Genomic DNA, 57,671 nt, shown 5'->3' with positions numbered 1-57,671 from the left:
TTACTTTCTGCCGTTGCAGAATCCGTTTCATCAATAACTTCAAAGTCCCCACTTGAATGCGTACTACACCCTGCTAATAAAAGTAATAAAAATATAATTAAAGAACGCGTAATATTTTTCATTTTTTCTCCTTACGTTATGCTTTTATTTGCAATAATAATTGTTATTTATAAGTATAATTATACTATATTTTCCTTTGTCGATATATTAATATCAGTAGTTTAGTAGTTTTCTTTTTTATAAGAAATATATAGATAATTCTAATATTTTAAACTAGAATTAGAAAGGAAGGGGTGAAGAAAAGACATGCTTCATAAAATTAAACCATTAATAAAATCACATTACTTAATAATCTTTTTCATTATTTCTATATTTTCCTTGGAGATTATTTTTCGAGCATTAACTAATATAAATATATTTACTACCGGAACTTTCATATCGTTTATATTTATTATTGTCATTTCCACTTTGTTTTTTCTTATCTGTAGCATCTTTACTAAGAAGATTAGTTATATTTTAGCTATCATATTACTTGTTTTTACTGGCCTTATTTATTCTACTCAGTTTATATACTTCAAGTTTTTCAGAACTTTTTACAGTATATATTCCGCTACAAATTCAACTGCAGTCTTTGAATTTTGGGGAGATATATCGACCCTGTTACTACAAAATTTACATTGGTTTTTACTCTTTTTCCTTCCTGCAACTTTAATCGGTTTCATTGGAAATAAATATATTCCCTTTCAAAGATTACCTCTAAAAAATGTTGGAATAATTGCAGGATCTATTATTGTTTTTCACTTAGTTGGCCTTGCTACTATACACGCAAGTGGCGAAGATAAGAATACTGCATATGACTTATATTATAAAAGTAACAACCCTATACTATCAGCAGATCGTTTAGGAATCTTTACTACAATGCGAATTGATTTACAAAGGCTAGCAACAGGATGGTCGCCTAAACTGGAGGTTGCAAACCCATACTTACCAGCTATGAAGCCGGTACAAGGTGAACCTGTTGGTGAACCAAACGACCTTGAACCAAAAGAAGAAAAAATAATTGAATATAATACGATGGAAATCGATTTTGCATCATTAATTGAAAATGAAAAGAATAAATCAATTAGAGAAATGCACGAATATTTTAGTAGCGTACCGCCAACTACAAAGAACGAATACACAGGTAAGTTTGCAGGATATAACCTCGTATTCCTAACAGCAGAAGGGTTCTCTCCTTACGCTGTTCATGAGGAAGTTACACCAACATTGTATAAATTAGTACATGAAGGGTACCATTTCCCAAACTTCTATAATCCGATTTGGGGTGTAAGTACAACAGACGGGGAGTACGTTGCAACAACTGGATTAATCCCTAAAGCCGGTACATGGAGTTTTAGAGAATCACATAGAAACTATTTACCATTCGTTATGGGTAACCAGTTAAATAAGCTCGGCTATAAATCAATGGCTTATCATAATCATTCTTACGACTATTATCGCAGAGATTTATCACATCCTAATATGGGTTATGATTATAAAGGGATAGGTAATGGACTAAAAGTAAGGAGAGTTTGGCCTGCTTCTGACTTAGAAATGATGGAAGTTTCTGTCGATGAGTATATTCACGAAGAACCATTTCACGCTTATTACATGACAATGAGTGGCCATATGCAATATAATTTCTTCGGAAATAATATGGCAGCAAAAAATAAAGAGCATGTCGATCATTTACCTTTATCTACACAAGCAAAGGCTTATATAGCTACACACGTGGAACTTGACCGGGCGATGGAATTCTTATTAAACTCCCTTGAGGAAGCTGGCGTTGCTGATAATACACTAATCGTTATGAGTGCTGATCATTATCCATATGGATTAGAATTTGAAACTATTAATGAGTTTTTAGGACATAAAGTAGAAAAAAACTTTGAATTATTCCGTAGCCCTTTAATTATCTTTGCAAAAGGAATGCAACCTATGACAATTGACAAGCCTGTATCAAGCCTTGATATTATTCCTACTATTTCAAACTTGTTAGGGTTAGAATACGATTCCAGACTATTAATGGGGAGAGATATCCTCTCTGATTCTGATCCTCTAGTTATATTTAAAAATCGTAGTTGGATTACTGATAAAGGTAGATACAATGGCGATACTGGAAAGTTTACACCAAATGAGGGCATAGATGTTAATGAAGATTATGTTGAATGGATGAACGCTATTGTTGAAAGTAAATTTTTCTATTCACAAAGGATACTTGAAACAGATTATTATCGTAAAGTTTTAGGTGATCTAGAAGACTAAAAAAAGGGGATGCCAATAATATTTGGCATCCCTTTTGTGTTACTAATTTAATTAAAGAACATATTCTAACTGAATATCCAATGGTTCGCGATTATAAATTTCTTCATTTATCTCTTTTGCTAATGTACAACCCATAGCTTTATAAAAACTTTGCGTTTCTATAGAAGGGTGTGCTCCAATATATAATTTCCTTGCACCTAATTTTTTTGCGCTTTCACAACAAAGATAAAACAAGCTTTTACCAACGTTGTACCCACGGTAATTTTTAGAGACATGGATGTATGGCAACTCTACATAATCAAGCGTTTTCCCAAAGTGATTGTTATTAATGTTTGCAAAACCAACTAATTCTTCTTCTCTAAATGCGCCTATAACTGCTCCACCAGTTAGCACGCAATTACGCATTTCTCGAGCGATATTAACTTTTTTTGCATTATCCCAGTCATCAATAAAATAATCCTCTTTTTCATACAAACTGTTTTCTCTATTAGCTAGTACCTTGTTTGTAACTTGATACCGCTTAAACCTTGCTAAGAAATCATCATTTAAGTCTTCTACTTTTAACTTCCTATATGTTATGTTGTTTGGCAATGTAAACAGTCCCTTAACTTCATTTAGACGTAAATATAGTAATATTAATTGAATTAACAAAAAAACCTTAAAAAGAATATTACTTTTCAAGGTTTTTACTAATTAAGCCTTCTTCAATTAAAACTTCTTCAAATATATCAACAATCTCTTCTTCATAATGCGTTCCAATTAAACTCTTTATTACATCAAGCGCATAAGCTGGATCAAACGCTTTTCGGTACGAACGATCTCCTGTCATTGCATCAAATGTATCGCAAACGGCTATAATTTTTGCTTCTAATAATATCTCGTCACCTTTTAACCCGAAAGGATAGCCGCTTCCATTAAGTCTTTCGTGGTGCTGCTCTATTATTGGTACTAGTTCATCGTAGTTTGTCCCTCTGACCATTTCGGCACCATCAGCAGGATGTTTTTTTATTATTTCATATTCTTCTTCCGTTAAACGGCCAGGTTTATTTAATATTTCTGAAGGAACATTAATTTTCCCGATATCATGTAAATAAGATGCAAATATCAAGTTCTCTAATTGCTCTTTGTTTAACTTCATTTTCTTAGCGACTTTTCCTGCATAATTTGCAACTCTATCACTATGTTTTTCAGTGTAACAATCTTTTATTTCTACCTGTTTCACAATTTCCATTAGAGATGATATTTTTTCACTTATATGGACAAAGGTTGGTTCTGTTATTACCCATAGCATAGTAACGTCAGATAATGCTTTAAAATGGATAGGCTCGTCTATCTCTTTAATTGAAAAATACTCTTGTGTACCTAATGTTATTTTCTCATCTTCTGTTTCACATAGAATTTCTCCGGAAAGTAAATAAAAGAACTCAAATACATTTTTATTGTCTGAAGGATACACAAAGAAAAGTCTATCTTTTTCTATTGATTGCGTGAGAACTTCTATTCCGTCTCCGCGGCTTAATAGACTAATTTCGTTTGTATCATACTTAACCCTCTCAATAAAACTACCCTTTTTCCCAACTTTAAATCCTTTCACACGATCACCTCTTTGCAAAGAGAAAAAAAGAGTTCTATTTTAAAGAACTCTTTTCATTTATTAAATAAATATATAGTATATAAAATAATATTGAATACGAGTTTTAGTTTCTACCAATTACAGTAATTGGATCAATTAGCACTTCTCTATCAGCAAAACGTACTAGCTTCCAACTACATTCAGCAAGAACACCTAAATCATACGCTTCTCCGATTGTTTTGGTAGACATTTTAAGTGTTTCGTAGAAAACACCTTCAATAATCTTTGTTAATTCATTTTCGTACTTTGCTGTTAATTCTTCGATTTCGCTTTCATTAGCAGTCTTGATAGCTTCTAAGTATTCTTGTTGTAACTTATCAGCTTTTTCAACACCTTTATTAATTTTGTTATCAATATCTTGGTTTGTCTGATCAATTAATTGCAGTGCTAATTGATAATTAGACACCTCACCTGCAAAAGCTGTGTTACTAGCAGTAAACATAAGTAAAACGGAAAACATTACAACTAAAATCTTTTTCATTTACATTTCCTCCTATACCATCAGTTTTTTTTTGCAACTGGCTGGCATAGTAACAAATGTACTGTAGCCCCTATAGTTTTGCGCCCTTACCCTTTCGAGTAGTTTGCCACTATATATTTATTTGTAATTCTATTATATATAGTAATTTAATGAAAAGCTAGTAAATTTTTGTAATATTTTAATATTTTTTGATATTTTCTAATAATTAGTTATATTTCGACTTCATTCTCACTTATTTTTCATGCTCTTTTGTATTTTTTTTATGCAAATTTCCACAAAAAAATAAGCAAACAAAGAATTGTCTGCTTACCAATTTCCTTAAATCTACTGTCAATTAGTTTATGCTTTTCTAATAAAGACAACTTTTAAATAATTGCCTTCTTTAAATTGCTTCATTGTTTTAAAGTCTTCTGGCAGAGAGTACTCCTCTTCAATTGAGTAATTTAAATGTAGTTCTTTAAAAGCCGCCTTTATAAAACCTTTAAACTTTTTCATATCAAAGGTTGCACAGTTCGTTGAAGCGACAATTACTCCATTCTCCTCTGTAATATCAATTGCTTCTTTTAGTAGATTTTTATAATCTTTTGAAGCACTAAAGGTGAATTTTTTTGAGCGTGCAAAACTAGGTGGATCTAGAATAACTAAATCGAATTTCAATTGTTTTCTACTTGCATATTTAAAGTAACGGAAGACGTCTTCTACAATAATATCTTGTTTTTCATGGTCTATACCGTTCAGTTGAAATTGTTCAATCGTTTTACTTAAACTTCGATTAGCTAAGTCGACACTAGTTGTTTTGGTAGCTCGACCTAATGCTGCAAAAACAGAAAAAGCACCGGTGTATGAAAAGGTATTTAATACTGTCTTTCCTTTTGCATACGTATCTCGAATTTTTTTACGCACTTCTCTTTGGTCAAGAAAAACCCCTACCATTGCCCCTTCATTTAAGTAAATCGCAAAATTTACCCCATTCTCTTTTACAATAAGAGGAAATTCAGCTCTTTCTCCTTCTACGAAGCCATCTTCTTCAATAAATTTCCCACCTGAGTTGAATCGCTTCTTTTGATATATCCCTTGATATTGTCCTAGTTTTGTTAGTGCGGTATATACATACTCTTTATACTTATATATGCCTTCACTGTACCAGTTAACTAAATAAAAGCCATCATAATAATCAATAGTGAAACCACCAATTCCATCTCCCTCAGCATTAAAGAGACGAAATGCTGTTGTATCTTCACTATTAAATAACACTTTACGATTTTCAGCCGCATCTTTTATTTTTTTTTCAAAAAAAGCTTGGTTAATAATTTCATTCCTATTATTTGTTAAAACCCAGCCATACCCTTTGTTTTGCTTTCCTAAGTAACCTTTTCCTAAAAAAGAATTGTCTTCAGCTATCAGTTTAAAAAGCTGCCCTTCCTTTTGTAAGGTATTTACATTACTAATAGCATCTTTTGTTATAAGTGGATACCCACTTTTGTACATTTTTTCATATTTAGGTTTCACTTTTAACGTTACTTCTACTTCCATTCTCGCCATCCTTCATCGTTCTATTGTTTGATTTCATTTTGGCATAAAAAGCAAATAAAATAAAATAATGTAATTAAAATAGTGCAAAGATCTATGTGTCTGAAATAGACTCTCTATCTCTGATATTCTTACTGTACTTGTACAAAGCTTTGAAATTTTGTCACTAACTCTTGATCGTAAAAGTGTTTGCACGCACTTAGTTCTTCTAAGGCTAGCTCGACCGAAATCGCCTTAGCATATGCGCGCTTTGCTGTCATTGCTTCAAAACTATCAACAATTCGTATCATTCTTACATTCATACTAATGTCATAATTTTTGAGCCCTGCAATATAGCCTGATCCATCTATATTTTCATGATGATGCAAAATCATTGAATAATCAACGTCATCAATTTCGAGTTCTTTAACGATCAAGTCACTATATAATGCATGTTTTTTTAATTCTTCCCACTCTAATTCGCTTAGTTTTCCTTGCTTCTGTAAAAGGTTACTATTTATGAATATCTTACCTATATCGTGTATTAGTGCGGAATTTTTTATTATTTTACGTTTTTCAATTTCTATATTTATACTCTTTGCGAAGTCATCTAATATATTTGCCACTCTCACAGAATGGAAGTATGTTGCTTCATCATGCATTCGTAACTTTTCTAGTAAAAAAGGAATTTTATATTCATTTTTTGTTAATGCACTTTCACTTCTTAACTGTTGAAGTAATTCATACAAATTAAGCCCTCCTATTATATAGAAGAGTCGGTTGCGCTACTTACTCAAGATAGCTTAAGCGCCCAAGTATATCGCCATCTGTCATAGTATCTCTTTTAACTAAATTATTAAACTATTTCAAAAAAAAATGACTCTAAAGCAGAGTCGGTTGCGCCACTTACTCAAGATAGCAAGGCGCCCAATTTATGTCGCTATCTGTCAAAGTATCTCTTATAAATTATAATCATCATTTTTTTACCTTTAAATAATATACCACAGAAGCTGCTACTTTTCCTTATGTTTAAAAATATTGTCGAATTTTGCAGAAGGATATTTGTTTAGCCCTACGGAACTAATTTTAGAACTGATAACGAATAGTATTGATTAAATATTAATTGATATTATTTTATTAATTTATAATTTTCTATTACAATCAATTATTAAGTAACTTCTTTTAATGGTATTTTCATTATCATATGCTTATACTATAAGAAGGTATTTTTAGGTTTCATATTTATGATTTTCATTAAACAATCTATTAAATTTTTTATATATCTAATTGATCACTGAAGGGAAGAATTTTTTATGTTTAATAAAGTATGTGTTGTTGGATTAGGATATATCGGATTACCAACTGCAGTAATGTTTGCTAATCATGGAGTTAAAGTACATGGGGTCGATATAAATGAGCGTACTGTTAAGCTTATTAGTAATAAACAACTTCATATTGAAGAAGAAGGATTGCAAGAAAAGTTAATTACAGCAATAGATACTGGCAATTTAACAGTATCGACTACACCAGAAGAGGCTGATGTATTTATAATTGCCGTTCCTTCACCAATACGTGATGATAAATCTGCTAACTTAGAATACGTCCGTTCTGCAACAAAAGCAATCGTTCCGTATGTAAAACCAAATAATCTTATCATTTTAGAATCCACTGTACCGCCAAGAACTGTTGAAGATGTGATGATCCCGGTTCTAGAAGAAACTGGTTATGTCATTGGTGAAGAGCTATTAATTTCTCACTCCCCAGAAAGAGTAATTCCTGGGAAAGTGTTTAAGGAATTAGTTCAAAATGACCGTATTGTTGGTGGAATTAATAAACGTTCTGCTGAAGCTACTAGAGACCTTTATAAAGTTTTTGTTGAAGGTGAAATTCATCTTACTGATGCAACTACTGCAGAAATGGTAAAGGTAATGGAAAACACTTATCGTGATATAAATATAGCTTTTGCCAACGAACTAGCTAAAATTAGCGAGAATGTCGGTGTTAACGTGTGGGAAGCCATTAAATTAGCAAATTATCACCCTCGTGTTAACATTCACTCTCCAGGCCCTGGTGTAGGTGGACATTGTATAGCTGTCGACCCTTGGTTTTTATATGAGTTACAACCAGATTTAGCTAAAATGATACATTTGGCAAGAACAACGAATGATAATATGCCAAAGTTCACAGCTGAGAAAGTTAAACAAACATTAGTTAATAAAGGCATTTCACATGGAAGAGTAGCTGTTTTTGGCCTAGCATTCAAAGGTAATATTGACGATATGAGAGAAAGTCCATCATTACAAGTTCTACAATATTTAGATGAGCAGGGCATTAATTATACAACGTATGACCCTCATATTACTGAAAATCAATTACCTACTCAAACGCAAAACTTACAAGAAGCTGTTTCTCATGCTGATATGATTTTAGTGTTAACGGACCATAATGAATTTAAAAATTTTGAGCCTGCTGAAGTAGCAGAAGCATTGCGCACAAAATTAATACTTGATACAAAAAATTGTTTGGACCATAAGAGATGGGAAGCTGCTGGGTTTGAAGTTTCATTACTTGGTAATGCTAAATCATAATATATAATACGAATTATTAAGGTGAGTGAAATGAAAGAAACTTATTTAGGTGTTAATGTATCAAACTTAACGTATTCTGCCCTAATTGAAGCTATTTTTGCTGATATAAATAAAAAGAAGAAATCAATGATTGTCGCGATCAACCCTGAAAAAGTTATGAAGGCTCAAGACGATCCTGAGCTAAAGAAACTTCTTAATCGTGCAGATTATCAAGTGCCAGATGGGATCGGTGTGGTGCTAGCTTCAAAGCTTAAAGGTGGAAAAATAAAGCAGCGTGTTACAGGAATTGATATGATGTTGAACTTATGTGAGGAAGCGGCGGAAAGAGGAAAGAAAGTTTTCCTTTATGGCGCAAAGCCTGGCATAGCTGAAGAAGCAAAACAAGAACTTATTAGAAAATATCCTAACCTCCAAGTTAGTGGAACTTTAGATGGTTATGAAAAAGATGAAACAAAAATCATTGAAACTATTAACGAGGGAAATCCTGATATTATCTTTGTCGCCCTTGGTAGTCCTCGGCAGGAGTATTGGATATTAGACCATCTTGATAAGATCTCACCTAGTATCTTTCAAGGAGTAGGCGGTTCATTCGATGTTATTTCTGGCAGAATTAACCGTGCTCCAGAAATCTTTATGAAATTTGGTTTAGAATGGCTTTATCGCCTCGTTAAAGAACCGTGGCGCTGGAAAAGACAAATTGTAATACCAAAGTTTCTAATACGTGTATTAATGAAGAAGTAATTCTTTCAGGCAATAGAAAACACCCCTCTTCCTCTTTTGGAAGGGGGGTGTTTCGTTAAAATGAGTCAACGTCCGCTTGGGTCAAATGCCACGTTTGATCAATATTATGTTGCCTAACGACTATAGGCATAGGACTTTTTATATGAAAAAGCTTAGCTCCTTTTAAATCTTTATAAAAATCGCTATTCTTAACTGCCCAACTTATGAGAAATCGGGTGGTAACACGTTTCCTTACTTCTTTTATGATATTTTTAGGTTGATTCCCGACTACATCTATTAAAAACGTTTTATTTCCATTAATGCGAACAACAGCGTATCCTTCACCTTCTACTTCATAGAAGTAATATTTATTAGTCGGATGTTTGACATACCTTTTTCTAAGGAACTCTTCACTTCTTTTAATATGAATAGAATTTAAATCGGTATTATAGGAAGCCAACTTTTCTAAATTTGCTTCCTTTATTGATCGCCAATTAAAATTTTTTCTTACTAAAATTGGGGCTACTAATAATGCAATATTACCTAAATCTGTAGCACCTCCATATTTAATAAATGCCTTTTTGGCAACTTCTGCAGGAAAACCATAAACATTTTTAATGTTACGCATTTCTATTTCCGCTATTAATCTTTTTACAATTCGTTTGTAAATACCTTTTCCTTGATGCTCAGGATGAACCATAATATCCACTCGTTCTGCTACACTATCCTCAAAGATAATACAAGCTGCATGCCCCAGTATTTCTCCATTCTCTTCATAAACTACAATAATCGGGTCTTTAGCACCTAAAGTCTCATACTTCCAACGCCATTCCTCAACAGTACGCTCTTTTTGAAACACCGTTTTAAACAATACGTTAATTTGTGTTTCATCACCTCTGCGATATAGTCTAATCATATTTCATTACCAAAGAGGCATGCAGTGACATTAATTCCTCTTTTGAACGAACTGATATTGCTAATAATGCAAAGAAGCATAATCCAAAAATATCCGCTTCCCACAAGTTATAAACAAGGCCCATAACAAATGCCGAAAGTAGCACACTAACCATCAATGCAGAAAAGCTTTCTTTTCTACGTTTCCAATATATGAATAACATGTGTAATAAGAAAACGGCAAATGCAATAACCCCAAGCAAACCAGTTTGAACAATAACTTGGATATATTGATTGTCAGAATAAAATTGGTAGCCAATATTATATTCTTCATACATTGGTGATACTCTTCGCAACGATGCAGAGTCACCAAACGTACTGAATCCTGTGCCGATTATAGGAAAGTCTTTAAAAATTTCATATCCTTTTTCCACAATATACAATCTACCTGACTTTTTACTAGATGTTATTGTGTCATCACTGAACGTCTTTCCGACACGATCAACAAAACCAGATTTTCCTTCTTGATCATATTTTTGAATTTCCTTTACCTTTTCTGTGCCTTCTTCACTACTCTCAATATATGAAGTAATGCTTACTACTGGCATAATAAATAGTAGTGTTGCAACAAGTACTGTCTTTAGTACATCCTTTAAAATATAAAGTTTTCTAGTTAAGACGATATAGACAGCAAGCATGACTATGATACCTATCCAAGTTCCTCTAGAATAAGTTAGTATAATTATCCCTAGTACAGATAGGTTTAAAAAGGATAATAACTTTGAATTCGCTCCAGCAATGTACTTCTTTGCATAAAAGAAAAATAAAAAAACAAATGATAAATAAATTGATAATGTATTCGGATTACCTAACATGCCGTATATTCGAACTCTATTTTTTGACGATAATGGCATAGTTTGCCACGATTCAGGTAGGAACAATGTTCGAACAGAAAGCTTTTCAAATATTGCTTGAATTATTATTACAATTACTGTCCAAATCGTAATCCATAGCAAATGCTTAATATCTGCTTTTGTAATTTTCAATCGACTAACAATATAGTAAATAAGGTATAGCAAAATGAATGCGCGAATTTGAATAATTACCATCGTTACTGAAATATCATTTAATATCGCAGATGTTGCACCAATAATAATAAATGCAAAATATCCATATTCAAAAGTTTTAAAATTAATTAAGCTCTTAACGTTAGTACGGCCATTCCATATTATTCTTAATAATGCCCCAAAGATAATTAAATCACCGACATATCGTAAGCTGCTAACATATTCAATAATAAACGGACGTATTGGGTAATACATAAATAATAATAAGATTGCATATTTTGGCCTAAATAAAGCAAATACAAAAAAACTAATGCCTAGCAAATATCCTAAAACATTTTCTTGAAAAGCTGTTACAACTAGAAAAAGTAGAAGAACAGCTAACCAACTAACTTTATATGAAACATTATTAAATTTCCCCATTAACTATTCACCTGCAGTTTCTTATTTTCTTTACTTTGTATTAGTTTATAATATTGTTTTTTTTCTTGATAACTTTTAAATATTGCCCATAGTAATGTTACAGAACGATTTACTTGTTTAAAGACATGGTCAAATTTCGTTAAGTTCGCTGCCTTTAACTTTGCAGATTTCTGAATGAATGTTTCTGGTGCTGACGAAATAAAACCTTCAACCGCCTTCACTTTTCTGTCACATGCTAAGTTTGCTTTTAGCAATGCTAGTAAGTGGAAGCCATCAAAAGCGATTACTTGTGATTTAAACACTTTTGTAAGTTCAACTTTTTTGTTATATGTCTTACTAATATCCACTAAGCTATTTATAACATTCGGTGGAAATGGGCAATTTATCTCATACTCAAGAACATATTTAGGTTTATGGGTCGATTTTTTTAATGCCTCTGCAACTGTATGGGCTGTGTGGACATGATCTAAATGAGCATCGATAAATGGTGTAGTATAAATAAGACTCGGTTTCATTTTTTCAATATAGTTTGTAAAATCAGCAGGGTCGGCTTGTCTACGCACTTCTCCATCTTCATAATCAAGATAGGATATACTGCTAATCCCTAGATCATTACGAATTGTCTCTATCTCTAATATACGCTTTTCTCTTATTTTGTTCCGATCTTCCGAACCATTACTCTTCGCACCATTAGTAACAAATACTACATGTACTTCTGCATTTAATTCTTTATATTGAATTAAAGTTCCTCCTAAACCAATGGTCTCATCATCTATATGTGGCGCAAAAATTAGTATCTTCTCATTATTATTTAATACTTCAAGTGGCATATTTCCTTTATAATATTTTGCCAATACTTTTTTAGTCAGCGCTATAACAAATGGTGAAGCTAACTTCATCATGTGGTGTTTCATAATATCATCCTTTTCTGCGGAACTTAGAGAATAATAATCCTACAGCTTGACCTTTAAATAGAACCAATAAGGCACCGTAAGTGATACTTCCTAAAACTGCTGTTATTAATAAATATAGAATTACATGCCATTGTGAAAAATATGGTTTTATAATCATTAAAACAAAAATCATACCAATGACAGAGAGAACTACTTTACTCGTTTCAAAACTTAAGGTTTTCCAATTAAATCGTACTTCAATTCGTTGAAAAACAATAATATTTAGAGTGAAAAATACAAAAGCCATAACGGATGACGCTAATGGAATTCCTAAATAGGAATCTAACCATGAAATAAAAATGAAATTTAAGAGAATGTTTAACAAAATTGAAAATAAGCTTATTCTTAATATTAAATTTCCTTTGTTTCGTGAATAAAAACCCTTATTAATAACGTTTATTAAGCTAAAAAACAAAACTGACCCTGCATATAAATAGGCAACTAATACTGTAGACTCTGTTGCACTAGCGGTAAATTTACCACGTTCAAAAGCAACCTTAATGATTTCTGGCATTAACCACATCATGCCTACAATTGCTGGCAAAACAATAGATAAAGACAGTACTAGCCCTCTTTCTATTGCATTTCGAAATTCTTTATCTTTTTTCTGTGCAACAGCTTTTGATAATATTGGAAAAATAATTGTTCCTATTGTTACTCCCAGAATTGCTTGAGGAAAGTGTGTAATATTTTTGGCATAGTTTATATAAGTTACTGCCTTCGTCGACAAATTCCCAGCAAAAATATTATCAATAAATAAATTTACTTGCCCGACCATGACTGTAATTGCTACCGGAATAAAGATAAGAAAGAAATTTTTATACTCTTTCACATCCATTTTTCCAAAGATTTTGTGCGTTCCTTTTGGTATGAAAACTAACTTTTTAACAAAAAGAGAGAGAATCGTTCCAACTAAATATCCGTATGCAAAAGAATAAACACCTATTGTTTTTGCAAATAAAAGAGCAGAAACAATTGTTGATCCAATTACTATGATTTGTGAAATTACAGAGAGTGAAAATTTATTTTCAGCATCTAAATATGCTTCATATACAGCATTCAATGACACAAAAAATATAGCAATGAAGAAAATAAAAGATGTTGTACGTGATATAGCTAAAGTCGCTTCTGTAAAGTCAGGAAATATTATTGGTAAATACATAGGTGTCAACAACAAGCCGCCAATAGAAACAAATAGACCAATTATAGCAGTGCCTCGTATGACTTGAGAGAAATGATAATGTCCTTGACCACGTTCAAGAGACTGTATATAGCTCGGAACAAAAGCGTTTTTCATTCCAGTTGTAAATAATAAAATAAACATATTAGGGACAATAAAAGCTATTAAATATGCTGCTGCTTCAGCAGAGTCACCAAAATATTTCGCTAAAATAATATCTCGAATTAATCCTGACACTTTTAATCCTAAAGTAGCTATAACTAATAAAATACTAGCAATGGCCAATCTTCTTTTCAAAATATAACCTCATCTCGGATAGTCTTAAATATTAATTAATTTTAACATAAATTTTTCCACGCCTCATTAGCAATATACTGTATATCTGTTACTATATAAGATAAAATAATGTAATTTAGTAGAGATTCTTAGACAAGCTTAAAATATACGTCATATATTTGATGATGTTATGATTGAATCAAATGATTAGAAGGGTTTTTATTCTTCTTTAGAATTCATATGTTTTTAATAATTATTTAAGGTGGACTTAACTATGAATAAGCAAAAAGTCTTGATTGTTTCTAATATGTATCCTAGCAAGAAATATAAAAGCTTTGGTATCTTTATTAAGAACCAAGTAGAAGCTTTAAAAAGCAGAGGCTTTTCAATTGATATTACAGCAATAAAAAATGCAAAATCAGGTAAGTTTAATTCTCTAGTTAAATATGTGACTTGGTTTGTTTCCTCGTTATTAACTCTTTTATTTAAAGGTAAGAAGTACGATGTTATCCATGCACATTACGTTTTTCCTAGTGGGTTAATAGGACTATTATTCAAAATTGCTTTTAATACTAAGCTTATTGTAACCGCTCACGGTGGCGACATTGATAAAATGGCTCGAAAACATAAAGTAATTTTTCATTTAACTAAAAAGATACTCCACTCATCAGATAAGATCATTGCTGTCGGTGAAGAATTAAAAGAAACAATTGTTTCAGACTTTGATATCTCTCCTGATAAAATACTAGTTTTAAATATGGGTGTGAACAGAAATATCTTTCACCATACAGATCAGCAAAAGAAAAGAACTCAATTAAAGATTCATGTAGAGACTACTTCTATATTATATGTCGGAAATATTATTAAACAAAAAGGAATAGAAGAACTAATTACTGCTTTTGAAAAGTTAGTTGCAAATAAAAATCAAAATTTCAAATTATATTTAATTGGTTCTGATAAAGACACGACATTTAAGGCTCACATTCAACAAGAAATTGATAAAAAAGAATTAAATGACCATATTGTTTTTTTAGGTGTTTTACCACAGGGTGATATTGCTAGTTGGATGTCGGCATGTGATATTTTTGTTTTACCTTCACATATAGAAGGGTTTGGTCTAGTAGCACTAGAAGCAATGGCTTGTGGCATTCCTGTCGTTGGAACAAATGTCGGTGGACTTAAGTACTTGTTAGATAACGACAGTGGAATAATTGTTGATGCTAAAAACCATGTTTCTCTTTATGAAGGAATAAAAAAGTTAGTTGAAAACGAACAATTGAAAAAAACTATAATTGATAACGGTTATAAAAAAGCAATGGAAAACGATCAGGAAAACATTATTAATGAGCTTGAAAGCCTTTATTCTCAAGAGCATATTAAACAAAAAGCGTAATTTATATCACTACCATTTACTTAAGAGAGAAATTAGATAAAAATAGACAACGATTTCGACAAAAGTAGTTAATATAATACGTTTTTCCACCCTTGAAATATTTTCTCGTAATAGTACGATATATATAAGAGCAACATTATACTTTTTTCCTACTTTGAATTGGCAAAAGAAATACAATCTAATTATTAGTAGACCGATAAAGGCAAAGCTATGGAAACATAGTGACGCAAAGCTTAAGGGGCTTCATTTACAATATTGTAAATATGCCAGCCAGCTACCGAAGGCTCTTTACAAGTGCCTACATCCTTTATTGGTCGGGGGCTTTTTATTTTGTAAAGAGAGGATGTGAATATCTATGAATGCAAACCTACTTCAAGATATTGAGACATTAAGAGGCTTTTTAATGAAAAAGGCAAAAGAAACAAATGACCTAAATAACGAGAAAGTAATTGAATATAGTGTGAAATTGGACGAGCTATTAATTAAAGCACAATATGCCGCAATGCAAAACTAATTTTACCTACAAAAATAAACCGCTAAACTTAAGTCGTGTATTTTTGTTCTATAATGCTCCAACTGTCCAGCTAATTGCATATGTAAAAAAAGACTCAACCAATTGGTTGAGTCTTTTATATTGGAATTATACTAAGATTACCCATAATATCATTGTAAAGATAATAGCAGTTAATCCTTGTAATAGAGTAGCTAAAGTCTGTGCTTTGTAAGCATCAGTAACTTTCATTCCACTAAATTGTGTCACAACCCAGAAATAGCTATCATTTACATGACTGACTGCCATTGCTCCTGCGCCTACCGCCATAACAACTAGTGCTAAAGGAATAGCACCTTCGATACCCATTTCAGGAAGTAATGGTGCAATAAGAGTCGATGTAACTACTAGTGCAGCAGTTGATGAACCTTGTGCAGTTTTTAAAGCAGCAGCTACTACGAATGGAATTAATAATATTAACGCTCCATTTAATAGTCCTCCATTAGCAATTCCTTTGATTAATTCTGCTACAGGAGTCGCCTTAATAACTGAACCGAAAGCTCCACCAGCACCAGTGATTAATAAAATAGTCGATGCATCTTTAATTCCATCTCCTACCCAGCCAGTTAATGTTTCTTCATTTAGTTGTGGCATTAATAAAAAGGATACAAGAACACCCATTAACAGTGCTACAACAGGGGCACCGAGAAATAATGCTATATCTGCCAAAGTTCCAGTCCAACCGAAAAACTTTACTACAGATCCTAATCCAATTAACACTATTGGAAGAACAATTGGTGCGAATGATTTAAATGTAGAAGGTAGTTGCCCAAAACCTTTTACTATTTCGTCATAATCTAAAGAAGTAACTTCTTCTCCTTCAATTTTAATTTTACTCGCAACTTTAACAGCCCAAATGTAACCTACCAAAATAGTTGGAATAGCAACGATAAAGCCAATTAAGATAACAGTTCCTAAATAATCAGCAGCTCCGATGTTACCTGCAGCAGCTATCGGACCTGGTGTTGGAGGTACTAATGTATGCGTAGCATATAATCCTGTTGCAAGAGCAACAGACATAGAAGCTAGAGCAACTTTCGCTCTTTTTGCAAGCGCTTTCTTTAAACTTGATAAAATGACATACCCTGAGTCACAAAATACTGGAATACTAACAATCGCACCTATTAAACTCATTGCAAGCTGTGGGCGCTTTTCGCCAACTAGTCTAAGTACAACTTCTGCCATTCTAAGTGCTGCTCCTGATCTTTCTAAAACAGTACCAATGATTGTACCAGCTACGATTACAATACCGATGTAGCCCATTAATCCACCAAATCCACCATTAACTGCAGCTACCACTTCATTCAATGGTAAACCAGCTAATAAGCCTACCATAAATGCAGCAATTAATAATGATAGAAAAGGATGTAACTTTAATTTTGCTGTAGCAAAAACAATGAAACTAACCCCTAGTATTATAACAAGAAACAATAAAGAACCTTCCATATCTTTCATCCCCCTTAATATGTAAAGACCTATTTAGTGGCCTTTATTAACCTAGCAATATTTCTAGTTTGATTAAATAGTAATATCTCTGCATTTTTTATACACGCTTCTAAACTAATAGGACCTGCTGTAATTGAATGACAGCTTACAAAATAGTCGTAAAGCTTTTCATATCCATCTCCTAATCCACCCGATATAAGGATGGTAGGAACATTGTAGCGCTTCCCTGCTTTTGCAATAAATGCAGGTACTTTTCCATAAAGTGTTTGATAATCACTTTGTCCTTCACCAGTAATGACCCAATTTGCATGCCTAATTTTTTCTACTACATTTGTAGCTTCTGCAATAATTTCAGATCCAGAAATGATTTCTGCCCCTATAAGTAGGAAGGCAAACCCTAACCCTCCTGCTGCACCAGCGCCAGGAGTACTTTGATGCTCTATCCCTAATGTTTCCTCAATTAATTGGGCGTATTGCTTCAAAGTAAAATCAAGTTCTTTTACCTGCTTTGAAGTAGCACCCTTTTGTGGTCCAAATACTGCAGTAGCGCCCTGCTCTCCACATAGTGGATTATTTACATCACTAGCAATTCGAAACTTGCAATCTTTCACAATTGGGTTTAATGCAGAAAAATCTACCTTCTTTATAGAAGAAAGTGATGAGGCGAAAGGACTAACTTCCCCTTCATTTTCATCAACAAATTTCACACCTAATGCCTGTAACATTCCAAGTCCACCGTCATTAGTAGCACTTCCTCCAAGACCAATAATAAAGTCTCTGTGACCAGATTTTACCGCTTCAATTATGGCCTCCCCAACTCCATAGGAAGTGGTGTTCATTGGGTTTCGGATTTCACTTGGGACCATCGGTAATCCAGCAATATTAGCTGTTTCTATGACAACTGTGTTACTAGTTCCAAGTACCCCATATGCAGTTTCAACAGGTTCTCCTAACGGACCAGTCACCTCAACATGAAAGCGCTTTCCGTTTGTGGCAAACAAAAGTGTATCTAAAGTTCCTTCACCTCCATCAGCCATTGGAACTACATCTATGGTTGCACCAGGTACCTCTTTTAAAAAAGCTTCTTTCATTGTTGTTCCTACTTCTAAGGAAGTTAAGCTACCTTTATAGGAATCCGGAGCAATCACTATTTTCATAAAAACACCTTTTTCAATATATTTTGAAAACTTAGTTATAATTAAACTATAAGTAGATGCACAAAAACAACGTGCGAATAACTGAAAATTTATGGTTTTTTTATCGAAAGTTTGTTCAAATGAACAATATTTTATCTTTTCATTTTATAAAAGAACATTACTATCATTAAAATTGATGCATCATTAAAATTTCGAGGGTTTAATCCAACCTGTTTATAAACACGATCCAAACGATATTGTAATGTATTTCGATGAATATTAAGTGCTAATGCTGTATCATTTACTCTAAGTTGGTTTTTGAAAAATACTTCTAATGTATGCAGCGATTCTGCACTTAAAGGCTTTTTATTTGAAAGGAACTCTTCTATTAATTCATTCCGGGTCTTTTCGGGTATATTTACTAAAATCCTCTCCAATTTCCAATCCGAAATATGAGAAATCGGTTCCTCAGTTTTAAACAACTGAATTATTTCTAAACACTGTTTAGCCTGGTAGTAAGAATTTCGATACCCTTCGACTCCCGTATATCCGTTTCCAATTCCTACAAATGAATTTATATTTAAAAGTTTGAGCTTTTTATGTATATCTTTAGCAATGAAGCGTTCATTAGTAATATTTTTACCTTTACTTTCAATTGCTACAAGACATGTATCATTATTTATGAAAGAGCAAATAGAAGACTCTGCTATTTCTTTAGTAATTAACCTTAATATATCCGATTTCTTTTCACTTAATTTCACCATCGTTTCAAAACTTTGCCAATTATTAGGCGTTAAATCTGGCAAACTTATTAAAATAATTGTCCTTTCTATTTTAAAATCGATGCCTAGGAGATTTTCACCATTCTTTTCAACCACTTTTTTATTAAAGTTGGTTGGGGAAACTAAATCATGAATCCAACCTTCTACTAGCCTATTTTTATATTGCATCTGGTTATTTACATATACTTGTTGAATCATAACCTCTACCGTTATTTTTATTATTTTGGCAAACTTATAGAGTTCTTTCGGGTCGCCAGTAACTCCTACTACACCTACAATTTCATCAAAATATTCAATAGGTAAATTCACTCCTGGTTTTGACCCAGCATAAAGCTCTTGATCTTCAGGAGAAATTACTAATTGCTTTTTATTTGATATTACATATACTGCACCTTCATGAATCTGATTAATTCTTTCAGTGTCACTACTTGCAACTATCATTCCTTTTTCATTCATGACATTTATCTTATAATCTAAAAAGCCACTTAACTTCTTTAAAATTGGTTCAGCTAATTGTCTTGTGATTTTCATTAGTTAGTTCCTCGCTTTCTCTATTCAAGAGATTTATATAACTTTACTATAAAAAATGTAATCATAAAATAAATAAAGCCAAAAAAAGACCTCGATAAGGTTATCGAAGTCTACTAGGAGCTCTTAATTTTTGTAATAAAACGAAATAAAACTTTCCTATTACTTTTTGTTTGCACGATAAAGATCTCTACTTTTAAAACCTTGCTCCAATATTTGTTTCATTTCTTCACGACGCTTTTCTTTCGTCTTTTCTTGCTTAGCACTATATACATAACGCGCCCAGTCTTTACGATAACCGGGTGTTAATTCCTGATAAAATGAAAGTAAGTTTGGAGTATCTTGCAAATCATTTTCTATTAATGGGATCATTTCAATATAATCATCTACACATTGACTTGCTTTTGTAGATTTGTTATTTTTACTTTTTGTATCTTCCTTTAAACCTATTACAGTAAAGGTTTCATCCAACCCAACCATCCTGGCAAACTTAATGTTACTTTTATCGATGTAACCATTTTCATCTGCACCTAAACCTTCTAACAAGCTATCCCGATGTATGTATGAATCATAAACTTTATTGCCTTTTTTCGGGTAGGCTAAAAAAAGATAACCACTTCTGTTTAAGTAATTCTTCTCTATTACTGTATTCACTAGCTCTTTTAAAGATTTTAAGTCTAATACAAATGCAAAAATTAGGTCATAGCTACTTTCCGTTAAATCTGTATCATATTCAGTTAACTGCGCGAAATAATCTCTTCCCTCTGGAGTGTTTAACACAGCTTTTCTTTCATACTTTGCTAAATTTAACTTTTCAACTATTGTTTTACTCATTTGTTTACCACCTTATTTCTTTGTAACTATAAATTCAACATAGTACTATTTTATCCTTTTTTAACTTGAAATGGTAATACTACTAATAATGTTTTAAGCAAGATTTTAAAATCAAACCAAATTGAATACTTCTTAATATATATAAGGTCATACTTTAATTTATCTTTAGGTGCTGTATAGTAATCCCCCATCACTTGAGCAAGACCTGTTATTCCTGGTTTTACATTCATCCGTTGTTCGTACTTTGGAAGCCTGTCTTTAAATTGATTAACAAAAAAGGCTCTTTCAGGTCGTGGCCCTACTAAACTCATATTTCCTAGCAAGACATTAATTAATTGAGGAAGTTCATCAATTCTAACTGCTCTAATAAAATGACCAACCTTAGTAACCCGGGGGTCATTTTTTTTTGCTAAAACAGGGCCAGTCTTTTGTTCAGCATCAGTAACCATCGTCCTAAACTTAATAATTTTAAAAGCTTCTTTATTTTCTCCTAATCTTTCTTGAAAATAAAAGGCAGGTCCTTTTGATGTTATTGGAATTAGCAAAAATAGGAGTATAAATAATGGACTAGTAATTATTAATAATAGTACAGCTATTATTATGTCCATTGTTCTTTTAAGTAATCTATTTCCTTTAGATAACTTTGCTTCCATGTCCCTTTCTATTTTAACGGTATCATTATTTTTTAATGCTTTCAAAACTATGAAAAAATCAGTAATTTGAATCTTAATACTATGGAGAACGACTGCTTTTATTTTTTCCACTTTATAATCTCCTCCTAAACTTGTTCCTTTCAGTTAGCACTAAGTATTTCGTAATTAGAGAACTTATTATTTTTATAAGTCTATGCATTAAATAATCTATTAGTAGTACTTTTATAAATGAAATTTAAATTTTTTCTATTAAAATAAACATGTATTTTAAAACTAGTTCATAGGATATATTAAGATGTTTATATTGAAGAAAAGAGGTATATTTCTATGGAATTTGTTTTTGATATAAGAGAGTTTTTCAAACTACTTTTTAGAAACTGGCGGGTCATTTTTTTCTTAACAGGGTTTGTTGTTCTTATTAGTAGTGTGATAACTCTTTACGTAATTCCACCCGAGTATGAAGCAAGAGTAAATATATTAGTAACTACGGAGAAAGACGCTGAAGGAAGTAAGAATGTCACTGCAAGTGAAATTGATTCTAGCTTAAAGCTTATTGATACTTATCGCGTCATAATAAAAAGTCCTACAATTTTGGAACCCGCCCTTAAAAATATTAATAAAGAAATAGATATTGAATCTTTATTAAGAAAAATTGAAATCGAAAGTATTAAAAACTCTCAAGTTTTTACTATCATTGTTAAAGACCAAGATCATGCCCAAGCTGTATATATGGCGAACTCCATCGCAAACGTTTTTAAGGAAGAAGTAGACAGGCTAAAAAATTTAAATTATATCCATATATTAACTCCTGCTAAGATTGACGATAGCTTCACACCAGTTGATCGCAACCCTATATTTAACATTGCAATTAGTCTATTTTTAGGGCTATTTTTATCTGTAGGTAGTGTATCTATTAAAGAGTTTTTAGATACTACAATTAAATCAGAAGAAAAGATTAGGAGATTATTTTCTTTATCAGTTTTAGGTGAAGTCACACCTATTACTATTGGGAAAAATAAGTCTTCGAAGGCTAATAATGAATTAAGTAATAAGTTAGTAATTAACAGAAGGTCCTCAAACTTTAGTAACTATCAAAACCTTTGCGCTAGGTTAAAACTTTCTCCTAGTGTAAAAAAGAATCAAACCATGCTAATTACTAGTCCTAACTCATCTGAAGGAAAATCATTAACAAGTGCAAACGTTGCAATAATGATGGCTAAAAGTACGAAGAAAACTGTATATATAGATATGAACTTACGAGGCCCAACTGGCCATATAGCATTTAACTTGAGTAATGATAGAGGTGTATCGAGCTTTTTAGCGGGGCAAGATCAATTAAGTGAAATTATCCAAAAGAGTGATGAACCTAATTTATCAATTGTTACTTCGGGGTCTGTGACAATAAACCCAGTTGAACTGTTCGAATCAGAGCGATTTCAGCAACTATTTACAGAATTAAGAGTCATGTTTGATATTATTGTTATTGATAGCCCTTCTATGGATACTGCAGATACAATGTATTTATCTTCGGAAGCAGATGGCTGCGTTTTAGTTGTTAACCCTGGCAAAACTAGGATTGATGCTACGTATAAGGCTGTTGAAAAACTAAAGAGCATTCAAGCAAATATATTAGGCATTGTTTTAAATAACAAAGAAAAATAAGGCAAGTGCTCATTTTTTAAGCACCTGCCTTATCTTTCATTTTATATACTATTTTTTTTATATTGTCTTCCACACATAGCCAACCATTTAATCGAGCAATAAACAATAGTTTACCATCGCTTTGCTGGATAGGTTCTCTTTTAAGAACACAAAGATGATCTTTATTTAACTTACTATTTATTTCTTTGCCATTAAACATTAATACGCCTGATTCAAATGTTTTCCTCACAATCTGTTTAGAGGTAGTATTGTATCTCCCTCTAGGATAACAAAAGTGTTTTATTTCTTTTTTTAATTTTGCCTCTAATAATTTTTTACTTCCTTGTAGTTCCTGGTGAATTTCTAAATTGTTAAGCCTATCTAAGTCTGGGTGATTTATCGTATGTGCTCCAAACGTTACTAGTTCACTTTTACTTAATTCATTAATTTGTTCCCAATTCATCAACTTACTCTCTCCAATATCCCGATCCCACCAAAAGGTTTTATTCTTTTCGATATATCCAGGTACAAGATACTGAATAGAAGGAAATTCTAAACGTTTTAAAGTTTTATAAGCGCTGTGATAATAGTCTTCATAGCCGTCATCAAACGTTAGTACAACGCATTTTTTGGGGACAGATTTTGTCTTAATTTTTTCTATTAATGTATCAAGTGTTATGACGTTATAATTTTTCTTTTTTAAGTAATCCATTTGCCATTCGAAGTTCTTCGTAGTTACTGCCAGTTCTTTTTTGATATTATCATTGACACGGTGATACATAAGGATTGACGCATAGCGTCTGTCTCTTTTAAAGAAAGAGACTATTATCCCAATAGGGAGTAAGACATACAGTTTTATTGCCTTTCTTAGCAAATAGTTCACTTTATCCCTCCTTTAAATGAAAAAAGATTCATATACTTGATTTAACTCTTTTAAAACATTTTCATTCGAATACTGCGTAACTTTTTTCAAGGCATTATCGCCCATTTCTTTTCTAACTTCTTCCTGCTCAATTAATACCTTTAAATTTTCTATTAAATTATTAACTTGATCACATTTTACAATAAGGCCATTTTCTTTATGATTCACTAAATCTCTCGAACCTCTAACGTCAGACACGATTGCAGGAAGACCAATTGCCATTCCTTCCATTATTGTCTTGGGCATACCTTCTCTTTTTGAAACTAAACTTACAATATTTGAGTGCATTAATATTTCTGGAATATCGTGTCGAAACCCAAGAAAATAAACATTTTTTAAGTTTTTTCGACTAGCTAACTTCTCTAATGTTATTTTTCGCTTCCCATCACCTACAAACACTAAGTGGATATTATTAAATTCATTTATTAAAGTTGGCCAAGCTTTTAATAATAGCTGTTGATTTTTATTTTTTGTAAATTCCGCCACACACGTAATAACAATACTAGGATCTGGAATGTTAATTTCCCTTCTAAAGTTACTCTTTCGATCATCTCCTTTAGTAAATACCTTTAAATCCACCCCAACACCATTTGTTTTAAAAAGATTCTTATTAGCGATAAACCCCATTTTAATACCTCGATTAAAATCTTCTGTATTAATAACGATCAATGCATCTGTCCATCTTTTAGCAATTCTTTCAGCAGGATAGTATAACAACCAATTTAAGAGAGGGGATCCTTTATAAAAATGAAAGCCATGCGCAGTATATAAAACCGGTCCCTGATTATACTTTTTTGCTATATACCTAACAATAAATGAAGCAATTGGCGTGTGTACATGGATGAGATCAAAGTAAAACTCTTTAAATAATGATGATATTTGTTTCATAGCGATTATGTTATGTTTCTTAAAAGGTGCTCGCACAAATTTTATATCATGACAAATTACTCCTAAGCTTTCTATTTCATTTTTTCTACCTTCATTATTATTTGAAGCTGCATGCACTTCATAGCCTTTCTCTTGTAATAGTTTAATAGTAGGTATATGAAAGTTAGCTAAATGTGTATAAACAGTTGCTGCAATTAGCACTTTTTTCTTAGCCATGTTACAACTCTCCTCTCATATTTTTCTTCTTAGCAGATGAAGCTGTTTTATTACTATCACTTTTGTACACCCAAGGAATTGCTAGTAATAGCCAAAAATGCCGCCAATGCAAAGTATCAATAACAAAACTATTAACTAAAAGACCTATTATTGCTGCTGTGCATACAATATAAAGTGTTGCTTTTGTTTTATATGCAGCATATACAGCTCGAAGTAAAGTTAATATGATGAAGGAAATAATTGAGAAAAATCCTAAATACCCATATTCACCTAACACTCGAACATATAAGCTATGTGGAGAGTAATCTGAAATGCTATCTGATTGTCCCGGTCCTTTTCCTAATGGAAATGTTTCAAGAGAATTTAAGACAGTGAGTTGCGTAGCGAACCGATTTGTATCATATTTCTGCAATCCAAAGCGCGTATTGAACATACTATTAATTGATTCGTTGTTAAATAATGTAAATAACATAGCGGCAAATAAGATAAAGAGGATTGATAGTAAGCTCATTCGTTTTACTAAACTTCTTTTTTTCGTACTAAAAAGAATCCAAAAGAAAAAGAAAGTCCCTAGTGATATAACATAGTTAATCCAAGCAGCTCGTGAAAAACTTAAAAATACAGCAATGGTTAATAGTGTAATTGTAGAAACCCAGAATAGTTTCTTTTTTCTTGTAGTCGCTTCTTCGAAATAATTAATCGCAAATAAGACAATCGGAATAAGAAAAGGTCCAAAAACATTAGGGTCTTTAAATAAGCTTTTTATTCTGCCTAAGTACATAAAAGTCTCTGCATTTGGTAGCAAGTTAAAATACGCCATAATCCCTAATAAAGCAGATATAATTGCTGCGGTTGTATACCCACTAATAATTAATTTCGTCATTTTTTTACCAAATCTTGAGATTAGCCCGACAATCATCACCCAGAGAATTATGAGATAAAGAGTAATAAAAAAATAGGAAAATCCAGTTATATGATTTCTCATAAAATACATTGCACCTATATTTTGAAGGATGAAAATCCATATAAAAGTAAGTGGAAACGCTACATGTGAATGAAATGATAAATAGGATGAAAATAATGCTATGACAAATGCTAAGGTGACTAAAAGATCAACAGGTGCAGGCTCAATGGTGACCCAGCCACTTAAAGCAAACGTTAACCAAATCAAAAGCAGATATAGTTTTCCTAACTTAGATTCAAATATATTAGCTAAATTCATATAATCTAGTATCCCTTCTAATATCCACAAGTTTTACTTATTACTAAACTATATTAAGTAAGTCTAGCTAATATGCGGTTATCTCGAAGAAAAATATAGCAAATTAGCTTGTACTAATTCCGATTTCATAGACATATGATGATATATCATAGTATCTAGGATGTGCAGTGGTAATGAATGAACTAGTAGCAAATGTAAAAATCTATCTTAAGAGAAGAGATTTTTTTAAAAACGTCCTTTTGTTAATTAGCGGAAGTGGCATAGCGCAATTATTAGTCCTGCTTTCTTCACCTTTTCTTACTCGACTATATACACCGGAGGAATTAGGGTTACTAGGAATTTATATGTCGTTTCTAGCAATTTTAGCCACCATTAGTTCTTTACAGTATGAAAATGCAATTACATTACCGAGAGATGATTTTGAGGGAGCAAACATTGTTGCACTAACCTTCTTTCTCCTAACTATTATTTCTTTTCTATTTGGAGTAAGTATCTTTTTATATAACGAGGAAATTTCTATTATTTTAAAAAACAAGGAATTAAGTGCCTATCTATATTTACTTCCGTTAAGTTTATTCGGAATTGGAGCATATCGCATTTTAAGCACTTATGCTCTTCGAAGAAAAAAATACCTAATTGTTTCTAAAACTAAGATTAATCAAAGTATTGGTATGGTTTTCACACAAATTGGCGGAGCACTTCTGATAAAAGGTCCCCTGCCATTATTTATCGGTGATTTTGTCGGTCGTATAGGTGGTAGCGGAAAATTGCTAACAACTACCTTGAAGGAAGACTGGCAAACCTTCAAACAAGTACATTATAAAGCCATGAAGCAATTAGCTTTCAGATATTATAAATTTCCACTACTATCAACTGCAGCCAAGTTTATTAAACAGCTTTCCGTAGAACTGCCGATAATATTAATAACAATTTTCTATGGAGCGAGTGTCGGAGGCTGGTTTTTAATCATTCAACGAATACTAGGAACCCCGTTATTTCTAATTGGCTCTTCAATAGGAAGTGTTTTCTTGGCAGAGGCCTCCTCACTCATTCATAAACAACCTAACAAAGTTAACGATTTATTTTTTAAGACGATTAAAAATTTGGTACTTATCATTTTTCCAATCTTATTCATCGTTTCTATCCTTTCTCCTTGGTTAGTTCCTATTGTTTTTGGCTCTGCTTGGGCAAACGCCGGCGCACACTTACCAATACTTTCTGTGATGTATTTTTTTCAATTTATAACTATTCCAGTGGGTTCAACTGTCGTTATTCGGGAAAAACATGCACTCCAATTTATTAGAGAGATAATACGAGTAATTCTAATTTGCGGAGCACTCTTTTATGCTCATTTCTTTCAGCTATCTGCAACAGGTGCAATAGTAGCTGTTAGTATTGCTGGCTCAATAGGATTTATTATTTATGGTATTTTCTCATGGATTGCACTTAAAAATTAGAACATATAAAATGAAAAAATGCGGCTTGCCCTGTCATTAGGGTGGCCGCATTTCAATTTATCGTAACACTTCTTTTTTTCTTATGTTGGCTTACCTCATTTTCCTTTATTACTTTCTTAATCAAGTATTTATAATAATAAAGGGATGGAATTGGATCGCTTATTGACCATAAAGGGTCTTGAATTTTTGTAGTTCGAAATACGTTTAAATATATGCTCAAACAATTTGTTATTTTTATATTTGCAGCCCTCATTGAACGTAGATCATTAATGAGATAAAGCCAGGTAATTTTTTGTTTTTTCTTTTCATAAAATGGATCGTCTTGAGGTATGGAAACCGTTAGTAAATCCATACATATGTTTTCAATAAATGAGGAATTTACTTTAGATAATAATGCGCATTGTAGTGGGAATCTACCATTCACTTCTATTAGAAAGTAGCAATCTCTTTTCACACAATACTTGTATTCAAACTCAGCTACGCCACAATAGTTTGTCTCTTTTAACAACTGTATACTTTGTTGTGAAATTTCTTCATTATACTCCGTAATTTGAGCCGAGCCTGTTCCATAATTTAATGGAAAGCTTCTTAATTTTCTCGAACCAAACCCTATTAACACTTGGCCGCTTTTTCCACGGTACAATAATAGATTATAAATTTGATTAACATTACCAGAAACATATTGTTGCATAATAAAGGGTACATTTAGTCTTCTAAATAACTGTTCATGTTGAATAGCAGTTTTTTTGTCATAGCATATATAAGCTTTTTCTGTTTGTTGTTGATCATGATTAATTGGCTTAATAATTATTGGAAAATCGGATTCTCTAACTTCTTCGACTGACGTAAATTTCTTCGGAACAGCGACTTTATTTTCCGCAGCATATAATGAAAGTCTCTCCTTATCAATTAGTGTAACGTTGTCTTTTGAAAAAGGCATCTGATAATGCTCTGCTAACTCTTCCCAATTTGAAAATATAAATTGTAAGGTTCTATCCGTATCTGTAAATAAAAGTAATTTTGTTTTTAGTATCCCCGGTAATTCTTTAAGGTAGTCCCTTATTTCTTCAACCGTTGTTGCTTTTAATGATACTAACGCATACTTTGACTTTCGAACAAACTCTTCACCAATAACAATACAAGGAATTTTTCTTTTGCCTAATTCCCGAGTAATGGCTAATGCACCAAAACTTCCTGCTATAACAACAACAGCATAGCCTTTTTCACGGATTATTTTTATTTTCCTTTTTGCAATCATTTCAGCTTACTCCATTTCATTTTCTTTCTTTTCATTAAATGGGTTAGTTTGTCTACAATTATTGTTGATAACTCAAATAGAAATGGAAGTGGATCATTCCATTTAAACGTATCATATGAAACATGCGGTGGCTTTTTAAGTACATTAGCAAGTTTTTTTAAGCGCGTTTTTATTGGTAAATGACTACTAACGATATATCTCACATAATTTAGTTCGCCTACAATCCATCTTGAGTAATAATTTACGTTATATGGTTTATTGTACTTTTTTTTAAGCTCATTAAAGTTATTGTTATGAATAAATAAATCATTCATCATTTCGGGAAAATTAACACCTGATGAAACCGCTAAATCCATTGAACCCCAAGGACGGCCGTTTACTTCGATAAAATATGCATTTTCTTCTGTTACACCTTTAAATTCGACCATAACAATACCTGTCCAATTTAATTTTTTTATAATTTTTTTTGATGCTTCTAATAAAAAAGGATTGACTTGTTTAGATGCTCGTAACGTACTCACTCCACCAGTCAGTGGCACTTCCCTAACACGTTCATGTGCAAAACTAGCGAAAATTTCCCCTTCTTTTGCAGCAGCAAAAATTCCAAATCCTCTACCTTCTATCTTTTTTTGTAATAAGGGGCTCTTGTCGTAACTTCTTATTACATTTAAATTTTTTATGAATGATTCCTCATCATAAACAAACTTTCTAAAGCCATAAACTATTTCATCATTTAGTAGGTTTCTAGAAAAACGCGGCTTGATTACTATTGGGAAAGATAGATTTGAAGTTGAAGCTTCTTCTATTATTTTAACGTTACACGACTTTGCTAGTTCGTTCATATATTGTTTATCTAAAGATTTCATATAAGCATCTTTTTCAGGTGCAATTAGCTTGCTTTTTATTACTTCATAAAGGTCAGAGTTATATATTGAAAATAACGTTGCATCACTACATGGAAAGATATAATCTGGGTTAACTTCTTCTACTAGTTCTTTTAAGCTCTTAATAAATAACGAATGGCTTTTTTCGGGATTTTCATATATAAAATATTTATCTGTCATAATTGATGGTCGACAGAGAGCTAATCTTCTTTCTCCCGCACAATATATGCGATACTCCTTTTTTTTACCTATCGCTCTAATTATCGAAAGTGTTGCACGCTTATTTGCATCAAGAAATAAAATGGATTTTTTCATATACTCACCTTTTCATAAAATACTTCATTACTATTAGGAATATAAAAACTCTCAAAAAGTAATATATCTATGAATATGCGAACTAAATAAAAATAGAACGAATAGAATATTTATTGTTTATTTAAAAGGGGCTAACAATTCTAGCTTTATACGGAACAAATATTTTTAAAACACATAGAATGACAATATATATATAATAGGAAGTAGTGAATTTGTTTGGGAACTACTAAATTTAATAACTTAAGAAAAATACCCTACTTAAAAGCGAGAGACTATTTAAGAACTGGGGATATTTTATTTTGTAGTGGCGAACATATTGTTAGTAAGCTGATAAGAAAATTTTCAAATTCTAACATTAGTCATGTAGGAATTATTGTGAAGTGGAATAGCCGAGTTCTGCTTTTGGAAAGTGTCGAGGATGATGGCGTGCGTATTATTCCTTTCTCGCAATATGTGAACAACTATGAGAATAGTAAAAAACCATATGCAGGAAAACTGTATATAGGTCGTCATCGAACATTACATGCCCCTACATTTAATAAAGAAGACTTACGAGAAATGCTTGGGAAAGCAGCCGATTTGTTAAATCGAAAGTATGATAAAAATGAAATTACTAAAATAATCTCAAGAATTGCGCTTGGTCTATCTAGTCACAAGGATGATGATGAATATATTTGTTCTGAGTTTGTAGACATCTGCTTTGATCATATTGGGATAAAATTTGATCGTGATAAGTCTGGTTTTATTTTCCCTGAACATATTGCAAAAGATGAAAATGTAAAAGCATTATTTGAAGTGATAAATTAAGACCATATTACGTACTAACATTGATAAATTGGTGGATACTTTCGCAAAAACATGTAACTTTAACATGCAAAACAAAAGGATGAGCCTCTGCTCATCCTTTATCATTTGATAGGAATTACTTTAAGAAGTAATTCTCTATATCATCAAGCATTAAGTTTGCTGCTAAAACTCCACCTGCAGTATTCCAAGTAGTATCACTAACTTTTTGTACATTTCCTGCTTTTACTGCTTCAAGGTTTTGGAATAATTGATCATTTAACCAATCATTCTCAACAGCCGTCGCTTCTCCATCACCTGATTCGTAAGTGAAGTAAAAGATGACATCTCCATTCATTTCCGAAACACGCTCTTTCGTTACTCCTCGAATAGCAAACTCATCTACATTTTGATTTTCTGGACGAGCAAAGCCAAGTTGCTCTAAAACTACTCCAGAGAAAGACGCTTTTTGATAAATTCTAACATCTCCAGCTAAAAAGCGAACCATAGAGATCTTTTTAGCTAAAATATCTTGCCCTAGCTTCCCGCTCAATGTTTCTACTTTAGCGTCATATGCAGCAATAACTTCATTTCCTTTTTCTACTTTGTTGATCGCTTGTGCATAAAGCTTAAAGTTTTCTTTCCAGTCTCCTTTTAATGTCTCCGATAAAACAGTTGGTGCTATCGCATTTAATTGCTCATATATTTTTTCTTGACGAAGCTTTGTTCCAATAATTAGGTCAGGCTTTAAAGCAACGATTGCCTCTACATTAACCGCACTTTCCGTCCCAACTACTTCAACACCTTCCATTTGTTCAGCAATGTGGTCATACCAAGGATCACCAGTCCAAGATTGAACAGCACCTATAGGTGTAATTCCCATTGCAAGGAGTGCTTCTGTACCTTCATTTGTTAAAACGACAATTCTTTTTGGAGTTCCTTCAATAGTAGCTTCACCCATAGCGTGAACTACCTTATAGCTATTATTTTCGTTTACACTTTCAGTTGTAGAATCGTTCCCACATGCCGTAAGAGCAAATACCATTAATGTAATAATTGCAATAACTATTTTTTTCATCTTTATTTTCCTCCATATGTATTAGTAATGATAATCATTTTCAATTACACAAATATCTTAGTAAACTTATAAATAAATGTCAACACCTAATTGATAATGATTTTCAAAATCAATTAAATTTGCTATTATAATTACGAAAAGCATTTAAAAGAAAGGTACATAACTACATGATTTTAAAAAGCAACTATCAGAAACTTATCGGATTATCTTTTAGTTTTTTATTTATGCTCAGCTTAATTGGGCTTAGTGTTGGATTAGGCTATGCAAATATTTCTTTAATTGACATCATACATTCGTTTATTTATTTTAATACATCTAATGAACATTTAATTATTCAAACAGTGAGAGTGCCGCGTGCGCTAATTGCTGCCTCAGTTGGTGCATCCCTAGCTGTTTCTGGTGTCTTTATGCAAACGTTAACAAAAAATCCACTAGCATCTCCCGGAATCTTTGGCGTAAACGCCGGGGCAGGATTTTTTATTGTTGTTGCTGTGACAATTTTTCAAGTAGGTAATCTTCAAGCATTTGCATGGATATCATTTTTAGGTGCAGCTGTCGCATCCCTTTCTGTCTATGCAATAAGCTCATTTGGGCGAGATGGCCTAACACCTTTGAAAATAACGTTAGCAGGAGCAGCAATTACTGCAATGTTCGGTTCATTTACACAAGGCTTATTAGTCTTAAATGAAGTTGCATTAGAGCAGGTATTGTTTTGGCTTGCTGGTTCTGTACAAGGAAGAAAGCTAGAATTGCTTTTATCTGTACTTCCATATTTAATCATTGGCGGACTACTAGCTCTTATTATTTCACCTAAGCTTAACGTTTTAGCAATGGGAGAAGATGTTGCGAAAGGATTAGGGTTAAAGCTTGGAAGAATAAAAATAGTAATGGCAATTGTCGTAATTTTATTAGCTGGAAGTGCAGTAGCTATTGCTGGACCAATAGGCTTCATCGGCATTGTAATACCTCATGTTGCTAAGAAGTTTATTGGTATTGACCACCGTTGGCTAGTTCCCTTTTCAGCAGTTCTTGGTGCTATTCTCCTACTAAGTGCTGACATTGGTGCAAGGTTTATTATTTTTCCTCAGGAAGTACCTGTCGGTGTAATGACAGCAATTATAGGAACACCTTTTTTCATTTTTATCGCTAGAAGGGGGTTTAACGGCCAATGAACTCACTTAAAAACATTCGACTTTTAAATGGTACGATATCATATCTTATTGACCAAAAGGCAATTACAAAGCTTATTTTATTAATGTTTATTATGTTCATTACATTCATTATAAGTGCTGGTTTAGGAGACTTAAAAATTGATCCTTTAACGGTTATCTCTGTTCTATTCGGAGGTGGAGAGAGGCTCGAAAGATTAGTAGTGCTCGACTTTCGATTGCCGAGAATTATTATTGCATTACTGGTCGGTATTGGGCTTGCTGTTGCAGGTAGTATTTTACAAGGCCTCGTTAGAAATCCTTTAGCTTCACCTGATATTATTGGAATAACAGGTGGCGCAAGTGTTTTTGTTGTTTCATTTTTAGCTTTTTTTAGCGATACAAACGGCTCTCTTACTGTAAGTATTAATTGGCTTCCTGTCGCGGCTTTTTTAGGTGCTTCTGTCATTGCAATCGTTGTTTATACGCTTTCATGGAAAAATGGAATATCGCCGCTTCGCCTAATTTTAATTGGAATTGGAATTTCTGCGTTAACACAATCTCTTACTACACTTTTTATGATTTTAGGCCCAATTTATCGTGCCGGAGATGCTAATATATGGATTACTGGGACGGTTCATGGCTCTAATTGGAGTAATGTTTTCATTTTAACTCCGTGGATTCTTATTTTATTATTTATTACCTGGGGGCTATCCAGACAATTAAACGTCCAAGAGCTTGGCAAAGAAATTGCAACTGGTGTAGGAGGTAACGTTCAAAAACAACGGTTTATTCTTCTTTTATTAAGTACAGGACTAATTGGTGGCTCAGTGGCATTTGCAGGTGGAATTGGGTTTGTTGGATTAATGGCTCCACATATTGCTCGAAGAATTGTTGGTTCTTCCTATGAAGTGTTATTACCAGTAGCAGCAATTATTGGTGCTATTTTAGTAATGATTTCTGACTTAATAGGAAGAATTGCTTTTTCACCTCTCGAAATTCCAGCTGGCGTATTTACAGCCGCTATAGGTGCGCCTTATTTTATTTATTTATTACTTAAAGCAAGATAATGAAAGGCAGTTGAAAACGGATGACCAATTCATTTAAAACGGATTCTTTAACATTATCTTATGGGGATAAAATAATTATTGATGAATTAAACATGACTATTCCCAAAGGTGAAATTACAGTCTTCATTGGTGGTAATGGATGTGGAAAGTCAACGTTACTGCGCTCCATGGCACGTTTACTTAAGCCAAAGGCAGGAGCAGTATTATTAGACAACATAGAAATTGAAAAAATGGCTACAAGAAACGTTGCAAAAAAACTAGCTATTTTACCTCAAAGTCCTGTGGCACCTGAAGGATTGACTGTAATACAACTTGTAAAACAAGGACGCTATCCACACCAGTCATGGCTTCAGCAATGGTCTAAAAGAGATGAGGAAAAGGTCTTCGCGGCATTAAAAGCTACTGGCGTTGAGGAATTAAAAGATCGTTTAGTTGAAGAACTTTCTGGCGGTCAAAGGCAACGGGTGTGGATCGCAATGACATTAGCACAAGATACGGACATTATCTTATTAGATGAACCAACTACTTATTTAGATATGACTCACCAAATAGAGATACTTGATTTACTATTTGAACTCAATAATACAGAAAAACGAACAATAATCATGGTATTACATGATTTAAATTTAGCTTGCCGCTATGCACATAATATTGTCGCTGTTAAAGATAAAAAGGTTTACGCAAAAGGAAAACCAGAGGATATTATAAATGCTAAACTTGTTCAGGATGTATTCCAAATGGAAAGTAAAATCGTTTCTGATCCATTGTATGGAACGCCTCTATGTATTCCATATGGTAAAGGTAGATACATATTGAAAAAGGAGGGCGAATTATATGTGTAACGCTTTAACAAACGAGGATTGGATCGAGCTACAAAGATACCGTATTTTTAAGTATGAAGCCTCTAATGGCTGGCCACTGTATCTGTATAACGATTTAAATTCTTACAAAAAGTATTTAGAAAAAGTGAGTAATGAATTGAGTATTGATTCACTTCAAGCTACTGCTTCTGTATTAGTGAAAAGGCTATCTTTTCCTTTTATAGGCTATTTATATATGCTAACAGTTCATGATAAAAGAATCGCTATTCAAGCTGAAAATACGTTTTTAGTAGACCGATACCTTAATAAAATGTGGATGCCTGACTTCCACTTGAAAGATATATCGTTTGTTTCAATTGATGGAAATGATAGGAATTCTTCTTTTCGTCTATCAATTGAAATGTTTTTTAAAGAGGTTTTTTATCCTTTAATCGAAAAAACATATCGCTTAACTAAACTCTCAAAATGGATTATGTGGGAAAATATTGCTGTATATGTTTATTGGTTATACGATGACCTGCAAGGGAGAGAGACTCTCGTACATCGTTTAGACCAGTTGAAAGATGACTTTGAAATACTATTAAATGCACAGGGACAAATGTTTGGTAATGTCCATCAAAACCCCTTAAAAAAAATGTACAACAAAAAAGTATTTGTTGAAGAATATAATAAAGAGATTCGTCCACGAACAACATGTTGCTTTTCATACTTAATGAACAATAGAAATCAAAGCTTCTGTTCAACTTGTCCGAAAAAGAGTTGTTATGCAAATATAAAGATGAGTAAAACCTCGAATGGATTTTGTTAAGTCCACTCGAGGTTTTTAATTATTGTGGAAGATTATCATTTAAGTGACGATTTTCAGCAATATCACCTTTTCCATCTAATAGATGTGACATACCACGGAAGAGCGAATCATCTTCTAAAAGGCTCCAAATGTGATAACCTAAGTCCTCTCTCTTTAGCAATACTTCTTCTAAAACTTGAACTGTTCCAAAATCTTTTAAATCATGTGCACGTTCAATTGTTTTTCTTAACATCCCTTGTATTTTTAATTCATGTTCTAAGTCGTTTCGAAGATAATCTCTCATTGTATAACGACCCTCTACTTCATGCTTAATATATGAGATTTCATGCTGGGTCACGGGGTGGGCAGTTGGTACTACGCCTAATCGGGCAACGCGCTCACCAATCATATCGATATGTTTTTGTGTTGCTTCAATATGCTCATCTAAAATGTGATGCAAGCTACCGAATGATTCAGGGCCTTCTGTTAACCAATGGTGTTTTGTATATTGGTGTAGTGCCACGTGCAGTGCACATGAATGCTCATCAAGCATTAGTCCCATTTCTAAACGAGTATCATAAGGAAGGCTAATGCCGCTCCCTTGCTCTCGAGCCGTCCTCGGTTCTTGCCTTAAAACCATTTCATTACTATGCTTGTTAGTATGCCCAGGCATCGTCGCATCAAAACCCGACTTAGCAAGCTTAAATTGATCGTCGATATTTCCTTGATTTTGAATATCCATTGTTTACCTCCTTTATATCTTCAAATTTACTTTGTCCTGTTTTCTATTATTCATTACAAGAAAAACAGCAAATAACATCTAGCTTTGAGGGCTAAAGAAATTTGCTGTTTTTTTCTTATATTTACCCTTCTAACAATAAGTCTTCTGGGTCTTCTAAAAGTTGTTTTATAGTTGTTAAAAATTGAACTGCATCTTTACCATCAATAATTCTATGGTCATACGATAAGGCAATATACATCATCGGTCTTACTTCAATATTGTCCTCGTCATCTACAACAACAGGACGTTTTTGAATGGTGTGCATTCCTAATATACCAACTTGTGGTGAATTTAATATCGGAGTTGAGTAGAGAGAGCCAAAGACACCTCCATTCGTAATTGTAAACGTTCCACCTTGCAAGTCTTTCAATGCTAATGAATTTGTACGTGCTTTCTCTGATAAATTTACTAATTCTTCCTCAATGCCTGCAAAGCTTAATTTATCTGCATTACGAACGACAGGTACAACTAACCCTTCATCCGTTGAAACGGCTACTCCGATATCGTAAAATTTCTTTAGTAAAATATCTGTTCCATCTATTTCTGCATTTACATAAGGGAATGCTTTTAACGCTCCGATGACTGCTTTCGTAAAGAAAGACATAAAACCTAACTTTACACCATGCTTTTTTTCGAAAGATTCTTTCCTTCTGTTTCGGACATCAATAATTTTGGACATATCTACTTCATTAAATGTAGTTAACATCGCTGCATTTTGTTGTGCTTCAACTAGCCTTTTAGCTATTGTTTGCCTGCGCCTTGTCATCGGAATTCTTTCAATTTTTTCTTCGCTATCCTCAACTAAAGAGTTGAATTGTTTTTTTTCATTCTCAGCTTCACTATTAAGTGATTGTTTATATTCTTCTACATCACTCTTCCTTATTCGTCCTAGTGGGTCTTGATACGGTATTTCATTCAAATCAATGCCTAATTCACGAGCTTTTTTTCGCGCAGCCGGTGATGCAATCGGTCTATTATTTTGTTTTTCATCATTATCCTCAGTTTTTTTCTCTACCTTATCTTGTTCTTCTTCAGATGTAGGCTTTGTATTATCCGCGCTTCCTGATTCTTTTTCCACTTCCTTACTTTCCAGTTGTGACTCTTCACCATCAGGCTTTGCTTGCGTATCATCAATCTTTGCAATTACTTGCCCAACTTCTACATTGTCACCTTGTTTAGCTATAATTTCTTTGATCACTCCGCTATGTTCACTACTAACATCTACATTAACTTTATCTGTTTCTAGCTCAACTAGTACTTCCCCTTTATTTACAAAATCTCCTACTTTTTTTAACCATTCAGCTATTGTTCCTTCAGTAATTGATTCAGCAAGTTCAGGAATTGTTATCTCTTTCACGTGCTACCTCCACCTTCCTCAATAAACAATGCTTCTTCAATAATTTTGTCTTGTTCTTGTATATGAAAATCAGGTAAACCTGTTGCAGGACTTGAACGTTTAGGACGACCAATATATTTTATAGTAATGTTACTTTCAATAATTTCACTTAATAATTCTTGGATTACTGGCCATGCTCCCATATTTTTAGGTTCTTCTTGCACCCATATTATTTCTTTTACATTGACAAGTTTTTTAATAAGCCCCCTTATTTCTTCTTTAGGAAAAGGATACAATTGTTCCACTCTAGCAATCTTAATAGAATTTTTAACCTTTCCTGCTGACTCTTCAAGTTTTGATGTTATATCTACAGCTACCTTGCCACTACATAAGATTAATCGCTTTACTTCCTTTGCCTTCTTACCTATATCTTGCTGGATTAATAACTGTTTAAAGCGACCCGAACTAAATTCTGAACTAGCAGAAGCTGTTTGAGAATGACGAAGTAGACTTTTGGGTGTCATAATAATCAATGGTCGTGCTTCTTCTCTTTCACTAATACACATTTGGCGTCTTAAAATGTGAAAATATTGAGAAGCAGTTGTTACATTTGCCACTGTCCAATTATTCTCTGCCGCAGACTGTAAAAACCTTTCTAAGCGAGCGCTGGAATGCTCTGGTCCTTGCCCTTCATAGCCATGAGGAAGGAGCATAACAAGACTTGATTTTTGTCCCCACTTCGCTCGCCCCGCTGCAATAAACTGGTCAATAATTACTTGCGCCGCATTTACAAAGTCACCAAATTGCGCTTCCCATAATACGAGTGCCTCTTTTGCATAAACACTATAGCCGTATTCAAAACCGAGAACTGCTGCTTCTGATAAAGCACTATTGTAAATTGAAAATGATGCTTTTGCTTCTTTAAAATTATGAAGTGGAATGAACCTTTCATTCGTTTTATAATCATGTAAAACCATATGTCGATGAGCAAATGTACCCCGTTCACTATCTTGACCTGTAAGACGAATCGGCTTTCCATCAGCTAAAATAGTTGCAAATGCTAGTGTTTCTGCAAGTGCCCAATTTATTTTTCCGTCTTCATTAAATTCATTTGCTCTCTTCTTCAAAATCTTTTCAAGTTTTGGATACACTTTAAATCCATCAGGTTTTTTCATAATGCTGGTATTTATGTTTTGTAATGTTTGTATTGGGACGGACGTATCAATTTCTGATAATCCCTTTTCTACTTCTTTAGGAATTGGTTGTTTTTTTAACCTCTTCTGATCTTTCTTAGATAGCTCATCAAAAATGGTCTGTAACTTCTGAAATTGCTTTTCTTCATTGCTTCGTACATCTTTTTCAGAGATGAGATTATCTGCTATTAATTGATGAGCGTATGTTTCTAATACAGTTGGATGCTCTTTTATTTTTTTGTACAATTGTGGTTGTGTTACGTTAGGATCATCCATTTCATTATGCCCGAATCTTCTATAACCAATTAAATCTATTAAAATATCTTTATTAAATTTTTTGCGATATTCATAAGCAAACTTTATTACCTCTAAACACCTTTCTGGATCATCTGCATTTACATGAATGATAGGTATTTCAAACCCTTTTGCAATATCACTAGCATATTTAGTAGATCGAGAGTCTACACTATCAGTGGTGAAGCCAAGTAAATTATTGGCAATAATATGTATTGACCCACCAATTCCATATCCTTTTAATCTACTTAAATTTAGTGTTTCTGCTACGACACCTTCACCTGGAAAAGCTGCATCTCCATGAATTAATACATTAAATGATGCCTGTTTATTTTGATTTGGAAAGCCAGGTTCCTTTCGATTTTCCTGTGCCGCTCTTGTAATACCTTGCACTACAGAATTTACATATTCTAAATGACTTGGGTTATTTGCTAAGTTTATTTGTACCGTATGCTGATCTTCATCATTAACTTCTCTTTTTGCCCCTAGGTGATATTTCACATCACCTGACCAACCATAGTTAATACCTCTTGAACCCTCCGAAGGTACTAAATCTTTGTTAGGTGAATGGTGAAATTCAGAAAATATTAATTCATAAGGTTTTCCAAGGACATGTGCTAATACATTTAGTCGTCCTCGATGAGCCATTCCTATCATGATACTTTTAGTTCGGTCTTCACATGCTCCATTTACTAATTCATCTAACATTGGAATTAACATATCTAATCCCTCTATAGAGAATCGCTTTTGACTAACAAATGTTTTATGGAGAAATTTTTCGAAGGTTTCTACTTGTTGTAGCCTACGTAGTAAAGTAACTCTTTTATCTTTTGAATACGTCTTATAAATTCCTTTTTTCTCTATATAGTTTTCAAGCCAGCGTTTTTCTTCTGCATTATGAATATGGTCAAATTCAAAGGTAACTGTACTTGTATACACTTTCAGAAGATGCTCATAAGCTTCCATTCCATTTTTGATATGCTCTGGACAATGATCTAAAAGTAAAGAAGCAGATATCTTCTGTAATTCTCCTTCTGAAAGATGGTAAGACTCTAAGTTAGCAAATTTAACTTCATCTTGTCTCTCATTTTGTAATGGATGAATTTTTGCCGCTAAATGGCCATATTGACGAATATCTCCAAAAAGTTTTATTGCATTTAGCACTTTTTTTACGTCTGGTCGCTGTTGACTTACTCTTATTTGATCGCTGTTTAGGTCTGGTAACAAAAACTCTCCATAATTATCAAATAATGACCGTAATGAAGCGTCTACGGTACTTTCATCTTTTAGGTATCTTTCGTAAGCTTCATACAAATATCCTAAATTATGCCCTGAAATAGTAGTTAATAGCTTGGTAATTTGTTCATTCTTCACTTGCATTCCCCCAATGGTTTTTACCAGCTGGATTTCTGCCGTGCAGACTAAGAATTTTTAATTGTTCCTTTAGTAACACTGATATGATAGTTAATTTGATACGATTCTTAATTAGCAAATTTCCTTTTACTAAGTGAGATAAAAATAATATTGTTATAGGTGTTTTTTCTTATTGGGCTTTCTATTTTTTAGTTGTACGTGTAGAATAGAATATTTTGTTGTGGGATGATTATGATGGATGTAGTATCGAGTTAGGAAAAATTTTTATTTTTTTCCTTAATTAAATGATAACAAATCAACAATTTGTTATGAAGTAATATACATTATAACAAAAGGATGCCTCATAATAGGGGCATCCTTTTGTTGTATTAATTTTAGTTATTTTTATTTCAATATGGGGTTATATAGCTTACATTAATCTTTTAGAGGTTCTAATTCTTCCTCAGTGACCCATTTATGATTTGTTACTTTTTTTCCGTTTGTTGCAGTAAAATTGACCATATACACGGTAGTCGTTACCGAAAATTCAATCGTTTGAATGGCACCTTTCATACCCTTCATGTGCTCAGCAATTGTAGCTACTTTCGTCCCTGGCTGTAATATTTCTTCTCCTATATTTACAAATTCCTCATGAACAATCCATTTATGATCTTTTATTTCCTCACCAGTAGTTGTAGCTACATAAGTAGTTCCGTATGCTGTAGTTTCATATGCACCAACAATGGTTACAACCACTTTATCCATCATTCCACCCATATGATCTGCTACACTTATTGCTTTTGTACCAACAGGATACTTTGGGTTCTCTGCTATTTTTAGATTTGCTGGGACTTCACTTGAGCCTTCATAGATCATATCTGAGTGATGACCCATACCATGGTTGTCATGATGATCTTTGTGACTGTTACTACTGCAGGATGTAACGAAAAAAAGGGAAATAATTAATGCGAAAATTAACTTTGTTTTCATTTCATTAATCACCTCTTAATTTTTAAAAGTATCTTAGTAAAATAAACTATGTTATAGATTAACATAATAAAACACTAATTTCTTTTGATTAAATAGTTCGCTTTACCAATTTATACTTTTAGTTTTAAGGCGTTCTTCCTTTCAAATAACTACTAATTGTTATTCTCAGGCATTATCCAAATAATTTCACTTGTACGAACTAAAAATGTAGAATCATATTCTTTAATTACTACATGATCTGGTTTCGCATCTGCAATATTGCCACTTACCGGACCTCGCGAAGTATCTATTACAACTCGTTTACCTATGAGACTTCGAAGTGCTTCATACACAAATGGCTCTACTAATACAAATTGCATCGGACCGTTTGCTCCCATTTGTTGGTTCATACCATAACCATACATATTGTTCATCTTCCATCCTCCATATGTTAAAAATGTACTTTATCATTCAATATATGAATTGCGGAGCTCGACTCGTTCATAAATTGCTTATATAGAATTTCAACCACTTGAAAATAGGACGACTTTTCGTTAATCTAAAGGCTACTACTTATGCATAAGGGTGTGTATTGACATGCGTATTAATAAATTTATTAGTGAAGCAGGAAAAGCGTCTCGACGTGGTGCAGATAAACTTATTACTGAAGGAAGAGTTACTATAAATGGAAAAGTTGCTAAAATAGGAAGTCAAGTTGAACCTGGGGATGACGTTAGGGTAAATGGTTCTCAGCTCTATATGGCTAATAATTATGTCTATATAGCGCTAAATAAGCCAGTCGGTATTACGAGTACAACTGAGAAAAACGTTAAAGGTAATATCGTCGACTTAGTAAACCATCCTTTAAGAATTTTTAATATTGGGAGACTTGATAAAGATTCAGATGGGCTAATTCTACTTACCAATGATGGAGATATAGTAAACGAGATATTACGTGCTGAAAATCAACATGAAAAAGAATATATTGTTTCTGTGGACAAACCAATAACTCCAGATTTTATTAAACAAATGTCTGAAGGAGTAGAAATACTTGGGACAAAAACACTACCATGTGAAGTTAGACAACTTTCAAAGTTTGATTTTCAAATTATTTTAACACAAGGATTAAATCGTCAAATTCGCCGAATGTGTGAAGCTTTAGGTTATGAAGTATTTAGACTTCAACGGACACGCATTATGAATATTCACTTAGGAAATCTTCCTGTTGGACAATGGCGCGACTTAACTAAAAAGGAAAAGAAACAACTATTCCATGACTTAAATTATGAGCCGAAGGAATGGTAAGAGGTTTTGAGAACTGAGATATTTTTTACTCAGTTCTCTTTTATATTTTACTGCTCAACATTAGCATTTATTTTTCTTGTTCTGCTTCCCATTTTTCGACTTCCTTACGTACTAGTGGCGCAACTTCTTTCCCTAATAGTTCAATCGATTTCATAACTTCATCATGAGGCATAGTGCCTAGTGGACAATGAAGCATAAACCGTGTAATACCAACATTTTTTCGTAAGTAAATAATCTTTTCTGCAACCGTCTCAGGGTCACCTACATATAATGCCCCTTCTAACGTCCGCGCAGCATCAAAGCTATTGCGGTCATAATGCCCCCATCCTCGTTCTCTTCCTATGACGTTCATTACATGTTGGGTAGAAGGGAAAAACTTATTAGCTGCCGTCTCCGTATCTTCTGCAATAAATCCATGGGAGTGGGAGGCAACTTGTAATTTAGATGGATCATGACCTGCTTTAGCTGCCGCTCGCTTATACAGTCGAACAAGTGGTTCAAATTGCAAAGGTCTACCACCAATAATGGCTAAAACTAGAGGCAATCCAAGTGTTCCCGCACGGACTACAGACTCTGGATTTCCACCGCTACCTATCCAAACAGGTAAAAGTTTTTGTTCTGGACGAGGATACACTCCTCTATTATTTATTGCCGGACGGTGCCCACCTCTCCAAGTAACCTTCTCAGACGCTCTTATTTTTAACAGTAACTCTAGGTTTTCTTCAAACAGCTCATCGTAATCGTTCAAATCATATCCGAACAGTGGGAATGACTCGATAAAAGAACCTCGACCAGCCATTATTTCTGCACGACCATTTGATATAGCATCAACAGTTGCAAAGTCTTGAAAAACCCTCACTGGATCTGCTGAAGAAAGCACCGTGACTGCACTAGTTAATCTTATTCGTTTTGTTTTTGACGCGGCTGCAGCGAGTATAACTGCAGGAGAAGATGCTGCGAAATCTTCACGATGATGCTCACCTACACCAAAAACATCTAACCCGACTTCATCCGCTAGAACTATTTCTTCTACTACTTCACGTATCCTCTGTGAATGGCTTAATACTTTACCTGACTTGACATCGGGGGTGGTTTCAACAAACGTGCTAATTCCTATTTCCATTAATAACTCCTCCTAAGTATTAGAAAATCTAAAATACTTTTTAAAATATATCCTCTGGTCTATTAATATTTCTAAATGGGTTTTCATTATTAATTCTTTCATATTTCACATCAATTTGTTCCAAAAGGTAGCGAAGAGACCTTTGTCCCTTTGACAGCTGATCTGCTATCTTATTTTTTACTGACTTATGGTAAAGTGCAATGAGAGGCTGCTCTCTCCCACAAACGATTGGTACGATTGCCTGCGCCGAGGAAGCTGTATATTGCATCAATTGCTCGACTACCCATTTTTCAAGAAATGGTACATCTATCGGTAACACAAGGTACCAGTCAGCCACAACTTCATCCATTGCTGAATAAATACCTGCTAGAGGACCTTGTCCTTGATATATGGCTTGATCATTAATAACTTTGATTCCATCGTCTTCTTCTCTATAAAACATATTTTGTAATTCGGGTCGAGTTACCAATACAATTGAAGAAGTAAACGGCGTTAATACTTCAATTGAATACCGGTAAAATGAAATTCCCTCTCTTTTAGCAAATGCTTTTGGGGAGCCATAACGTCTCGACTCCCCCCCTGCCAATACAATCCCTGCAATAACGTTTTCCATAAATACCTTCCTTTTTCTATTTTTTAATAAAAGATAACGTTAAGGTAAACACTATACAGTAAATAAATGACTTAATAGCCACTTACTCAATTTATTATAATCTGTAGGATTTAAGATTGGACAATCATAATCCTCTTCATTAAGCTCTAGTGATGTTAAGATAACTTTTATGTTTGATAACTGCTTTAACAAATGTAAATCTTCCTCATCTCTTATTAAAACAATTTTTTCAAAATCATGTTCCTTAAATCCTTCTATTATAAGTAAATCAATTTCACAAATGTGATAAAAGGCTAAAAGCTGTTCCATTTTCCATGAGTGTTGCTTGATTGATAGCTGAAACACACCTTCGCCTTCCACACCAGTCATGATAGCTCCCGCTTTCTCATGCTTCGCTGTATCTGTATTTTCTACAGATACAGGTGCACCGCCATGACCATGGTGTTTTAAACTAGCTATTTTCAAACCATCTTTTGAGAAAATTTTAATTAGTTCACATACTAATGTTGTCTTTCCACTATTTTTATATCCAACAACTTGAATTGTTAACATTTAGACATCTCCTTAATACTTATCTTGTGATAGGATTATAATATCTCTACAGGAAAGGATGATTAAAGTAGTATGGCAAGTTTCACTCACTTCAATGAACATGGCAGAGCAAAAATGGTTGATATAAGTGATAAAAAGGAAAGCGCGCGAAAAGCAATTGCTCGTTCTAGCGTAATCATGAATAAAAACGTATACGAAAACATTACTTTACAAAAGAATAAAAAAGGCGACGTATTAGCTGTGTCTCAAATAGCTGGCGTTATGGGGGCAAAGCAGACATCGACTTTAATCCCTATGTGCCACCCAATTCCTATTAGTGGTGTCGACCTTTCTTTTGAATGGTTATCTCTTGAAAATGAACAATATGAACTCGTTATTGTAGCAGAGGTGAAAACTGTAGGAAGTACAGGTGTTGAAATGGAGGCTTTAACCGCCGCTTCTGTCACAGCTTTAACCGTGTATGATATGTGTAAAGCTGTTGATAAAGGGATTACGATTGGACCTACTTACCTACTAGAAAAGAGTGGTGGTAAGACTGGTGATTTCAAGCGAGATAATAAGGACACTGAATAATTTTCTGGTGTCCTTTTCTTTTGTTTCAAAGATGCAGATTAACTTTGTAGGTATAAATGTAAGTTGGAGATGAAAATTATGCATTTCCTTTCGATCGATTGATTGCAAACAAAAGAATAAAAGAAAAACCAATACTGATTAAAACATAATACCATGCTAGATCCATCTGTCCGGTTTCCAAGGCAAGATAAATAGCTGTAGGTATTGTTTGAGTACTTCCCGGAATGTTTCCAGCAAACATTAATGTTGCCCCAAATTCCCCAAACGCTCGTGTGAAACTTAAAACGATTCCCGTGGAAATAGAGCGGATGGATAAAGGAAGGGTGACCAGGATTAATAGCTTCCAATCTGAAGCTCCATCAACCTTAGCTGCACCAATTACATTCGTATCTACTGCCAAAAACCCTGTTTTTACCGATTGGTACATTAAAGGAAAAGCTACAACAGTAGCTGCAAGAACAGCTGCAGTAGATGTGAATAATAAACTTCTACCTGTTACCCACGCAATCAATTCGCCAACTGGACTATTACTTCCAAAGACTATTATTAGAAGAAATCCTATTACTGTCGGAGGTAAAACTAAAGGTAAAAAGAAAAGTGTCTCTATAATAGATTTTCCCTTAACCTTTTTAGTAAGTAACCAATGTGAACTAATAATTCCTAAAAATAAAGTAATAAGTGTCGCAATGATTGCAACAATTAAGGATAATTGAACTGGGAACCAAGACCATTCCATTGAGATTCCCCCTACTTTTCTACACCACTTTTCGTGTGAAAACCAAATGAATTAAAAAGTGCTCTGCTTTTTTCATTCAAAACATATCGATAAAAGGTTTTAACTGCTTCCTCATTTCCTGTGAAGTCAGCCAATATTGCTATGTAATATTCAATGGGTTCGTGTAATTGTGGATCTATTTCTTCAATTATATTTATATTAGCAGTCTGTTTCACATCGCTAAAGTATACAAAACCTACATCTACTTCTCCCTGTTTTACTAACGTGAGTACATGCTTGACATCCCTTGTGAATACTAAACGGTTTTCTTCCACTAGCTTATCCCAGACACCTTTTGACTTAAGCACTTGTTTAGCATATGTACCTGCTGGAACAGCTCCAGGAGTTCCTATAGCAATTTTTTTATTAGTATTTAAATAGTCATTGAAGTTATTAATTTTTGCATCTATATGTTTAATTATTACTAGTTTATTTTGAAAGATTGGGTACGCGCTCTCAATATATCCCCCGTCATACAACAAGTCATAATCTGCTTTTGAAGCTAAAAAGAACATATCAACTGGTGCGCCTTGTTCGATCTGTTTTCTTAAAGTACCTGTTCCACCAAAGTTATATGTAATATTAATTGAAGGATACTCACTTTCAAACATATCTTTTAACTGGATTAAACTTTGTGACATGCTAGAAGCTGCTGATATAGTTAACTTCGTAGTACTGTTGGTACTTTTAGACTCTTCAATACATCCTGAAATCATCATCAAACTAAGCACCAAAAAGAATTTCATTATTAACTTCATTTTTTCATCCTCTATTTTACCTATCTTTATTAATTTCCATTACAATATGGCCTAATTCAGGTAGAATTAGTTTTTCCATCGCCAACTTCACTGCACCAGAAGAACCAGGAACGGAGAAGATTGCTGTATTATTAGCAACTCCAGCAATTGCACGAGAAAGGATACTTGCTGACCCAATATCAAGTTCATAACTTAAATAGCGAAATATCTCACCGAAGCCTGGTAGCTCTTTATCAAAGAGTGGTTGGATAGCTTCAATAGATACATCACGTTTAGCAATACCAGTTCCCCCATTTACAATAATCGCCTCAATTTCAGGCTGAGTAATAGCATTTTTCATTGTTGTTTCAATCATACTTTTTTCATCACGTATGATTTCATAGTAAACCACATTATGGTTTGCTTTATCTAGTAACTCGTGTAGGAGCTTACCACTTTTATCAGTAGATTTATCTCTCGTATCACTAACAGTTACTACAGCACAATTAACTTTTCTAGGAGAAATTTTGCGATGCTCTTTTAACATATTTGCTTCCTCCAATCTAATTTATCCACCACTTACAGGGGGGATAAATGCCACAACGTCACCTTGCTTTACTTTATCATCATTTAAAGCGTATTCTTCATTAATTGCTACCATCACATGATCCAATTGTGATAATCGAAACTTTTGTTGTAGCTCTTTTTTTAAATCACCAATCGTTATCTCATCTAAGTCCATTTCTAACCGATCTTGTCCTGCTTCTTCCTGTAAATGCGCAAAAAGTAAAACAGTTATCATAGTACTTCACCCTTTATGTTAGGTTTTCCTTTAGGATAAGAAACTTTCTCTAATTGATCACCAATCCAAGTCTCTCCATCCTCCCAATGTTCTTTTTTCCAGATAGGAACAATTTGTTTAATTCGCTCTATTGCGTACTCATTTGCTTCATACGCTTGTTTTCTATGCGGTGATGAAACGGCAATAATAACAGCTATATCAGAAATGTCCAATCTGCCAACACGGTGCGTAATCGCAACTTTAGTGTTTGGCCACTTAGACTGAATTTCATCTCCAATTGTTTTCAGCATTTTTATAGCCATTGGCTTATATGCTTGATATTCTAAGTAAACGGTTCTTTTCCCTTTTGTCCACTCGCGAACTGTTCCAATAAAAGTTGTTACTGCTCCAGCTTCTCTTCGTTCAACCTTATCGACCAAGTCTTGTAGAATAATCGGTTCGTCTACTATTTGAAAAAGCTCATTGTTCATGATGGTGCTCCTTTCTTCCAGGCTTACTATTATCTTTACTTAGAAACGATTGATAGGAAGTACCATATTGGTCCTCAAGTAGAATTGCTTTTACTTCCATTCCCTCTTCATAGCCTCTTGAACCTGCTGGTAAAACAATGAGCACATTCGTCATTGCTAATGAAGATACAGAAGATGATTTATCCAAGCCAACAGGAGTAGCTAAAAGCTTGCCATCCTTAAATGTTAAATGACCTCTTACAAATCGATCAAATGGATTCGGTTTCGGAAAATCCACACCGAGTAAGGCAGTTTCACTTTTAAGAAACGGCTGTTTGCAATGAAGAAAAGTTCGAATCACTGGTCTTGTAAAAAGCTCAAAGCCAACATAACATGCTGATGGGTTACCTGATAATCCAAACATTAGTTTCCCATCTTTTTCAGCAATCGTTGTAACACTCCCAGGGCGCATGCCTACTTTATTAAATAAAACATCAGCCTTTAGTTTTTCATATATGGCAGGTAAATAATCATAGTCACCAACAGAGACACCACCAGTAGTGATTAAAAAGTCAACTTTATCCAACGCTTCTTGTACTTGTGTAAAACAAGTCTCTAAATTATCATTGAACTGGCCTAAATAAATGGGCAATCCGCCGGCCCGCTCAATTTGCGCGCATATCATGTATGCATTGCTGTTTCGAATTTTTCCTGGCTGAAGTGGTTCATCAATTTGTAACAATTCACTTCCAGTAGCAATGACACCAACCTTTGGCTTTTTGCTTACAGGTACTTGTTTATAACCAAAAGTAGCAAGTAAAGCAATGACACCTGGAGTGATAAATGTCCCTTTTTCTGCAAGTACAGTCCCTTTTTTCGTATCTTCCCCTTTATAGGAAATGTTATCACCAGATTTAAAGGATTGCTTAAGTTGAATAAATGTTTTACCGTCTTGATTTATTTCTTGAGTTCTCTCCAACATGACAACAGCATCGCAGCCAGCAGGGATTTGAGCGCCAGTCATAATTCGAACAGCTTGGCAATTTTTTACTGTTTCTGTAAAAACACTACCTGCACCAATTTCGCCAATAACTTGTAATAAGACTGGATTTTCACTTGAGACGTTTTCTGTATCAGTTGATTTGAAAGTAAAACCATCATATGGAGAGCGATTAAATAACGGAACATCGTGATCAGCAACAAGGTCCTCACCTAAAAAGTGGCCGTTTGCTTGTTCAATTGATATGAAATCTTTGCCACCATTAATAGCAAAATTCATTACTCTTTCTATTGCTTCTTTCACTTTGATTGGCTTTCTTCTTTCTACCACGACCAAATCTCCTTTTCATCCAATTATTTGATAATACAATCTCTTCGCTTTTTCAATTGAATTAGTTCCGTGGATTAATGTACGACCATCTTTGAAAAATACGAGACGGTACGATTGATACTCTAAGGAAACTAAGAAAGGGTTCAAATTCACTTTACCAAGCTTTGTTAGTCGAAGTGCTAAGTCTTCTATATTTACTTCACGACCTGTACGAATTTGAACAGTTTCTCTTCCACACAGTACTTCCGTTTTTGTTTGATTTTCATATTGTAAGTATGGAAAACTTGGATTAGTACCACAAGTGGTACAAGTCTCTTTTTTTGCTCGGTTTACATTAATTGTTTGATAATTATTATTCCATAAATCAAAGGTTACTAGACTCGACCGCATTGCATCAAAGTCCTCTACTAAATATTTCAGTGCTTCTGTCGTTTGATGGGCTGCTACCATTTGAACAGCTGGGGAAATAATACCAACTGAATCACAAGTCGCACCAGTTAGTGGCGCCCTATCTAACAAACAATTCAGACAAGGTGTGTCTCCTGGCCTAATTGTAAAGCTCATACCCATACTTCCTACACAAGATCCAAAAATCCAAGTAATATTCTGCTTTTGAAGTAAGTCATTCATCATTAAGCGTACATCAAAATTATCTGTAGCATCAATTACTAAATCGACACTTTTTAGTAAAGGCAGAATCTTACTACTTGTAGCATCCATGACATAAGCATCAATTTCAACATCTGAATTAATGTTGTTTAATCTATTTTTAGCAGCAATTGCTTTCGGAATTTGCTCGATTGCATCCTGTTCCGAAAATAACTGTTGTCTTTGTAAATTGCTGAATTCAACGTAATCTCGATCGATGATTGTTACTCTTCCAATACCAGCACGCACGAGCATCTCGGCATTAGTTGTACCAAGCGCACCACATCCTAAAATTAAAACATGCTTTATTCGGAGTTTATTTTGTCCATTTTCACCAATCGGTCGAAATAATTCTTGACGAGAATATCGCTCGTTCACCAGTGTACTTCCTTTCTCTGCTGAAAATAAATGAATCCTATTGCGGTATAAGGCACCAGAATAGGATTCATTTATCAACTTAATGATATGTTTCTTTAGTTAGTATACACACTAACATTAATCTACTTGCATTTCTAAGTCTTCTACTTTTTTCTCATAATAATTGACATCTTTCTTCGCATTAAAGCGTTCAGCTTTTTCTACTTTTACCGCAACGCTATATTGAGGAATTCCAGAAGGACCATCATAGATTCCCTTTGGAATTAAGAAATTACCTTCTGGGAAGTGAAGTCCAATATTCCCTTTAGTAATGTCAGCATAATGAGCTTTTCCTTGGAATGTACCGTGTTGGTTATAAACAACAATAGGTTCGCCATTTGAAATATTGAATTCCAATGCGTCCTTTTCGTTAATTAGTACATCGTATCGACCAGCAGCGTTAAATGAATCTGTTTCATTATATACCATAGAGTTGAACTGTTTACCACGGCGAGTAGTGATGTAGAATGTACCCTCCGGTTTGTTAAGTTCTGGTATATCAATTGGAATTAAATTTCCTCTTCCATCAGGAGTTGGGCATACTCCTCCTTCACATAGCCATGCGCCACCCCATTGAAATACATCACCTTGTTTTTTCAGGTTCTGTATGCCATCGTAATCACGGTTAGCTTTGGCAATTTCATCTCTAATCGCTTGGCCATCATCAAATTGCACCAAATGTGCTGTTTCTGGTTTTACTCGTTTTGCTAAATCAATGTAGATTTTCCATTCTGCACGAGCTTCTTCTACTTCCTGTTTATTACCTTCAATTTCAGGTGAAAAATAAACCATTCTCTCGGTAGAAGTGGACGTGCCTCCACCCTCTTGTTCATAACGAGTTTTTGCTGGGAGAACAATTACTGCTTCTTTTGCATCAACTAATGTTGAAGTATTAAAGATAATATCTTGATGAACTCTAATATCTAATTCAGATAATGCTTTTTCAATAAACTCCGGGTTCGGCATTGTTTCTAAGAAGTTTCCACCGCTCATATAATAAAGTTTTAATTTTCTCTCGTTATCTTCTGGTAGAACCGTGTTCTCAAGAGCAACTCCAACGATGTCTCCTTGCCAGTTTGGAAGTTCAAAGCCCCATAAATCTTCGATTCTCTTAACGTTTTCTTCTTCCCAACCACCGCCAGGTAGAACAAAAGGATCTGCACCCATTTCACCAGCCCCTTGCACACTTGAGTGACCACGAAATGGCATAAGACCAGCATGCTTACGTCCTAAGTGTCCACGAAGGAGAGCAAGATTAGCAACTTGTGAAATGTTATCTGTTGCAAAAGCGTGCATTGTAAGGCCTAATGCCCAAGCATAAACAGCATTTTTGCTCTTCGCTAAAAGCTCTGCTAACTCTATAATTCTATCTTTTGATATGCCCGCTGACTTAACAATCTCTTCCCAAGATTGTTCTTTAACTTTAGATTTAAGTTCTTCATAATTATTCACATGTTGCTCAACAAACTCATGATTAATGGCAGTTCCATGTTCCTTTTCTTCCATGTCAAACCAGTGTTTCATAATACCATGCATGAAAGCAATGTCCCCACCAATGTTGACTTGATAGAAGTCATCAGCAACTTTTGTTCCAAACAATGCAGATTCAGCATTCGAAGGTACCCAATATTTATCCATTGCAGGCTCTCTATATGGGTTTACAACGATAATTTTTGTCCCTTTTTTCTTAGCTGCCAACATATATTTTGTAGATACAGGTGAACTATTTGAAGCAACAGATCCCCAAAATAAAAGTACGTCTGTCCCAATCCAATCTTGGTAATTTGCACTACTTGCGCCAATTCCTACAGAGCGTTTTAAAGCTGTTTTAGATGGTGAATGACAGATTCTCGATGCGTTATCAATATTATTTGTTCCAAGAAAACGCGACACCTTTGCTGCTACATAGTATGATTCATTTGTAATTCCTCTAGATGTTAAATAAAAGCCATACTGTTTTGGATGAAGCTTCTTCATTTTTTCAGCAATCATATCCATCGCGTCATCCCAACTAATACGTGAAAACTTATTTTCTCCTTTTCTACGTATTAATGGGTAAGGGATTCGCCCTAACCCGCGCAGTTCTTTACTACTATATTTTTTTAACTCATCAATATCTGCGTGAACTATCTCTTCACTCATCGCTGGCATTGTACTTAAGCGCAAGACATTTAAACGAGTTGTACAGATGTGAGGCCCTTGTAATGTTTGATCCTGAAGACCTGAAACTCCTAATGCACACCCATCACAAACACCTTTAGTAAGTATGTTTTTAGCGTAGTTTAAGTTATCTTTGTTTTCCCACACAACTTTCATTGTGTCTCTAATGTGTTTTGGCTTCACCTTTCCTAACCCGAATGGAATTGGACTTACCCAATGTTTCGGCGAAGGCATTTTAGAAATCTTTATCGGTCCTTGATGTTTTGTATCTCCCATTAATTACACTCCTTACTATTTATAGCATTGTTGATTTAGTGCACTAAAAAACCACCGTATATTTGTATTTTCATTAGGAAATACAATACGGTGGTTAAGTCTTTAGCAGGGTCGCTACCAAGTGCCAAACCTGTTATTTACAATACTTTTCTTCAATATTATCATTAAAAACGAAAATGGACATCCCAAAGTCTCGGTCAATATCTATGTCGACATACAGATCAACATACTCGCAACCTAGAAAATCCTCCATTTCTTTAGGAGGGTTCTTTCGATATAATTCTTTTACCATTTCTGTTCGTGCTGAACGGAGTACTTGCTTTCCATCATCTGTTCCAGAAATAAACTTTTCAACCGGTGATAGATTCCCTTCCATTTCGCATATCGCCCAATTTTTACAAAATGTCGTTGTTATTTTACTTGGACCTTTTCCCATATGCTTTTTTCTGAAGGTGCGAACAAGGTTGCTAAATTCTGCTTCATACTTATTCATGGGGTCCTCCTGAAAATACAAAATGCATGATAATATTATACCACAATAATTGAAAAATATTTAAAATTAGCTTGCTACCGCTTTGTTAGCCTCTTTTAAGTTTTGCGCAGTTAATCTGTTTATATCTTTACGAATAACTAGCGAAACGATCAATGCGACAACAAATAGTCCTGCAAAGAAAGTTAAGCTTGTTGCATAACTTCCAGTTGTGTCTTTCATCCACGCGGCAAACATTGGACCTGCTAAACCAGCAGCTGCCCAAGCTGTTAAAATATAACCATGAATTGCCCCTAGTTGTTTTGTTCCAAATAAATCTCCAATGTATGCTGGGATTGAAGCGAAACCTCCACCATAACATGTATATACAACCGCTAACATTACTTGGAATAAAAATGCCTCTGTTGTATGTGGTAAAACTGCAAATAGTACAATTTGGATAGCGAAGAACGTTGTATACGTATTAGGTCTTCCAATATAGTCTGAAATGGAAGCCCAACCAATACGCCCTAACCCGTTAAAGAGTCCTAAAACCCCAACTAACGCTGCAGCTTCTGTTGTCGTTAAACCAATACTCTCCTGAGCAAGAGGCTTTGCTGCTGATAAAATCGCAATCCCACAAGTTACATTAATAAATAGCATTATCCATAAATAATAAAATCTTGATGTTTTAATTGCTTCATTAGCTGTTAATTGAGATAAATCTTGCTTAATTTTAGATTTACCTGAAGCGAGTTTTTCTTTGAAACCTTCTGGAGCCCAATCAACTGGCGGTTTCTCAAGATAAAGTGATGAAACAGCCATTACTAGAAAATAAGCAAGTCCTAAAATATAAAACGTATTTGCTGTACCAACTGACTTAATTAAAGCATCCATAACTGGACTACTGATCGCAGCTGCGAAACCAAACCCCATGATTGCTAAACCTGTTGCTAATCCACGACGATCCGGGAACCACTTAACAAGTGTCGAAACAGGTGCTATATAACCAACCCCTAAACCGATCCCCCCAAGAACTCCATAGAAAAGATATAAAAGAGGTAATGAAGACATGTTCACAGCAAAACCTGAACCAAAGATACCTATTCCAAAGAATGTTGCAGCAAGAAGTCCCGCTTTCTTAGGTCCATATTTTTCTACAAAGTGTCCTAGAAAAGCCGCTGATAATCCTAAAAATAAGATCGCTAAGCTAAAAGTAAATTGTACTTGTTTAGCTGTCCACCCAAATTCTTGAATTAATGGAGTAGTGAAGTTACTCCACGCATATACAGACCCAATTGAAATATGTATACCCACAGCAGAAGCTGCAATTAACCATCTGTTTTTAATTTTTTGCATAATATTTCCCACTTCCTTTTAATGTTTTCAAAAAAAACAAAAACCGTTAACCCCCCCTTAAAAGAATGTAGACTAGTACAATCTTTTGTAGAAGATTAACGGTTAGTAAACAGCAGGATTCGCTACTATTGGCCCAACAGTTAAAATCTCTTTAATAAATTTCACAATAAATTTAACCGAAGACAGGATCGCTATCTCGTATCAAATTTTTTGTTACAAATTTGTGAACTTTTTAAATAATACCATTAATGCTCTTTTTACATCAATAGTTTTTTTATTTTTTAATGAAGAAAATTGGCAAAGTGTGTTACTTGTCTTATGAATCAGATTATGTTTAGATTGTTACTAACTATCAATAATCTGTGAAATTGGGTGTGGTGATATGGGTCATAATATTAGCAATAAGCGACCTATTATTAAGTATATTAATGAAGAATTAATACACTTCGAAGATGAAATTGTTACTGAATTTCCAATCACAATTCATGTTAATGGTGTGGAATTTGCAACTATGGTTTGCACTCCAACACACATAGATGAACTCATAATTGGGTTTTTAGCATCTGAAGGAGTTATACTTTTTAAAGATGAAATTACAAACCTTAACATTAATGTAAGTCGCGGCTTTGCTTACGTTACTTTAAATAAAAAAATACCAACAAACCAACAACATTTTTCAAAGCGATTTATTGGTTCTTGTTGTGGAAAAAGCAGACAATTTTACTTTCAAAATGATGTTCGGACTGCAAAAACATCAATGGTGAAAACGACCATTCAACCTGAGCAATGTATAAATCTTATGAACATGATGCAAGAAAATAGCCATGTATTTAAAAATACAGGTGGGGTTCATAATGCAGCACTCTGCAACGCTTCTGAAATAATTGTTGATCGAACTGATATCGGAAGGCATAATGCTCTCGATAAATTGTACGGGTATAGTATGATTAATAAAATACCTGTTCGCGATAAAATAATAGTTTTCAGCGGCCGAATTTCTTCTGAAGTACTACTGAAAGCATCAAAAATTGGTGTTGGTATTGTATTGTCTAAGTCAGCTCCAACAGATTTAGCTATTCAACTTGCAGATGATTTAAATATAACAACTGTAGGATTTATTCGTGGTAAGTCATTTAACGTTTATACACACCCTGAAAGAATTACAAATCAACCAGATTCAATACATGAAAGGGGTAAATCCACATGAATCAAACAGTTTTAGATGCTCTAGAACGTCCCTTACGTGATTTAAGAATTTCTGTTACTGATAAATGTAATTTTAGATGTACTTATTGTATGCCAGCAGAAATTTTTGGGCCTGATTATACATTTCTTCCTAAGGGTCAATTACTCTCTTTTGAAGAAATTGAACGTCTTGCCAAAATATTCGTTAAAGACCTTGGTGTGAAAAAATTACGTATTACTGGTGGTGAGCCTTTAATGCGAAAAGACTTACCTATATTAATAAAAAAATTAAGAGCCATTAATGGTGTTGAAGATATTGCCATGACTACTAATGCTTCTCTCCTACCGAAGCATGCAAAAGATCTAAAAGATGCAGGGCTTGATCGTGTCTCTGTAAGTCTAGACTCCTTAAGTGACGAAGTATTTGGAAAAATTAATGGACGAGGTGTTAGAGTTCAAACTGTTCTAGATGGAATTGAAGCCGCATCACAATTTGGTCTAAAAGTTAAGTTGAATATGGTTGTGAAGCGAGGTATAAACCATAAAGATGTAGTTCCTATGGCTAAGTTCTTCAGAGAAAAAGGACACATCCTTCGGTTTATCGAGTATATGGATGTCGGTAATTCTAATAAGTGGAAACTAGATGATGTATATACAAAAAAACAGATCATTGAGGATATCCACAATGTCATGCCACTCGAGCCTATCCAAGCAAACTATACTGGTGAAGTAGCTACTAGATATCGCTATGTTGGAAGTGAAGATGAAATTGGTGTAATTTCTTCTGTCTCCGATTCATTTTGTTCTAGTTGTAACCGTGCCCGTCTATCTGCTGAAGGTCAATTGTACACTTGTTTGTTTGCAGCTAAAGGTCATGATTTAAGAACTCTTCTTCGCTCTGACTTAACAGATATTGCATTAGCTGACAAAATAAAAGGGATTTGGAACGTTCGACGGGACCGCTATTCTGAAGAACGAGAAAATAATCCTATAAACAAACAAAAAGTTGAAATGTCTCATATTGGTGGATAATCATTTTGGGAAATCTACATTTTTTAGTTACGCTAAATATAAGACCAGATAGAATTGTTATTCTATCTGGTCTTATATATTTATGTTTCTAAATTCAGATCAT

At 33.8% G+C, this 57,671-nt stretch carries 55 protein-coding genes and 4 riboswitches (1 of these 59 only partly in view); of the genes, 16 read left to right on the top strand and 39 right to left on the bottom strand.

The features are described from left to right. A protein-coding gene (locus tag CIB95_RS10575; RefSeq protein ID WP_094924962.1) for a hypothetical protein crosses the window boundary here: on the bottom strand, positions 1-122 show its beginning. It extends 280 nt beyond the left edge of the window; 122 of the gene's 402 nt are visible here — the first part of the coding sequence; the start codon lies at positions 120-122; the stop codon falls past the left edge of the window. A 184-nt stretch (positions 123-306) separates the two neighbouring features. Here CIB95_RS10575 and CIB95_RS10570 point away from each other — a divergent pair, with 184 nt between their 5' ends. Then, entirely contained in the window at positions 307-2,304 is a 1,998-nt protein-coding gene (locus CIB95_RS10570; protein WP_094924960.1) for an LTA synthase family protein, read from the top strand. Between the two features lie 51 nt (positions 2,305-2,355). On the opposite strand, the gene CIB95_RS10565 is transcribed toward CIB95_RS10570, so the two are convergent. From CIB95_RS10565 to CIB95_RS10545, 5 genes are all read right to left on the bottom strand, one after another. Beyond that, positions 2,356-2,895: a GNAT family N-acetyltransferase gene (locus CIB95_RS10565; protein WP_142296497.1), complete on the bottom strand. Its 540-nt coding sequence runs from the start codon at positions 2,893-2,895 to the stop codon at positions 2,356-2,358. Positions 2,896-2,974: 79 nt separating this feature from the next. Beyond that, on the bottom strand, positions 2,975-3,898 hold the full coding sequence (locus CIB95_RS10560) for an HD-GYP domain-containing protein (RefSeq protein ID WP_094924956.1): 924 nt from the start codon (positions 3,896-3,898) through the stop codon (positions 2,975-2,977). Between the two features lie 103 nt (positions 3,899-4,001). Further along, positions 4,002-4,418 carry a hypothetical protein gene (locus CIB95_RS10555; RefSeq protein WP_094924954.1) on the bottom strand — a complete coding sequence of 139 codons (417 nt, stop codon included), beginning with the start codon at positions 4,416-4,418 and terminating at the stop codon, positions 4,002-4,004. 29 nt (positions 4,419-4,447) lie between these two features. Next, a riboswitch (cyclic di-GMP riboswitch) is annotated at positions 4,448-4,536 on the bottom strand. 221 nt (positions 4,537-4,757) lie between these two features. Further along, positions 4,758-5,951, bottom strand: a complete 1,194-nt coding sequence (locus CIB95_RS10550) for a class I SAM-dependent rRNA methyltransferase (protein WP_094924952.1) — start codon at positions 5,949-5,951, stop codon at positions 4,758-4,760. 128 nt (positions 5,952-6,079) lie between these two features. Next, positions 6,080-6,676 (bottom strand): HD-GYP domain-containing protein, encoded by a 597-nt coding sequence (locus tag CIB95_RS10545; RefSeq protein ID WP_094924950.1) that lies wholly within the window; start codon positions 6,674-6,676, stop codon positions 6,080-6,082. 16 nt (positions 6,677-6,692) lie between these two features. Further along, positions 6,693-6,777, bottom strand: a riboswitch (cyclic di-GMP riboswitch). Positions 6,778-6,809: 32 nt separating this feature from the next. Next, positions 6,810-6,894, bottom strand: a riboswitch (cyclic di-GMP riboswitch). A 346-nt stretch (positions 6,895-7,240) separates the two neighbouring features. On the opposite strand from CIB95_RS10545, the gene CIB95_RS10540 reads away from it, so the two are divergent. Further along, entirely contained in the window at positions 7,241-8,515 is a 1,275-nt protein-coding gene (locus CIB95_RS10540) for a nucleotide sugar dehydrogenase (RefSeq protein ID WP_094924948.1), read from the top strand. Between the two features lie 30 nt (positions 8,516-8,545). Continuing rightward, positions 8,546-9,256 carry a WecB/TagA/CpsF family glycosyltransferase gene (locus tag CIB95_RS10535; protein ID WP_094924946.1) on the top strand — a complete coding sequence of 237 codons (711 nt, stop codon included), beginning with the start codon at positions 8,546-8,548 and terminating at the stop codon, positions 9,254-9,256. 55 nt (positions 9,257-9,311) lie between these two features. Here the strand turns inward: CIB95_RS10535 and CIB95_RS10530 are convergent, their stop codons facing one another. The 4 genes from CIB95_RS10530 to murJ are packed head-to-tail and all read right to left on the bottom strand — an operon-like array spanning position 9,312 to position 14,046. Continuing rightward, the gene (locus CIB95_RS10530; RefSeq protein WP_094924944.1) at positions 9,312-10,151 is read right to left on the bottom strand and encodes a GNAT family N-acetyltransferase; all 840 of its coding nucleotides are present in this window, start codon (positions 10,149-10,151) and stop codon (positions 9,312-9,314) included. After that, positions 10,144-11,616 (bottom strand): O-antigen ligase family protein, encoded by a 1,473-nt coding sequence (locus CIB95_RS10525; RefSeq protein ID WP_094924942.1) that lies wholly within the window; start codon positions 11,614-11,616, stop codon positions 10,144-10,146. Before CIB95_RS10525 ends, CIB95_RS10530 begins: the two co-directional genes overlap by 8 nt. After that, complete coding sequence (locus tag CIB95_RS10520) at positions 11,616-12,530, bottom strand: PIG-L deacetylase family protein (RefSeq protein WP_094924940.1); 915 nt, start codon at positions 12,528-12,530, stop codon at positions 11,616-11,618. Before CIB95_RS10520 ends, CIB95_RS10525 begins: the two co-directional genes overlap by 1 nt. A gap of 4 nt (positions 12,531-12,534) precedes the next feature. Then, complete coding sequence (murJ, locus tag CIB95_RS10515; RefSeq protein ID WP_094924938.1) at positions 12,535-14,046, bottom strand: murein biosynthesis integral membrane protein MurJ; 1,512 nt, start codon at positions 14,044-14,046, stop codon at positions 12,535-12,537. A 253-nt stretch (positions 14,047-14,299) separates the two neighbouring features. Here murJ and CIB95_RS10510 point away from each other — a divergent pair, with 253 nt between their 5' ends. Then, on the top strand, positions 14,300-15,418 hold the full coding sequence (locus CIB95_RS10510; RefSeq protein ID WP_094924936.1) for a glycosyltransferase: 1,119 nt from the start codon (positions 14,300-14,302) through the stop codon (positions 15,416-15,418). Positions 15,419-15,609: 191 nt separating this feature from the next. Further along, positions 15,610-15,700, top strand: a riboswitch (cyclic di-GMP riboswitch). Between the two features lie 73 nt (positions 15,701-15,773). After that, complete coding sequence (locus tag CIB95_RS10505; protein WP_094924934.1) at positions 15,774-15,932, top strand: aspartyl-phosphate phosphatase Spo0E family protein; 159 nt, start codon at positions 15,774-15,776, stop codon at positions 15,930-15,932. A 126-nt stretch (positions 15,933-16,058) separates the two neighbouring features. Here the strand turns inward: CIB95_RS10505 and CIB95_RS10500 are convergent, their stop codons facing one another. The 5 genes from CIB95_RS10500 to CIB95_RS10480 form a co-directional block, all read right to left on the bottom strand. Further along, entirely contained in the window at positions 16,059-17,414 is a 1,356-nt protein-coding gene (locus CIB95_RS10500) for a GntP family permease (protein ID WP_094924932.1), read from the bottom strand. 29 nt (positions 17,415-17,443) lie between these two features. Further along, entirely contained in the window at positions 17,444-18,571 is a 1,128-nt protein-coding gene (locus CIB95_RS10495; RefSeq protein WP_094924930.1) for a glycerate kinase, read from the bottom strand. 131 nt (positions 18,572-18,702) lie between these two features. Then, positions 18,703-19,863, bottom strand: coding sequence for a CdaR family transcriptional regulator (locus CIB95_RS10490; protein WP_094924928.1), 1,161 nt, complete (start codon positions 19,861-19,863; stop codon positions 18,703-18,705). Between the two features lie 159 nt (positions 19,864-20,022). After that, positions 20,023-20,694, bottom strand: coding sequence for a YdeI/OmpD-associated family protein (locus CIB95_RS10485; RefSeq protein WP_094924926.1), 672 nt, complete (start codon positions 20,692-20,694; stop codon positions 20,023-20,025). 50 nt (positions 20,695-20,744) lie between these two features. Further along, a complete protein-coding gene (locus tag CIB95_RS10480; protein WP_094924924.1) occupies positions 20,745-21,458 on the bottom strand; it encodes an exopolysaccharide biosynthesis polyprenyl glycosylphosphotransferase in 714 nt (237 codons plus the stop codon). A gap of 216 nt (positions 21,459-21,674) precedes the next feature. Here CIB95_RS10480 and CIB95_RS10475 point away from each other — a divergent pair, with 216 nt between their 5' ends. Further along, on the top strand, positions 21,675-23,009 hold the full coding sequence (locus CIB95_RS10475; RefSeq protein ID WP_094924922.1) for a polysaccharide biosynthesis tyrosine autokinase: 1,335 nt from the start codon (positions 21,675-21,677) through the stop codon (positions 23,007-23,009). A 16-nt stretch (positions 23,010-23,025) separates the two neighbouring features. Here CIB95_RS10475 and CIB95_RS10470 read toward each other — a convergent pair whose 3' ends face one another. Genes CIB95_RS10470 through CIB95_RS10460 form a run of 3 tightly spaced genes read right to left on the bottom strand, consistent with a single transcriptional unit; the run spans position 23,026 to position 26,236 of the window. Next, positions 23,026-23,871 carry a polysaccharide deacetylase family protein gene (locus CIB95_RS10470; protein ID WP_094924920.1) on the bottom strand — a complete coding sequence of 282 codons (846 nt, stop codon included), beginning with the start codon at positions 23,869-23,871 and terminating at the stop codon, positions 23,026-23,028. 12 nt (positions 23,872-23,883) lie between these two features. Then, positions 23,884-25,014: a glycosyltransferase family 4 protein gene (locus CIB95_RS10465; protein WP_094924919.1), complete on the bottom strand. Its 1,131-nt coding sequence runs from the start codon at positions 25,012-25,014 to the stop codon at positions 23,884-23,886. 1 nt (position 25,015) lies between these two features. Continuing rightward, the gene (locus CIB95_RS10460; protein ID WP_094924917.1) at positions 25,016-26,236 is read right to left on the bottom strand and encodes an O-antigen ligase family protein; all 1,221 of its coding nucleotides are present in this window, start codon (positions 26,234-26,236) and stop codon (positions 25,016-25,018) included. Between the two features lie 173 nt (positions 26,237-26,409). On the opposite strand from CIB95_RS10460, the gene CIB95_RS10455 reads away from it, so the two are divergent. Continuing rightward, the gene (locus CIB95_RS10455; RefSeq protein ID WP_094924916.1) at positions 26,410-27,693 is read left to right on the top strand and encodes a lipopolysaccharide biosynthesis protein; all 1,284 of its coding nucleotides are present in this window, start codon (positions 26,410-26,412) and stop codon (positions 27,691-27,693) included. Positions 27,694-27,745: 52 nt separating this feature from the next. On the opposite strand, the gene CIB95_RS10450 is transcribed toward CIB95_RS10455, so the two are convergent. Both CIB95_RS10450 and CIB95_RS10445 read right to left on the bottom strand, forming a co-directional pair. Continuing rightward, entirely contained in the window at positions 27,746-28,951 is a 1,206-nt protein-coding gene (locus CIB95_RS10450) for a hypothetical protein (RefSeq protein ID WP_094924914.1), read from the bottom strand. Beyond that, positions 28,948-30,150, bottom strand: a complete 1,203-nt coding sequence (locus CIB95_RS10445) for an ATP-grasp domain-containing protein (protein WP_094924912.1) — start codon at positions 30,148-30,150, stop codon at positions 28,948-28,950. The genes CIB95_RS10450 and CIB95_RS10445 overlap by 4 nt, the downstream gene beginning before the upstream one ends. 216 nt (positions 30,151-30,366) lie before the next feature. Here CIB95_RS10445 and CIB95_RS10440 point away from each other — a divergent pair, with 216 nt between their 5' ends. Next, on the top strand, positions 30,367-30,957 hold the full coding sequence (locus CIB95_RS10440) for a YiiX/YebB-like N1pC/P60 family cysteine hydrolase (RefSeq protein WP_094924910.1): 591 nt from the start codon (positions 30,367-30,369) through the stop codon (positions 30,955-30,957). A gap of 115 nt (positions 30,958-31,072) precedes the next feature. On the opposite strand, the gene CIB95_RS10435 is transcribed toward CIB95_RS10440, so the two are convergent. Continuing rightward, positions 31,073-32,011, bottom strand: coding sequence for an ABC transporter substrate-binding protein (locus CIB95_RS10435; RefSeq protein ID WP_094924908.1), 939 nt, complete (start codon positions 32,009-32,011; stop codon positions 31,073-31,075). 167 nt (positions 32,012-32,178) lie between these two features. On the opposite strand from CIB95_RS10435, the gene CIB95_RS10430 reads away from it, so the two are divergent. From CIB95_RS10430 to CIB95_RS10415, 4 genes are read left to right on the top strand one after another with little or no spacing between them, the layout of a single operon-like run. Further along, positions 32,179-33,183 carry a FecCD family ABC transporter permease gene (locus tag CIB95_RS10430; RefSeq protein WP_094924906.1) on the top strand — a complete coding sequence of 335 codons (1,005 nt, stop codon included), beginning with the start codon at positions 32,179-32,181 and terminating at the stop codon, positions 33,181-33,183. Then, positions 33,180-34,229: a FecCD family ABC transporter permease gene (locus CIB95_RS10425; protein WP_094924904.1), complete on the top strand. Its 1,050-nt coding sequence runs from the start codon at positions 33,180-33,182 to the stop codon at positions 34,227-34,229. Before CIB95_RS10430 ends, CIB95_RS10425 begins: the two co-directional genes overlap by 4 nt. A 20-nt stretch (positions 34,230-34,249) precedes the next feature. Continuing rightward, positions 34,250-35,071, top strand: a complete 822-nt coding sequence (locus tag CIB95_RS10420; RefSeq protein ID WP_094924902.1) for an ABC transporter ATP-binding protein — start codon at positions 34,250-34,252, stop codon at positions 35,069-35,071. After that, the gene (locus CIB95_RS10415; protein WP_094924900.1) at positions 35,064-35,858 is read left to right on the top strand and encodes a (2Fe-2S)-binding protein; all 795 of its coding nucleotides are present in this window, start codon (positions 35,064-35,066) and stop codon (positions 35,856-35,858) included. Before CIB95_RS10420 ends, CIB95_RS10415 begins: the two co-directional genes overlap by 8 nt. 19 nt (positions 35,859-35,877) lie before the next feature. Here the strand turns inward: CIB95_RS10415 and CIB95_RS10410 are convergent, their stop codons facing one another. From CIB95_RS10410 to CIB95_RS10390, 5 genes are all read right to left on the bottom strand, one after another. Beyond that, positions 35,878-36,579, bottom strand: a complete 702-nt coding sequence (locus tag CIB95_RS10410; protein ID WP_094924898.1) for a Dps family protein — start codon at positions 36,577-36,579, stop codon at positions 35,878-35,880. Between the two features lie 121 nt (positions 36,580-36,700). Then, positions 36,701-37,975, bottom strand: a complete 1,275-nt coding sequence (odhB, locus tag CIB95_RS10405; RefSeq protein WP_094924896.1) for a 2-oxoglutarate dehydrogenase complex dihydrolipoyllysine-residue succinyltransferase — start codon at positions 37,973-37,975, stop codon at positions 36,701-36,703. Further along, entirely contained in the window at positions 37,972-40,821 is a 2,850-nt protein-coding gene (locus CIB95_RS10400) for a 2-oxoglutarate dehydrogenase E1 component (RefSeq protein ID WP_094924894.1), read from the bottom strand. Before CIB95_RS10400 ends, odhB begins: the two co-directional genes overlap by 4 nt. A 408-nt stretch (positions 40,822-41,229) precedes the next feature. Next, complete coding sequence (locus CIB95_RS10395) at positions 41,230-41,784, bottom strand: YdhK family protein (RefSeq protein ID WP_094924892.1); 555 nt, start codon at positions 41,782-41,784, stop codon at positions 41,230-41,232. Positions 41,785-41,936: 152 nt separating this feature from the next. After that, on the bottom strand, positions 41,937-42,197 hold the full coding sequence (locus CIB95_RS10390) for a YuzF family protein (RefSeq protein WP_233144113.1): 261 nt from the start codon (positions 42,195-42,197) through the stop codon (positions 41,937-41,939). Positions 42,198-42,360: 163 nt separating this feature from the next. Here CIB95_RS10390 and rluF point away from each other — a divergent pair, with 163 nt between their 5' ends. Next, positions 42,361-43,068, top strand: coding sequence for a 23S rRNA pseudouridine(2604) synthase RluF (rluF, locus tag CIB95_RS10385; RefSeq protein WP_094924890.1), 708 nt, complete (start codon positions 42,361-42,363; stop codon positions 43,066-43,068). A gap of 67 nt (positions 43,069-43,135) precedes the next feature. Here rluF and CIB95_RS10380 read toward each other — a convergent pair whose 3' ends face one another. Genes CIB95_RS10380 through mobB form a run of 3 tightly spaced genes read right to left on the bottom strand, consistent with a single transcriptional unit; the run spans position 43,136 to position 45,356 of the window. Then, positions 43,136-44,191 carry an LLM class flavin-dependent oxidoreductase gene (locus CIB95_RS10380; protein ID WP_094924888.1) on the bottom strand — a complete coding sequence of 352 codons (1,056 nt, stop codon included), beginning with the start codon at positions 44,189-44,191 and terminating at the stop codon, positions 43,136-43,138. A gap of 40 nt (positions 44,192-44,231) precedes the next feature. Further along, positions 44,232-44,804 carry a molybdenum cofactor guanylyltransferase gene (gene mobA, locus CIB95_RS10375; RefSeq protein WP_094924886.1) on the bottom strand — a complete coding sequence of 191 codons (573 nt, stop codon included), beginning with the start codon at positions 44,802-44,804 and terminating at the stop codon, positions 44,232-44,234. 51 nt (positions 44,805-44,855) lie between these two features. Further along, positions 44,856-45,356, bottom strand: a complete 501-nt coding sequence (mobB, locus tag CIB95_RS10370) for a molybdopterin-guanine dinucleotide biosynthesis protein B (RefSeq protein WP_094924884.1) — start codon at positions 45,354-45,356, stop codon at positions 44,856-44,858. Between the two features lie 72 nt (positions 45,357-45,428). Here mobB and moaC point away from each other — a divergent pair, with 72 nt between their 5' ends. Then, a complete protein-coding gene (gene moaC / locus CIB95_RS10365; protein WP_094924883.1) occupies positions 45,429-45,929 on the top strand; it encodes a cyclic pyranopterin monophosphate synthase MoaC in 501 nt (166 codons plus the stop codon). 76 nt (positions 45,930-46,005) lie between these two features. Here the strand turns inward: moaC and modB are convergent, their stop codons facing one another. The 10 genes from modB to CIB95_RS10315 form a co-directional block, all read right to left on the bottom strand. Then, a complete protein-coding gene (modB, locus tag CIB95_RS10360) occupies positions 46,006-46,665 on the bottom strand; it encodes a molybdate ABC transporter permease subunit (protein ID WP_198949190.1) in 660 nt (219 codons plus the stop codon). Between the two features lie 11 nt (positions 46,666-46,676). Further along, positions 46,677-47,423 carry a molybdate ABC transporter substrate-binding protein gene (modA, locus tag CIB95_RS10355; RefSeq protein WP_158217609.1) on the bottom strand — a complete coding sequence of 249 codons (747 nt, stop codon included), beginning with the start codon at positions 47,421-47,423 and terminating at the stop codon, positions 46,677-46,679. A gap of 55 nt (positions 47,424-47,478) precedes the next feature. Next, positions 47,479-47,988, bottom strand: a complete 510-nt coding sequence (locus CIB95_RS10350; protein ID WP_094924880.1) for a MogA/MoaB family molybdenum cofactor biosynthesis protein — start codon at positions 47,986-47,988, stop codon at positions 47,479-47,481. 21 nt (positions 47,989-48,009) lie between these two features. After that, entirely contained in the window at positions 48,010-48,243 is a 234-nt protein-coding gene (gene moaD, locus CIB95_RS10345) for a molybdopterin converting factor subunit 1 (protein ID WP_094924879.1), read from the bottom strand. Continuing rightward, the gene (locus CIB95_RS10340; RefSeq protein WP_094924878.1) at positions 48,240-48,713 is read right to left on the bottom strand and encodes a molybdenum cofactor biosynthesis protein MoaE; all 474 of its coding nucleotides are present in this window, start codon (positions 48,711-48,713) and stop codon (positions 48,240-48,242) included. Before CIB95_RS10340 ends, moaD begins: the two co-directional genes overlap by 4 nt. Then, a complete protein-coding gene (locus tag CIB95_RS10335) occupies positions 48,703-50,028 on the bottom strand; it encodes a molybdopterin molybdotransferase MoeA (RefSeq protein WP_094924877.1) in 1,326 nt (441 codons plus the stop codon). The genes CIB95_RS10340 and CIB95_RS10335 overlap by 11 nt, the downstream gene beginning before the upstream one ends. 9 nt (positions 50,029-50,037) lie before the next feature. After that, a complete protein-coding gene (locus tag CIB95_RS10330; RefSeq protein ID WP_094924876.1) occupies positions 50,038-51,048 on the bottom strand; it encodes a MoeB/ThiF family adenylyltransferase in 1,011 nt (336 codons plus the stop codon). Positions 51,049-51,165: 117 nt separating this feature from the next. Continuing rightward, positions 51,166-53,523 (bottom strand): FdhF/YdeP family oxidoreductase, encoded by a 2,358-nt coding sequence (locus CIB95_RS10325; protein ID WP_094924875.1) that lies wholly within the window; start codon positions 53,521-53,523, stop codon positions 51,166-51,168. Between the two features lie 133 nt (positions 53,524-53,656). Next, positions 53,657-54,016 carry a DUF2294 domain-containing protein gene (locus CIB95_RS10320; RefSeq protein WP_094924874.1) on the bottom strand — a complete coding sequence of 120 codons (360 nt, stop codon included), beginning with the start codon at positions 54,014-54,016 and terminating at the stop codon, positions 53,657-53,659. Between the two features lie 66 nt (positions 54,017-54,082). Beyond that, entirely contained in the window at positions 54,083-55,351 is a 1,269-nt protein-coding gene (locus tag CIB95_RS10315; protein ID WP_094924873.1) for an L-lactate MFS transporter, read from the bottom strand. A gap of 382 nt (positions 55,352-55,733) precedes the next feature. On the opposite strand from CIB95_RS10315, the gene fdhD reads away from it, so the two are divergent. Both fdhD and moaA read left to right on the top strand, forming a co-directional pair. Beyond that, positions 55,734-56,558 (top strand): formate dehydrogenase accessory sulfurtransferase FdhD, encoded by an 825-nt coding sequence (fdhD, locus tag CIB95_RS10310; protein WP_094924871.1) that lies wholly within the window; start codon positions 55,734-55,736, stop codon positions 56,556-56,558. Then, a complete protein-coding gene (gene moaA / locus CIB95_RS10305; RefSeq protein WP_094924869.1) occupies positions 56,555-57,568 on the top strand; it encodes a GTP 3',8-cyclase MoaA in 1,014 nt (337 codons plus the stop codon). Before fdhD ends, moaA begins: the two co-directional genes overlap by 4 nt. Positions 57,569-57,671 lie beyond the last annotated feature (103 nt).

Source organism: Lottiidibacillus patelloidae, from assembly GCF_002262935.1.
GTDB lineage: Bacteria > Bacillota > Bacilli > Bacillales > SA5d-4 > Lottiidibacillus > Lottiidibacillus patelloidae.
This window is presented reverse-complemented; position numbering and strand designations above follow the sequence as displayed.

Coding starts and splice junctions, on each gene's coding strand:
- mobA (WP_094924886.1), bottom strand. CDS start 44,804: ATGGAAAACGTTATTGCAGGGATTGTATTGGCAGGGGGGGAGTCGAGA.
- CIB95_RS10460 (WP_094924917.1), bottom strand. CDS start 26,236: ATGAATTTAGCTAATATATTTGAATCTAAGTTAGGAAAACTATATCTG.
- mobB (WP_094924884.1), bottom strand. CDS start 45,356: ATGTTAACAATTCAAGTTGTTGGATATAAAAATAGTGGAAAGACAACA.
- CIB95_RS10430 (WP_094924906.1), top strand. CDS start 32,179: ATGATTTTAAAAAGCAACTATCAGAAACTTATCGGATTATCTTTTAGT.
- CIB95_RS10435 (WP_094924908.1), bottom strand. CDS start 32,011: ATGAAAAAAATAGTTATTGCAATTATTACATTAATGGTATTTGCTCTT.
- moaA (WP_094924869.1), top strand. CDS start 56,555: ATGAATCAAACAGTTTTAGATGCTCTAGAACGTCCCTTACGTGATTTA.
- CIB95_RS10350 (WP_094924880.1), bottom strand. CDS start 47,988: ATGTTAAAAGAGCATCGCAAAATTTCTCCTAGAAAAGTTAATTGTGCT.
- CIB95_RS10535 (WP_094924946.1), top strand. CDS start 8,546: ATGAAAGAAACTTATTTAGGTGTTAATGTATCAAACTTAACGTATTCT.
- CIB95_RS10450 (WP_094924914.1), bottom strand. CDS start 28,951: ATGATTGCAAAAAGGAAAATAAAAATAATCCGTGAAAAAGGCTATGCT.
- CIB95_RS10400 (WP_094924894.1), bottom strand. CDS start 40,821: ATGCAAGTGAAGAATGAACAAATTACCAAGCTATTAACTACTATTTCA.
- CIB95_RS10465 (WP_094924919.1), bottom strand. CDS start 25,014: ATGGCTAAGAAAAAAGTGCTAATTGCAGCAACTGTTTATACACATTTA.
- CIB95_RS10550 (WP_094924952.1), bottom strand. CDS start 5,951: ATGGAAGTAGAAGTAACGTTAAAAGTGAAACCTAAATATGAAAAAATG.
- CIB95_RS10415 (WP_094924900.1), top strand. CDS start 35,064: ATGTGTAACGCTTTAACAAACGAGGATTGGATCGAGCTACAAAGATAC.
- CIB95_RS10325 (WP_094924875.1), bottom strand. CDS start 53,523: ATGGGAGATACAAAACATCAAGGACCGATAAAGATTTCTAAAATGCCT.
- rluF (WP_094924890.1), top strand. CDS start 42,361: ATGCGTATTAATAAATTTATTAGTGAAGCAGGAAAAGCGTCTCGACGT.
- CIB95_RS10410 (WP_094924898.1), bottom strand. CDS start 36,579: ATGGATATTCAAAATCAAGGAAATATCGACGATCAATTTAAGCTTGCT.
- CIB95_RS10500 (WP_094924932.1), bottom strand. CDS start 17,414: ATGGAAGGTTCTTTATTGTTTCTTGTTATAATACTAGGGGTTAGTTTC.
- CIB95_RS10530 (WP_094924944.1), bottom strand. CDS start 10,151: ATGATTAGACTATATCGCAGAGGTGATGAAACACAAATTAACGTATTG.
- CIB95_RS10340 (WP_094924878.1), bottom strand. CDS start 48,713: ATGAACAATGAGCTTTTTCAAATAGTAGACGAACCGATTATTCTACAA.
- moaC (WP_094924883.1), top strand. CDS start 45,429: ATGGCAAGTTTCACTCACTTCAATGAACATGGCAGAGCAAAAATGGTT.
- CIB95_RS10475 (WP_094924922.1), top strand. CDS start 21,675: ATGGAATTTGTTTTTGATATAAGAGAGTTTTTCAAACTACTTTTTAGA.
- CIB95_RS10425 (WP_094924904.1), top strand. CDS start 33,180: ATGAACTCACTTAAAAACATTCGACTTTTAAATGGTACGATATCATAT.
- fdhD (WP_094924871.1), top strand. CDS start 55,734: ATGGGTCATAATATTAGCAATAAGCGACCTATTATTAAGTATATTAAT.
- CIB95_RS10495 (WP_094924930.1), bottom strand. CDS start 18,571: ATGAAAATAGTGATTGCTCCGGATTCCTATAAAGGTAGCTTAACTTCC.
- moaD (WP_094924879.1), bottom strand. CDS start 48,243: ATGATAACTGTTTTACTTTTTGCGCATTTACAGGAAGAAGCAGGACAA.
- CIB95_RS10455 (WP_094924916.1), top strand. CDS start 26,410: ATGAATGAACTAGTAGCAAATGTAAAAATCTATCTTAAGAGAAGAGAT.
- CIB95_RS10390 (WP_233144113.1), bottom strand. CDS start 42,197: ATGAACAATATGTATGGTTATGGTATGAACCAACAAATGGGAGCAAAC.
- CIB95_RS10380 (WP_094924888.1), bottom strand. CDS start 44,191: ATGGAAATAGGAATTAGCACGTTTGTTGAAACCACCCCCGATGTCAAG.
- CIB95_RS10490 (WP_094924928.1), bottom strand. CDS start 19,863: ATGAAAATCACAAGACAATTAGCTGAACCAATTTTAAAGAAGTTAAGT.
- CIB95_RS10540 (WP_094924948.1), top strand. CDS start 7,241: ATGTTTAATAAAGTATGTGTTGTTGGATTAGGATATATCGGATTACCA.
- CIB95_RS10520 (WP_094924940.1), bottom strand. CDS start 12,530: ATGAAACACCACATGATGAAGTTAGCTTCACCATTTGTTATAGCGCTG.
- CIB95_RS10420 (WP_094924902.1), top strand. CDS start 34,250: ATGACCAATTCATTTAAAACGGATTCTTTAACATTATCTTATGGGGAT.
- modA (WP_158217609.1), bottom strand. CDS start 47,423: ATGATGATTTCAGGATGTATTGAAGAGTCTAAAAGTACCAACAGTACT.
- CIB95_RS10510 (WP_094924936.1), top strand. CDS start 14,300: ATGAATAAGCAAAAAGTCTTGATTGTTTCTAATATGTATCCTAGCAAG.
- modB (WP_198949190.1), bottom strand. CDS start 46,665: ATGGAATGGTCTTGGTTCCCAGTTCAATTATCCTTAATTGTTGCAATC.
- CIB95_RS10525 (WP_094924942.1), bottom strand. CDS start 11,616: ATGGGGAAATTTAATAATGTTTCATATAAAGTTAGTTGGTTAGCTGTT.
- CIB95_RS10320 (WP_094924874.1), bottom strand. CDS start 54,016: ATGAATAAGTATGAAGCAGAATTTAGCAACCTTGTTCGCACCTTCAGA.
- CIB95_RS10395 (WP_094924892.1), bottom strand. CDS start 41,784: ATGAAAACAAAGTTAATTTTCGCATTAATTATTTCCCTTTTTTTCGTT.
- CIB95_RS10505 (WP_094924934.1), top strand. CDS start 15,774: ATGAATGCAAACCTACTTCAAGATATTGAGACATTAAGAGGCTTTTTA.
- CIB95_RS10570 (WP_094924960.1), top strand. CDS start 307: ATGCTTCATAAAATTAAACCATTAATAAAATCACATTACTTAATAATC.
- CIB95_RS10485 (WP_094924926.1), bottom strand. CDS start 20,694: ATGAGTAAAACAATAGTTGAAAAGTTAAATTTAGCAAAGTATGAAAGA.
- CIB95_RS10445 (WP_094924912.1), bottom strand. CDS start 30,150: ATGAAAAAATCCATTTTATTTCTTGATGCAAATAAGCGTGCAACACTT.
- CIB95_RS10555 (WP_094924954.1), bottom strand. CDS start 4,418: ATGAAAAAGATTTTAGTTGTAATGTTTTCCGTTTTACTTATGTTTACT.
- CIB95_RS10315 (WP_094924873.1), bottom strand. CDS start 55,351: ATGCAAAAAATTAAAAACAGATGGTTAATTGCAGCTTCTGCTGTGGGT.